Origin of the sequence: Pseudomonas oryzagri, assembly GCF_020831405.1 — a bacterium.
Lineage (GTDB): Bacteria > Pseudomonadota > Gammaproteobacteria > Pseudomonadales > Pseudomonadaceae > Geopseudomonas > Geopseudomonas oryzagri.
The window spans coordinates 1-52,186 of sequence record NZ_JAJHPU010000046.1 but is presented as its reverse complement, the minus strand read 5'-3'; the positions used below and the strand labels follow the sequence as shown (position 1 = coordinate 52,186).

At 67.4% G+C, this 52,186-nt stretch carries 68 protein-coding genes and 2 riboswitches (1 of these 70 cut by a window edge); of the genes, 17 read left to right on the top strand and 51 right to left on the bottom strand.

What is annotated here, in order from left to right; all coding sequences use genetic code 11:
- Positions 1-27, top strand: partial view of an ABZJ_00895 family protein gene (locus LMJ29_RS20580; protein WP_229607397.1) — the 3' end only. The gene continues 378 nt to the left of window position 1, outside the view; only the last 27 of its 405 coding nucleotides appear in the window; its start codon lies off the left edge, out of view; its stop codon occupies positions 25-27.
- Between the two features lie 32 nt (positions 28-59).
- Here LMJ29_RS20580 and LMJ29_RS20575 read toward each other — a convergent pair whose 3' ends face one another.
- The 3 genes from LMJ29_RS20575 to mpl are packed head-to-tail and all read right to left on the bottom strand — an operon-like array spanning position 60 to position 2,389.
- Positions 60-401 (bottom strand): YceK/YidQ family lipoprotein, encoded by a 342-nt coding sequence (locus tag LMJ29_RS20575; protein ID WP_229607396.1) that lies wholly within the window; start codon positions 399-401, stop codon positions 60-62.
- Positions 394-1,026 carry a flavin prenyltransferase UbiX gene (ubiX, locus tag LMJ29_RS20570; RefSeq protein ID WP_229607395.1) on the bottom strand — a complete coding sequence of 211 codons (633 nt, stop codon included), beginning with the start codon at positions 1,024-1,026 and terminating at the stop codon, positions 394-396. The genes LMJ29_RS20575 and ubiX overlap by 8 nt, the downstream gene beginning before the upstream one ends.
- Positions 1,027-1,036: 10 nt before the next feature.
- Positions 1,037-2,389, bottom strand: coding sequence for a UDP-N-acetylmuramate:L-alanyl-gamma-D-glutamyl-meso-diaminopimelate ligase (gene mpl / locus LMJ29_RS20565; protein ID WP_229607394.1), 1,353 nt, complete (start codon positions 2,387-2,389; stop codon positions 1,037-1,039).
- Between the two features lie 178 nt (positions 2,390-2,567).
- On the opposite strand from mpl, the gene LMJ29_RS20560 reads away from it, so the two are divergent.
- The 11 genes from LMJ29_RS20560 (at position 2,568) to LMJ29_RS20510 (ending at position 15,487) form a co-directional block, all read left to right on the top strand.
- Positions 2,568-4,802 (top strand): YdbH domain-containing protein, encoded by a 2,235-nt coding sequence (locus LMJ29_RS20560; protein ID WP_229607393.1) that lies wholly within the window; start codon positions 2,568-2,570, stop codon positions 4,800-4,802.
- Positions 4,803-4,815: 13 nt separating this feature from the next.
- Positions 4,816-5,022, top strand: coding sequence for a YnbE family lipoprotein (locus LMJ29_RS20555; protein WP_229607392.1), 207 nt, complete (start codon positions 4,816-4,818; stop codon positions 5,020-5,022).
- 10 nt (positions 5,023-5,032) lie between these two features.
- Positions 5,033-5,377, top strand: a complete 345-nt coding sequence (locus tag LMJ29_RS20550) for a YdbL family protein (RefSeq protein WP_229607391.1) — start codon at positions 5,033-5,035, stop codon at positions 5,375-5,377.
- Positions 5,378-5,458: 81 nt separating this feature from the next.
- Positions 5,459-6,262 carry a M90 family metallopeptidase gene (locus tag LMJ29_RS20545; protein ID WP_229607390.1) on the top strand — a complete coding sequence of 268 codons (804 nt, stop codon included), beginning with the start codon at positions 5,459-5,461 and terminating at the stop codon, positions 6,260-6,262.
- A gap of 83 nt (positions 6,263-6,345) precedes the next feature.
- Complete coding sequence (gene ppa, locus LMJ29_RS20540) at positions 6,346-6,873, top strand: inorganic diphosphatase (protein ID WP_229607389.1); 528 nt, start codon at positions 6,346-6,348, stop codon at positions 6,871-6,873.
- A gap of 123 nt (positions 6,874-6,996) precedes the next feature.
- Entirely contained in the window at positions 6,997-8,877 is a 1,881-nt protein-coding gene (locus LMJ29_RS20535; RefSeq protein ID WP_229607388.1) for a putative bifunctional diguanylate cyclase/phosphodiesterase, read from the top strand.
- A 71-nt stretch (positions 8,878-8,948) separates the two neighbouring features.
- Positions 8,949-9,719, top strand: a complete 771-nt coding sequence (locus tag LMJ29_RS20530; RefSeq protein ID WP_229607387.1) for a sulfite exporter TauE/SafE family protein — start codon at positions 8,949-8,951, stop codon at positions 9,717-9,719.
- Positions 9,720-9,897: 178 nt separating this feature from the next.
- Positions 9,898-10,137, top strand: a complete 240-nt coding sequence (locus tag LMJ29_RS20525) for an exodeoxyribonuclease VII small subunit (protein WP_229607386.1) — start codon at positions 9,898-9,900, stop codon at positions 10,135-10,137.
- Positions 10,134-11,024 (top strand): (2E,6E)-farnesyl diphosphate synthase, encoded by an 891-nt coding sequence (gene ispA, locus LMJ29_RS20520; protein WP_229607385.1) that lies wholly within the window; start codon positions 10,134-10,136, stop codon positions 11,022-11,024. The genes LMJ29_RS20525 and ispA overlap by 4 nt, the downstream gene beginning before the upstream one ends.
- Before the next feature lie 307 nt (positions 11,025-11,331).
- On the top strand, positions 11,332-13,242 hold the full coding sequence (gene dxs, locus LMJ29_RS20515) for a 1-deoxy-D-xylulose-5-phosphate synthase (RefSeq protein WP_229607384.1): 1,911 nt from the start codon (positions 11,332-11,334) through the stop codon (positions 13,240-13,242).
- A gap of 42 nt (positions 13,243-13,284) precedes the next feature.
- Positions 13,285-13,498: riboswitch (cobalamin riboswitch) on the top strand.
- Positions 13,499-13,600: 102 nt separating this feature from the next.
- Positions 13,601-15,487, top strand: a complete 1,887-nt coding sequence (locus LMJ29_RS20510) for a TonB-dependent receptor domain-containing protein (protein ID WP_229607383.1) — start codon at positions 13,601-13,603, stop codon at positions 15,485-15,487.
- 57 nt (positions 15,488-15,544) lie between these two features.
- Here LMJ29_RS20510 and LMJ29_RS20505 read toward each other — a convergent pair whose 3' ends face one another.
- From LMJ29_RS20505 to nrdR, 14 genes are all read right to left on the bottom strand, one after another.
- A complete protein-coding gene (locus tag LMJ29_RS20505; protein ID WP_229607382.1) occupies positions 15,545-16,351 on the bottom strand; it encodes a cobalamin-binding protein in 807 nt (268 codons plus the stop codon).
- Complete coding sequence (locus LMJ29_RS20500; RefSeq protein ID WP_229607381.1) at positions 16,351-16,773, bottom strand: MFS transporter; 423 nt, start codon at positions 16,771-16,773, stop codon at positions 16,351-16,353. Before LMJ29_RS20500 ends, LMJ29_RS20505 begins: the two co-directional genes overlap by 1 nt.
- The gene (gene ribA, locus LMJ29_RS20495; protein WP_229607380.1) at positions 16,770-17,381 is read right to left on the bottom strand and encodes a GTP cyclohydrolase II; all 612 of its coding nucleotides are present in this window, start codon (positions 17,379-17,381) and stop codon (positions 16,770-16,772) included. The genes LMJ29_RS20500 and ribA overlap by 4 nt, the downstream gene beginning before the upstream one ends.
- A gap of 207 nt (positions 17,382-17,588) precedes the next feature.
- Positions 17,589-18,494 (bottom strand): ribose-phosphate diphosphokinase, encoded by a 906-nt coding sequence (locus LMJ29_RS20490; protein WP_229607379.1) that lies wholly within the window; start codon positions 18,492-18,494, stop codon positions 17,589-17,591.
- Entirely contained in the window at positions 18,494-20,077 is a 1,584-nt protein-coding gene (locus tag LMJ29_RS20485; RefSeq protein WP_229607378.1) for a thymidine phosphorylase family protein, read from the bottom strand. Before LMJ29_RS20485 ends, LMJ29_RS20490 begins: the two co-directional genes overlap by 1 nt.
- An 80-nt stretch (positions 20,078-20,157) precedes the next feature.
- Positions 20,158-20,802, bottom strand: a complete 645-nt coding sequence (locus tag LMJ29_RS20480) for a retropepsin-like aspartic protease family protein (protein WP_229607377.1) — start codon at positions 20,800-20,802, stop codon at positions 20,158-20,160.
- 53 nt (positions 20,803-20,855) lie between these two features.
- Positions 20,856-21,350: a phosphatidylglycerophosphatase A family protein gene (locus LMJ29_RS20475; RefSeq protein WP_229607376.1), complete on the bottom strand. Its 495-nt coding sequence runs from the start codon at positions 21,348-21,350 to the stop codon at positions 20,856-20,858.
- Entirely contained in the window at positions 21,337-22,320 is a 984-nt protein-coding gene (gene thiL, locus LMJ29_RS20470; RefSeq protein ID WP_229607375.1) for a thiamine-phosphate kinase, read from the bottom strand. Before thiL ends, LMJ29_RS20475 begins: the two co-directional genes overlap by 14 nt.
- A 10-nt stretch (positions 22,321-22,330) precedes the next feature.
- On the bottom strand, positions 22,331-22,753 hold the full coding sequence (nusB, locus tag LMJ29_RS20465; protein ID WP_229607456.1) for a transcription antitermination factor NusB: 423 nt from the start codon (positions 22,751-22,753) through the stop codon (positions 22,331-22,333).
- 50 nt (positions 22,754-22,803) lie between these two features.
- Positions 22,804-23,280: a 6,7-dimethyl-8-ribityllumazine synthase gene (gene ribH, locus LMJ29_RS20460; protein WP_090306466.1), complete on the bottom strand. Its 477-nt coding sequence runs from the start codon at positions 23,278-23,280 to the stop codon at positions 22,804-22,806.
- A 67-nt stretch (positions 23,281-23,347) separates the two neighbouring features.
- Positions 23,348-24,439, bottom strand: a complete 1,092-nt coding sequence (gene ribBA, locus LMJ29_RS20455; RefSeq protein WP_229607374.1) for a bifunctional 3,4-dihydroxy-2-butanone-4-phosphate synthase/GTP cyclohydrolase II — start codon at positions 24,437-24,439, stop codon at positions 23,348-23,350.
- Between the two features lie 38 nt (positions 24,440-24,477).
- Positions 24,478-25,140, bottom strand: coding sequence for a riboflavin synthase (locus LMJ29_RS20450; RefSeq protein WP_229607373.1), 663 nt, complete (start codon positions 25,138-25,140; stop codon positions 24,478-24,480).
- A gap of 121 nt (positions 25,141-25,261) precedes the next feature.
- Positions 25,262-25,421, bottom strand: a riboswitch (FMN riboswitch).
- A 109-nt stretch (positions 25,422-25,530) separates the two neighbouring features.
- On the bottom strand, positions 25,531-26,652 hold the full coding sequence (gene ribD, locus LMJ29_RS20445) for a bifunctional diaminohydroxyphosphoribosylaminopyrimidine deaminase/5-amino-6-(5-phosphoribosylamino)uracil reductase RibD (protein ID WP_229607372.1): 1,122 nt from the start codon (positions 26,650-26,652) through the stop codon (positions 25,531-25,533).
- A gap of 4 nt (positions 26,653-26,656) precedes the next feature.
- Positions 26,657-27,121 (bottom strand): transcriptional regulator NrdR, encoded by a 465-nt coding sequence (nrdR, locus tag LMJ29_RS20440; RefSeq protein ID WP_229607371.1) that lies wholly within the window; start codon positions 27,119-27,121, stop codon positions 26,657-26,659.
- 112 nt (positions 27,122-27,233) lie between these two features.
- Here nrdR and LMJ29_RS20435 point away from each other — a divergent pair, with 112 nt between their 5' ends.
- The 3 genes from LMJ29_RS20435 (at position 27,234) to trxA (ending at position 29,501) form a co-directional block, all read left to right on the top strand.
- Positions 27,234-27,893, top strand: coding sequence for a class I SAM-dependent methyltransferase (locus tag LMJ29_RS20435; protein WP_229607370.1), 660 nt, complete (start codon positions 27,234-27,236; stop codon positions 27,891-27,893).
- A gap of 63 nt (positions 27,894-27,956) precedes the next feature.
- Entirely contained in the window at positions 27,957-28,523 is a 567-nt protein-coding gene (thpR, locus tag LMJ29_RS20430; RefSeq protein ID WP_229607369.1) for an RNA 2',3'-cyclic phosphodiesterase, read from the top strand.
- Positions 28,524-28,631: 108 nt separating this feature from the next.
- Positions 28,632-29,501, top strand: a complete 870-nt coding sequence (trxA, locus tag LMJ29_RS20425; protein WP_229607368.1) for a thioredoxin — start codon at positions 28,632-28,634, stop codon at positions 29,499-29,501.
- Positions 29,502-29,507: 6 nt separating this feature from the next.
- On the opposite strand, the gene LMJ29_RS20420 is transcribed toward trxA, so the two are convergent.
- Positions 29,508-29,870 (bottom strand): hypothetical protein, encoded by a 363-nt coding sequence (locus LMJ29_RS20420; protein WP_229607367.1) that lies wholly within the window; start codon positions 29,868-29,870, stop codon positions 29,508-29,510.
- Positions 29,871-30,380: 510 nt separating this feature from the next.
- Here LMJ29_RS20420 and LMJ29_RS20415 point away from each other — a divergent pair.
- Positions 30,381-31,067: an OmpW/AlkL family protein gene (locus LMJ29_RS20415; protein ID WP_229607366.1), complete on the top strand. Its 687-nt coding sequence runs from the start codon at positions 30,381-30,383 to the stop codon at positions 31,065-31,067.
- A 109-nt stretch (positions 31,068-31,176) separates the two neighbouring features.
- On the opposite strand, the gene LMJ29_RS20410 is transcribed toward LMJ29_RS20415, so the two are convergent.
- From LMJ29_RS20410 to LMJ29_RS20395, 4 genes are read right to left on the bottom strand one after another with little or no spacing between them, the layout of a single operon-like run.
- Positions 31,177-32,106 carry an NAD-dependent epimerase/dehydratase family protein gene (locus LMJ29_RS20410; RefSeq protein ID WP_229607365.1) on the bottom strand — a complete coding sequence of 310 codons (930 nt, stop codon included), beginning with the start codon at positions 32,104-32,106 and terminating at the stop codon, positions 31,177-31,179.
- Positions 32,099-32,983 carry a sugar nucleotide-binding protein gene (locus LMJ29_RS20405; RefSeq protein WP_229607364.1) on the bottom strand — a complete coding sequence of 295 codons (885 nt, stop codon included), beginning with the start codon at positions 32,981-32,983 and terminating at the stop codon, positions 32,099-32,101. The genes LMJ29_RS20410 and LMJ29_RS20405 overlap by 8 nt, the downstream gene beginning before the upstream one ends.
- Before the next feature lie 19 nt (positions 32,984-33,002).
- On the bottom strand, positions 33,003-33,488 hold the full coding sequence (locus LMJ29_RS20400) for a single-stranded DNA-binding protein (protein ID WP_229607363.1): 486 nt from the start codon (positions 33,486-33,488) through the stop codon (positions 33,003-33,005).
- Positions 33,489-33,504: 16 nt separating this feature from the next.
- Positions 33,505-34,890, bottom strand: a complete 1,386-nt coding sequence (locus tag LMJ29_RS20395) for an MFS transporter (RefSeq protein WP_229607362.1) — start codon at positions 34,888-34,890, stop codon at positions 33,505-33,507.
- Between the two features lie 129 nt (positions 34,891-35,019).
- On the opposite strand from LMJ29_RS20395, the gene uvrA reads away from it, so the two are divergent.
- Positions 35,020-37,875 (top strand): excinuclease ABC subunit UvrA, encoded by a 2,856-nt coding sequence (uvrA, locus tag LMJ29_RS20390; protein ID WP_229607361.1) that lies wholly within the window; start codon positions 35,020-35,022, stop codon positions 37,873-37,875.
- A gap of 355 nt (positions 37,876-38,230) precedes the next feature.
- Here uvrA and rplQ read toward each other — a convergent pair whose 3' ends face one another.
- The 29 genes from rplQ to LMJ29_RS20245 all read right to left on the bottom strand — a co-directional run.
- On the bottom strand, positions 38,231-38,620 hold the full coding sequence (gene rplQ, locus LMJ29_RS20385; protein WP_090350156.1) for a 50S ribosomal protein L17: 390 nt from the start codon (positions 38,618-38,620) through the stop codon (positions 38,231-38,233).
- A 45-nt stretch (positions 38,621-38,665) separates the two neighbouring features.
- Entirely contained in the window at positions 38,666-39,667 is a 1,002-nt protein-coding gene (locus tag LMJ29_RS20380) for a DNA-directed RNA polymerase subunit alpha (protein WP_229607360.1), read from the bottom strand.
- 22 nt (positions 39,668-39,689) lie between these two features.
- Positions 39,690-40,310, bottom strand: coding sequence for a 30S ribosomal protein S4 (gene rpsD / locus LMJ29_RS20375; protein ID WP_229607359.1), 621 nt, complete (start codon positions 40,308-40,310; stop codon positions 39,690-39,692).
- Positions 40,311-40,326: 16 nt separating this feature from the next.
- Complete coding sequence (rpsK, locus tag LMJ29_RS20370) at positions 40,327-40,716, bottom strand: 30S ribosomal protein S11 (protein WP_003093689.1); 390 nt, start codon at positions 40,714-40,716, stop codon at positions 40,327-40,329.
- Between the two features lie 30 nt (positions 40,717-40,746).
- Positions 40,747-41,103 (bottom strand): 30S ribosomal protein S13, encoded by a 357-nt coding sequence (gene rpsM / locus LMJ29_RS20365; RefSeq protein ID WP_090213056.1) that lies wholly within the window; start codon positions 41,101-41,103, stop codon positions 40,747-40,749.
- 128 nt (positions 41,104-41,231) lie between these two features.
- On the bottom strand, positions 41,232-41,348 hold the full coding sequence (gene rpmJ / locus LMJ29_RS20360) for a 50S ribosomal protein L36 (protein ID WP_229607358.1): 117 nt from the start codon (positions 41,346-41,348) through the stop codon (positions 41,232-41,234).
- Between the two features lie 26 nt (positions 41,349-41,374).
- Complete coding sequence (gene secY / locus LMJ29_RS20355; RefSeq protein WP_229607357.1) at positions 41,375-42,703, bottom strand: preprotein translocase subunit SecY; 1,329 nt, start codon at positions 42,701-42,703, stop codon at positions 41,375-41,377.
- Positions 42,704-43,138, bottom strand: a complete 435-nt coding sequence (gene rplO, locus LMJ29_RS20350) for a 50S ribosomal protein L15 (RefSeq protein ID WP_229607356.1) — start codon at positions 43,136-43,138, stop codon at positions 42,704-42,706.
- 3 nt (positions 43,139-43,141) lie between these two features.
- Complete coding sequence (gene rpmD / locus LMJ29_RS20345; protein WP_090213051.1) at positions 43,142-43,324, bottom strand: 50S ribosomal protein L30; 183 nt, start codon at positions 43,322-43,324, stop codon at positions 43,142-43,144.
- Between the two features lie 2 nt (positions 43,325-43,326).
- A complete protein-coding gene (rpsE, locus tag LMJ29_RS20340) occupies positions 43,327-43,827 on the bottom strand; it encodes a 30S ribosomal protein S5 (protein WP_136491008.1) in 501 nt (166 codons plus the stop codon).
- Positions 43,828-43,830: 3 nt separating this feature from the next.
- The gene (gene rplR, locus LMJ29_RS20335) at positions 43,831-44,181 is read right to left on the bottom strand and encodes a 50S ribosomal protein L18 (protein WP_229607355.1); all 351 of its coding nucleotides are present in this window, start codon (positions 44,179-44,181) and stop codon (positions 43,831-43,833) included.
- 10 nt (positions 44,182-44,191) lie between these two features.
- Positions 44,192-44,725 carry a 50S ribosomal protein L6 gene (rplF, locus tag LMJ29_RS20330; RefSeq protein WP_229607354.1) on the bottom strand — a complete coding sequence of 178 codons (534 nt, stop codon included), beginning with the start codon at positions 44,723-44,725 and terminating at the stop codon, positions 44,192-44,194.
- A gap of 11 nt (positions 44,726-44,736) precedes the next feature.
- Complete coding sequence (rpsH, locus tag LMJ29_RS20325) at positions 44,737-45,129, bottom strand: 30S ribosomal protein S8 (protein ID WP_229607353.1); 393 nt, start codon at positions 45,127-45,129, stop codon at positions 44,737-44,739.
- A gap of 171 nt (positions 45,130-45,300) precedes the next feature.
- Positions 45,301-45,606: a 30S ribosomal protein S14 gene (rpsN, locus tag LMJ29_RS20320; protein WP_229607352.1), complete on the bottom strand. Its 306-nt coding sequence runs from the start codon at positions 45,604-45,606 to the stop codon at positions 45,301-45,303.
- Between the two features lie 13 nt (positions 45,607-45,619).
- Positions 45,620-46,159 (bottom strand): 50S ribosomal protein L5, encoded by a 540-nt coding sequence (gene rplE / locus LMJ29_RS20315; RefSeq protein WP_229607351.1) that lies wholly within the window; start codon positions 46,157-46,159, stop codon positions 45,620-45,622.
- A gap of 19 nt (positions 46,160-46,178) precedes the next feature.
- Complete coding sequence (gene rplX / locus LMJ29_RS20310; protein ID WP_229607350.1) at positions 46,179-46,493, bottom strand: 50S ribosomal protein L24; 315 nt, start codon at positions 46,491-46,493, stop codon at positions 46,179-46,181.
- Between the two features lie 12 nt (positions 46,494-46,505).
- Positions 46,506-46,874, bottom strand: a complete 369-nt coding sequence (gene rplN, locus LMJ29_RS20305; RefSeq protein ID WP_090350193.1) for a 50S ribosomal protein L14 — start codon at positions 46,872-46,874, stop codon at positions 46,506-46,508.
- 22 nt (positions 46,875-46,896) lie between these two features.
- Positions 46,897-47,163, bottom strand: coding sequence for a 30S ribosomal protein S17 (gene rpsQ, locus LMJ29_RS20300; RefSeq protein ID WP_229607349.1), 267 nt, complete (start codon positions 47,161-47,163; stop codon positions 46,897-46,899).
- A gap of 2 nt (positions 47,164-47,165) precedes the next feature.
- On the bottom strand, positions 47,166-47,357 hold the full coding sequence (gene rpmC / locus LMJ29_RS20295; protein ID WP_003093720.1) for a 50S ribosomal protein L29: 192 nt from the start codon (positions 47,355-47,357) through the stop codon (positions 47,166-47,168).
- Complete coding sequence (rplP, locus tag LMJ29_RS20290; protein ID WP_229607348.1) at positions 47,357-47,770, bottom strand: 50S ribosomal protein L16; 414 nt, start codon at positions 47,768-47,770, stop codon at positions 47,357-47,359. The genes rpmC and rplP overlap by 1 nt, the downstream gene beginning before the upstream one ends.
- Positions 47,771-47,784: 14 nt before the next feature.
- Positions 47,785-48,471: a 30S ribosomal protein S3 gene (gene rpsC, locus LMJ29_RS20285; protein ID WP_229607347.1), complete on the bottom strand. Its 687-nt coding sequence runs from the start codon at positions 48,469-48,471 to the stop codon at positions 47,785-47,787.
- 13 nt (positions 48,472-48,484) lie between these two features.
- The gene (rplV, locus tag LMJ29_RS20280) at positions 48,485-48,817 is read right to left on the bottom strand and encodes a 50S ribosomal protein L22 (RefSeq protein ID WP_090350203.1); all 333 of its coding nucleotides are present in this window, start codon (positions 48,815-48,817) and stop codon (positions 48,485-48,487) included.
- A gap of 11 nt (positions 48,818-48,828) precedes the next feature.
- A complete protein-coding gene (gene rpsS / locus LMJ29_RS20275) occupies positions 48,829-49,104 on the bottom strand; it encodes a 30S ribosomal protein S19 (RefSeq protein WP_229607346.1) in 276 nt (91 codons plus the stop codon).
- Between the two features lie 17 nt (positions 49,105-49,121).
- Entirely contained in the window at positions 49,122-49,943 is an 822-nt protein-coding gene (gene rplB, locus LMJ29_RS20270; protein ID WP_229607345.1) for a 50S ribosomal protein L2, read from the bottom strand.
- Between the two features lie 14 nt (positions 49,944-49,957).
- A complete protein-coding gene (gene rplW / locus LMJ29_RS20265; RefSeq protein ID WP_229607344.1) occupies positions 49,958-50,260 on the bottom strand; it encodes a 50S ribosomal protein L23 in 303 nt (100 codons plus the stop codon).
- Positions 50,257-50,859 (bottom strand): 50S ribosomal protein L4, encoded by a 603-nt coding sequence (gene rplD / locus LMJ29_RS20260; protein ID WP_229607343.1) that lies wholly within the window; start codon positions 50,857-50,859, stop codon positions 50,257-50,259. Before rplD ends, rplW begins: the two co-directional genes overlap by 4 nt.
- Positions 50,860-50,874: 15 nt before the next feature.
- On the bottom strand, positions 50,875-51,504 hold the full coding sequence (gene rplC / locus LMJ29_RS20255) for a 50S ribosomal protein L3 (protein ID WP_229607342.1): 630 nt from the start codon (positions 51,502-51,504) through the stop codon (positions 50,875-50,877).
- An 87-nt stretch (positions 51,505-51,591) separates the two neighbouring features.
- On the bottom strand, positions 51,592-51,903 hold the full coding sequence (gene rpsJ, locus LMJ29_RS20250) for a 30S ribosomal protein S10 (RefSeq protein WP_003103876.1): 312 nt from the start codon (positions 51,901-51,903) through the stop codon (positions 51,592-51,594).
- A gap of 154 nt (positions 51,904-52,057) precedes the next feature.
- On the bottom strand, positions 52,058-52,186 hold a 129-nt coding region (locus LMJ29_RS20245), incomplete at its 5' end, for an EF-Tu C-terminal domain-related protein (RefSeq protein ID WP_454824036.1).

Sequence of the window (52,186 nt, the reverse complement as noted above, 5' to 3'; positions counted from 1 at the left end):
GAAGCGGCCAGAGCGCAACGGGCCTGATCCCGGCCGGCGCCGCCGACCCGGTCGGCCGTTCAATTCCCGCCCCTGATCCCCAGCCCGATTCCCAGTTCGGCGGCGATCGACAACGGCAACAGCAGGGTATCCAGCAGCGCGCTGGCCGGCAGGTCGAGGGCGGGATGCTTCGGCGCCTCGGCGCCGAAATGGTCGAGCGGGCAGCAGCCGCCCTTGAGGCTGTACCAGTCCAGCCGGGTGCCGGAGTAGATCAGCGGCGCGCCGGGCTGGGCGGCGTCGAGGGTGCGCACGCTGGCGCAGCCGGCGAGCAGCAGCGGCGCCAGCAGCAGGATTGCAGAGACGAATCTGCTCGCCTTCGCGCCGAAGCAGACGAAGGGAGGCGTCCCTGCCGGCTCACTCATCGGGACTCACCCGGTGGTGCTCGCCCCAGCGCGGCAGCATGTCCTGGGGGATGCCCAGCAGGTTGAGGATGCGCGCCACCACGAAGTCGACCAGGTCGTCGATGGTCTGCGGCTGATGGTAGAAGCCCGGCGCGGCGGGCAGGATCACCGCGCCCAGGTTAGACAGCTTGAGCATGTTCTCCAGGTGGATGCTGGAGAACGGCGCCTCGCGCGGCACCAGGATCAGCTGGCGGCGCTCCTTGAGGGCGACGTCGGCGGCGCGCTCGATCAGGTTGTTGCAGGCTCCCGTGGCGATGGCCGACAACGAGCCGGTCGAGCACGGCACCACCACCATGGCCGCCGGCGCGCTGGAGCCGGAGGCCGGCGGCGCCATCCAGTCCTGCTCGCCGAACACCCGCACCTGGCCGGGCGCGGCGCCGGTGTACTCGGTGAGGAAGGCCTGGATCGCCCGCGGCTTGGCCGGCAGGGCGACGTCGGTCTCGGTGGCGACCACCAGCTGTGCCGCCTTCGAGATCAGGAAGTGCACCTCGCGCTCCTCCTGCACCAGGCAGTCGAGCAGGCGCAGGCCGTACTGGGCGCCGGAGGCGCCGGTCATGGCCAGGGTGATGCGTTCCGGTCCGGACATCGCGCTCTCCTTATTCCGCCAGCGCCTTGGCCAGCTTGCCGTGCAGGCCGCCGAAGCCGCCGTTGCTCATGATCACCACCTGGGTGCCGGGCTCCGCGCTGCCCTTGACCGCGGCGATGATGCCCTCCAGCGAGTCGCACACGGTGCTGGGCACCGTCGCGCCGGCCACGCTGGCGGCCAGATCCCAGCCGAGGTTGGCCGGCGCATACCAGATGGCGCGGTCGGCCTGGGCCACCGAGGCGGGCAGGCCGTCGCGGTGGGCGCCGAGCTTCATGGAGTTGGAGCGCGGCTCGATCACCGCGATGATCGGCGCCTTGCCGACGCGCTGGCGCAGGCCGTCGAGGGTGGTGGCGATGGCGGTCGGGTGATGGGCGAAGTCGTCGTAGATGGTCACGCCCCGGACTTCGGCGACCCTCTCCATGCGCCGCTTGACGCTCTTGAAGCTGGACAGCGCCGCGCAGCCCTGCGCCGCGGTGACGCCGACGTGGCGCGCCGCGGCGAGGGTGGCCAGGGCGTTGGCGACGTTGTGGCGGCCGGTCAACTCCCACTCCACCATGCCCTGCAGTTCGCCCTCGAAGCGCACCTCGAAGCGCGAGCCGTCCTCGGCCAGCAGGTGAGCCTGCCACTGACCGCCGGGGCCGGTGGTCTGCACCGGGGTCCAGCAGCCCATCTCCAGCACCCGGCCGAGCGCCTCCTCGGCGGCCGGGCGGATCAGCAGACCCTCGCCGGGCACGGTGCGCACCAGGTGGTGGAACTGCCGCTCGATGGCCGCGAGGTCCGGGAAGATGTCCGCGTGGTCGTATTCCAGGTTGTTGAGAATGGCGGTGCGCGGCCGGTAGTGGACGAACTTGCTGCGCTTGTCGAAGAACGCGCTGTCGTACTCGTCGGCCTCGACCACGAAGAACGGCGTGCCGCCCAGGCGCGCGGAGACGGCGAAGTTCTGCGGCACCCCACCGATCAGGAAGCCCGGGCTCATCCCGGCGTCCTCCAGCACCCAGGCCAGCATGCTGGTGGTGGTGGTCTTGCCGTGGGTTCCGGCCACCGCCAGCACCCAGCGCCCCTGCAGCACATGGTCGGCCAGCCACTGCGGACCGCTGACGTAGGGCAGGCCCTTGTTGAGCACGTACTCCACCGCCGGGTTGCCGCGCGACAGGGCGTTGCCGACCACCACCAGGTCCGGCGCGGGATCGAGATGCGCGGGTTCGAAGCCCTGCATCAGCTCGATGCCCTGGGCCTCGAGCTGGGTGCTCATCGGCGGATAGACGTTGGCGTCGGAGCCGGTGACGCGGTGGCCGAGTTCCTTGGCCAGGACCGCCAGCGAGCCCATGAAGGTGCCGCAGATGCCGAGAATGTGGATATGCATGGATGACCTCGAAGACGGGCAGGCAGGGCCCGGAAAACTGTCGCGCAGGTTAGCACAGCCCCCAATGGACCACAGGCGCACCCGGCAATTCCGGGATGCGGCGCAGGTTCGGCGGGCTTGCCATGCGCCGCCGTGGCCCGCACCCTTGATCGAGGACATCCGCGACGAGGATCCCTCGATGCCGGCTCACCCGCACCGCTGGCGCCGCGCCCTGGCCTGGGCGGCGCTGATCCTGCTGCTCGTCGTGCTGGCCATTGCCGGTTATGGCGCCTGGCGGTGGCAACACATACGGGACGCGGTGGGCATCGTCGGCCTCGACTGGCAGGGCGCCGAGCTGTCGCTGGCCGGCTTGCGCCTGAAGCAGCTCGCCCTCGAACAGCAGGCCGCCGACGGTCGCCGCCTGCAGCTCGCCGCTGACGCCGTGCAGCTCGACTGGTCGCTCGGCCTGCGCGCCCCGCGTCTGGACCGCCTCGCCGTGGGCGAGCTGCGCCTCGTGTGGCAGGCAGCGCTCGCGCCGAGCGGACAGGCCAGCCGCCTGCCCGACCTGGAGCAACTGGCCGCCCTGCTCGCCCGCTTGCCGAGCGAGCTGACGGTCGCGCGCATCGTCGCCGACCTGCCCTGCCCCGCGGCCCGTTGCCAACTGACCGGCAGTCTGCACCTGCAGCAAGCGGGCGCCGCGCTGCTGCCGGCCAGCGTGCATCTCGACCTGACCGAGGGCGCGCACCGTCTGCGCCTGGACGGCGAGCTGCGCGGCAGCCCGGACGCCGCCGAGCTGGAGCTGGCCCTGCGCCTCGACGATCGCGAACACCTCGCCGCCCGCGCCACATTGCTGCGCGCCGGCGCCGCCCGCGAACTGCACGGCCGCCTGCAGCTGCCCGCGCGGCCGCCGGTGCCCTGGCTGCACACCTGGCTGGCGCAGACGCTGGGCGCCGCCGCGGCGCCGCTGGCGCAACTGCCCGACGACCTCGAACTGACCGCCGAATGGCAACTGCGCCTGCCCGACGTCTGGCAGCCGGAGCAGGGCCTGCCGCGCCAGCTGACCATCGACCGACTGCACCTGCAGGGCCGCCTGCCGCAATGGCGGCGGGAAGCCCTGACGCTGCGCGCGGTGGACGCCGACCTGCCATTGACCGGCCAGTGGCAGGCTCCGCGCCTGCAGCTGACCGCCGCTGCCGGCGCGCAGCTGGCCGCGCGCCGTCTGGAACAGCCGGACCTCGGCCTGCGCCTGGACGACCTGCGCGCCAGCCTCGCCGGTCTGCAGTTCGACCGTGGCGAGGATGGCACCTGGCGGCTCGCCGGCCCGCTCGCCCTGAAGGCCGGCCGGGTCGAGCACGCGCAACTCAAACCCCAGCGCTGGAGCTGGCAGGGGACTCTGAGCGCCAAGGGGGACGAGCAGCGCCTCGCCGGACGCCTGGGCAACGCCGCCGGTTTGGCGCTACAGCTGGACGGCGGCGTCAAGGGCGGCGCGCTCGACCTGCAGACCAGCCTGCCGCCCCTCGCCCTGGCCGGCGGCAACCCGCTGGCCGCCACGCTCAGCGCCTGGCCGGCGCTGCTCGAACTGTCCGCCGGCAGCCTGGTCGCCGAGGCCAGCCTGCAGCTGCCCGCCGACGCGCGGCCACCCACGGCGACGCTGGCCGTCGAGCTGAACGGCGCCTCCGGCGTCTACGACCGCACCGAACTGCAGGCACTGGACGCCCATCTCGACGGCCGCCTGGAGGAGGGCCAGCTGTGGCTCGAACTGCCCGCCGTCCGCGCCCAGCGCGTCAACTCCGGCGTACCGCTGGGCCCGCTGGAGGCGCGCCTGCGCTACGTCACCACCCCGGACGCCCTGCAGGCCGGCACCCTGATCCTCTACAAGTTGAACGCCGGTCTGTTAGGCGGCCAGGCGCGCGCCCGCCCGGACGCCTTCGCCGTCGCACAGCGGCCCCTGACCCTGCACCTGGAGGCCACCGACCTGGAACTGGCCGAGCTGCTCGAGGTCTACCCCGCAGAGGGTTTGTCCGGCAGCGGCCGCCTCGACGGCGCCCTGCCGCTGCGCCTGGAGCGCGACGGCCTGCATATCGACCAGGGCCGTCTGGCCGCGCGGCCGCCCGGCGGCGTGCTGCAGGTGCGCTCGGAGCGCATCCGCGCCTATGGCCAACGCAACCCGGCGCTGCGCCTGGTGACCCTGGCGCTGGAGGATTTCCGCTACGATCGACTGGACAGCCAGGTCGACTATGCGCCGACGGGCGAGTTGCACGTCCTTCTCCACCTGTCCGGCAGCAACCCGGCGCTGGAGCGCGGCCGGCAGGTCAACCTCACCATCAACCTGGAAGAGAACGTCCCGGCCCTGCTGACCAGCCTGCAGCTCTCCGGACGCGTCAACGAAGCCATCCAGCGCCGCGTGCAGCAAAGCCTGCAACGACGCGACTGACAGGGGAGACACCATGCGCCTGCGCCTGCGTCACCGCACCGCTCTGCCGTCGGCCCTGCTCCTCGGTCTGCTGCTCGGCGCCTGCACCCCCACGGTGCAGCTGGCCGCGCCCAAGGAGCCGATCAACATCAATCTCAACGTGAAGATCGAGCACGAGATCTACATCAAGGTCGACAAGGCGCTGGACGGCATTCTCGACGAATCCAGCGGCCTCTTCTAAGGAGCCAGCCATGCCCTTCGCGTCCCGCATCGCCACCCTGCTGCTCGCCGGCGCCCTCAGCCTGCCGGCGCTGGCCCTCGACCTCTCCGGCGCCATGCAGGCGCTGCCCGCCGCCAAGGCCGCCGGCCAGCTGGGCGAGCAGACCGACGGCTATCTCGGTGTGGTCGCCGGAGGCGGCCAGGCCAGCGAGATCGCCCGGCTGATCAACCAGGCGCGGCGTGCCGAGTACCAGAAGCTCGCCGCCCAGAACAACATCCAGCTCGGCGACGTCGAGGCCATGGCCGGCAAGAAGGCCATCGACAAGACCCCGCCGGGGCAGTACGTGCGCGTCGACGGCCAGTGGCAACGCAAGTAGCCGCAGCGCCGCCAATGGGCCGCGGCCGGTGACGATGGCGTACAATCGATCACCCCGCCCGCCGCACAGGGACCACCCGCCGTGTTCTTCCGCTCCTGGCGACGCCGCCGCCTGCTCGCCCGCCACCCGCTCGATGCGCAGCTGTGGGCCGCGGTATGCGCCGAGCTGCCGGTCCTCGCCGGTCTCGATCCCACCGAGCGCCAGCGTCTCGGCGAGCTGAGCCTGCTGTTCCTCCACGACAAGCAGCTGACCTGCCTGCCCGGCGTGGCGCTGGACGACGCCGCGCGCCTGCGCCTGGCCGCCCAGGCCTGCCTGCCGCTGCTCAAGCTGCCCGACCTCGACTGGTACCAGGGCTTCCATCAGCTGCTGCTGTATCCCGACGACTTCCTCAGCCCGCAACGCCACCGCGACGAGGCCGGCGTCGAGCACGTCTGGGACGACGAGCGCAGCGGCGAGGCCTGGCAGCAGGGCCCGGTGATCCTCGCCTGGCCCGGGGTGGCGGCCAGCGGCGCGCTGGATGGCTACAACCTGGTGATCCACGAGCTGGCGCACAAGCTGGACATGCTCAACGGCGGCGCCAACGGCCAGCCGCCGCTGCACCCGGACATGCACCCGGACGCCTGGGCCGGCGCCATGCAGGAAGCCTTCGACGCCCTCAACGCCGCGCTGGACCGCGATCCCGACGCCGAGACCGCCATCGACCCCTACGCCGCCGAGAGCCCGGCGGAGTTCTTCGCGGTCACCAGCGAATACTTCTTCACCGCCCCCGACCTGCTCGAGGCCGCCTTCCCGGCGGTCTACGCCCAGCTGCGCGGCTTCTACCGGCAGGACCCGCTGGCCCGCCTCGCCCCGCTGACCGCGGCGCTGCAGGCCGGCTCGTCCTGAAGTACTGCGACAACGTGGCACATCCCGACGAATGCGCCTATAATGCGCGCCACTTTTTGGCCCCAACTACCCTGGAGTCACCCATGAGCTACAGCAAGATCCCGGCCGGCAAAGACCTGCCGAACGACATCTACGTCGCCATCGAGATCCCGGCCAACCACGCGCCGATCAAGTACGAGATCGATCACGACAGCGATGCGCTGTTCGTCGACCGCTTCATGGCCACTCCGATGTTCTACCCGGCCAACTACGGTTTCATCCCGCACACCCTGGCCGACGACGGCGACCCGCTCGACGTGCTGGTGGTGACCCCCTACCCGGTGGCCCCGGGTTCGGTCATCCGCGCCCGTCCGGTCGGCGTGCTGCACATGACCGACGAAGGCGGCGGCGATGCCAAGCTGGTGGCCGTACCGCACGACAAACTGACCGTCCTCTACAAGGACGTGCAGAACTACACCGACCTGCCGGCCCTGCTGATCGAACAGATCAAGCATTTCTTCGAGAACTACAAAGACCTCGAACCGGGCAAGTGGGTCAAGGTGGAAAGCTGGGGCGACGCCGAAGAAGCCCGCCAAGTGATCCTCAAGGCGGTAGCGGCTTACCAGAAGTAAGTCGAACCCGCTACGGTAAAGCCGGCCACAAGCCGGCTTTTTTATGCCCGCGAGTTTTAGCCGGATTCTCCTCTGCACGCCTTTCGGCTATGGTGGCAGGCCTCACCGCAGGACTCGTCCGCCATGCCTCTGCCCCCGTTGTCCGGACTGATCGCTTCGCTCGCCCTCCTGCTGCTGGCGCTCGCCAGCCTGTGGCTGCATCGCCGCCAGCGCGACAGCCGGCGCCTGAACGCGCTGGCCGCGGCGGCCGACGCCTTCGCCGCCGGCGACCGCCTGGCGCGTGGCGAAACCGGCAGCGGCGACGCCATCGGCCGCCTGGCCCATCGCCTCAACCACATGATCGGCCAGCTCGAGGACGAGCGCCGCGCCCTGCGCGACAGCGAGCAGCTGCTGCGCAGTCTGATCGACGCGGCCCCGGTCGGCATGCTGGTGCTCGACGGCGAGGGATGCATCGACTCGGCCAACCCCGCCGCCAGCGAGCTGTTCGCCCGCAGCGGCACCGCCCTCGACGGCCTGCGCATCGACCAGTTGCTGCTCGGCCAGGACGCCTGGGCGCGCCTGCTCGCCCAGCCCAACCGCAACCTCGAGTTCGCCGCCCGGCGCAGCAACGGCAGCTTTCCGCTGGAAGCCTCGTGCACGCCCTTCCCGCGCAGCGGCCAGACCATGCAGCTGCTGCTGGCCCGCGACATCAGCAGTCGCAAGCAGGCGGAGAACCGCCTGCACTACCTGGCCCACTTCGACCCGCTGACCGGCACCGCCAACCGCACCCACCTGCTCGCCCGCCTCGAACTCGGCCTGCAGTGCGGCGAGGCGCAGAGCCTGCTGTTCATCGATCTCGACCACTTCAAGCGGATCAACGACACCCTCGGCCACGAGGTCGGCGACCAGCTGCTGTGCGCGGTGGCCGAGCGCCTGCGCAAGCGCCTGCCGACCGGCGCCATGCTCGCCCGCCAGGGCGGCGACGAATTCGTCGTGCTGCTCGCCGGCGAGCTGACCGGCCAGGCCCAAGGCCTGGCGGAGCAGCTGCTGGAGGACTTCCGCCAGCCGTTCCACGTCCAGCAGTACGAGCTGTTCACCAGCCCGAGCATCGGCATCGCCCACCAGCGGCAGGGCGGTCGCAGCAACGCCTCGCAGCTGCTCAAGCAGGCCGACCTCGCCCTGTATCAGGCCAAGAGTCGCGGCCGCAACCGCCTGGCCCACTTCGACCAGCGCCTGGCCGAGGAGGCCGAGCAGCGTCACTGCCTGGAGGCCGAGCTGCGCAACGCCCTGGCCCGCGACGAGTTCGAGCTGTACTACCAGCCGCAGATCGACCTGGGCGGCCGCCGCTGCACCTTCGAGGCGCTGTTGCGCTGGCACTCGCCGCAGCGCGGGCTGGTCAATTCGGCGCAGTTCATGGCGGTGCTCGAGGAGACCGGGCTGATCATCGAGGCCACCCGCTGGATCTTCCGCCAAGCCTGCCGCCAACTGCGCCGCTGGCAGGACGAGGGCCACGACTGGGGTATCGCCATCAACCTGTCGCCGCTGGACTTCCGCCAGAGCGACCTGGCCGGCGCGCTGCTGGCGATCCTCGCCGAGGAGCAGCCGCCGGTGCAGCGCCTGGAGCTGGAGATCACCGAGACCACCCTGCTGGACGCCGACCAGCAGGTGCGCGATACCCTGCACGCGCTCAAGCAGGCCGGCCTGACCCTGTTCCTCGACGACTTCGGCACCGGCTACGCCTCGCTGGCCTACCTGCAGTTCTTCCCCTTCGACGGCGTGAAGATCGATCGCCAGTTCGTCGCCGGGCTGCCCGACTGCCGCGAGTCGGTGGCCCTGGTGCGCGGCATCCTGGTGATCGCCGAACAGCTGGGCATGCGGGTGGTCGCCGAAGGCGTGGAAAACCAGCGCCAGGCCGATTTCCTGCTGGACAACGGCTGCCACCACCAGCAGGGCTTCCTCTACGGCCGGCCGCAGCCGGCGATAGTCTGGACGCAGAGCAAGCTGCCCACCCGTCAGGACGCCTGAAGTCCGCCCGGGCGCTTGGCGGGCCGCGCCGAGCTGCTAAGCTGGCGCACCATTTTTGTGCAGAATTCGCCATGCCCCTGTCCGAGCTGTTCCTCCTGCTGTTCGCCGGCCTGGCCGCCGGCGCCATGAACGCGCTGGCCGGCGGCGGCACCTTCTTCTCCTTCCCCGCCCTGCTCGCCGCCGGCCTGCCGCCGGTCACCGCCAACGCCACCAACGCGGTGGCGCTGTGGCCGGCCAGCATCGCCGGCGCCTGGGCGGCACGCGGCACGCTGCGCCCGCTCGGCCGCTACCTGCTGCCGCTGCTCGCCGCCGGGCTGGCCGGTGGGCTGGGCGGCGGCCTGCTGCTGCTCGCCGGCGGCGACGAGACCTTCCGCGTGCTGATCCCCTGGCTGCTGCTGGCCGCCACCGCGCTGTTCGCCGCCAGCCCCTGGCTGAGCCGCTGGCTGGCCGCGCGGCGGGGTGCGACCGGCGAGGCGCCGCCGCACGCGCCGCTGTCGCTGGCCGCCCACGGTCTGGTGTCGGTGTACGGCGGCTACTTCGGCGCCGGCATGGGCATCCTGCAGCTGGCCGCCTTCGCCATCGAGGGCCATCCGCTGGCCCGCGCCAACGCGCTGAAGAACCTGGTCTCGGCGCTGATCTACAGCGTCGCCAGCCTGACCTTCATCGTCGCCGGGCGGGTCAGCTGGGGCGAGCTGGCCGTGCTGCTCGCCGGCGCCACCCTCGGCGGCTACGCCGGCGGCGCGCTCGGCCAGCGTCTGCCGGCAAGCGGGCTGCGCGCCCTGGTGCTGGCGGTGGGCGGCGGCATGACCCTGTACTATTTCTGGGCCACCTACGCACGCTGAGCACCGATTGCCCATCTGACCTGCAGGGGCGAATTCACTCGCCTGATCGCTCCGGCAAGGCGAATGAATTCGCCTCTACAACGGTCCGACGCCGCGCCCCCGCCGGCCCCGGCAATTTGCCCGCAGGCCCCGGCTCTGCTAGTGTCGCGCCCGTTTTCCGCCCTCCGAGATTGCCGTCATGGCCCGCAAGAAAACCGCCCCCGATTTCGAGCAGTCGCTGAGCGAGCTGCAGACCCTGGTCGAGCGCCTGGAAAGCGGCGAACTGTCCCTCGAGGACTCGCTGGCCGCCTTCGAGCAGGGCATCCGCCTGACCCGCGAGTGCCAGGGCGCGCTCAGCCAGGCCGAGCAGAAGGTGCAGATCCTCCTCGGCCAGAACGGCGAAACCGCGCCCTTCGCGGCGGAGGGCGAGCAGGAATGAATCTCGCGCAGTACCAGGCCGGCTGCCAGGCGCGCGTCGACGCCGCGCTCGCCGCCCTGCTGGTCGCCCCGCGCGGCGAACTCGAGCGCCTCTACCGCGCCATGGCCTACAGCGTGGTCAACGGCGGCAAGCGCGTGCGCCCGCTGCTCGCCTACGCCGCCTGCGAGACCCTCGGCGGCAGCGCCGAACGGGCCGACGGCGCAGCCTGCGCGGTGGAGCTGATCCACGCCTACTCGCTGGTCCACGACGACCTGCCGGCGATGGACGACGACGACCTGCGCCGCGGCCAGCCGACCACCCACATCGCCTTCGACGAGGCCTGCGCCATCCTCGCCGGCGACGGCCTGCAGGCGCTGGCCTTCGAGGTGCTCGCCGACCCCGCGCGCAACCCGCAGGACGCCGACACCCGCCTGGCGATGCTCACCAGCCTGGCGCGCGCCGCAGGTTCCGCCGGCATGGTCGGCGGCCAGGCCATCGACCTCGGCTCGGTCGGCCACAAGCTCGACCAGGCCGCGCTGGAGACCATGCACCGGCACAAGACCGGCGCGCTGATCGAGGCCAGCGTGCGCCTCGGCGCGCTGGCCAGCGGGCGCAGCGACGCCGCCAGCCTCGCCGCGCTGCAGGACTACGCGCGGGCCATCGGCCTGGCCTTCCAGGTCCAGGACGACATCCTCGACGTGGAAAGCGACACCGCCACCCTGGGCAAGACCCAGGGCAAGGACCAGGCCCACGACAAGCCGACCTACCCGGCGCTGCTCGGCCTGCCCGCTGCCAAGGCCTACGCCCTGGCGCTGCGCGACCAGGCGCTGGCCGCGCTGCAGCCGTTCGACACCCGCGCCGACGCCCTGCGCGAGCTGGCCCGCTACATCGTCGAGCGCCGTCACTGAACGAGCCGCTGCAGGGTGGAAGACGCGCGCAGCGATCTTCCACCTCCGGGTCTCGATGGCGGAAAAGACCTGCGGCCGTTTTCCACGGTGTGGCCATCCACCCTCCCCCGTTGCGCGCCGCACGCGCGTCACTCCGCTCTAGCGCGACCATCCGGGTGGACAGGGCGACGCCGTTAGCCACTCTACGGCGCTGCGCTCGTCGCCCCCGCGTCCGACACCCGGCCGGCTCCCGACCTTCGCTTGCTTGGGCACCCCGGCCGCTTCGGGTAAACTCCCGCATCTTTTGCCGATTGCCGTAGTCCGTCCGATGCCCAAGACGCTGCACGAGTTTCCCCGCCAACGGCCCGACACGCCGCTGCTCGACCGTATCGACAGCCCCGCCGCGCTGCGCACCCTCGGCGAGGCCGAGCTGGACACCCTGGCCGACGAGCTGCGCCAGTACCTGCTCTACACGGTGGGACGCACCGGCGGGCACTTCGGCGCAGGCCTCGGCGTGGTCGAGCTGACCATCGCCCTGCACCACGTCTACCACACCCCCGAGGACCGCCTGGTGTGGGACGTCGGCCACCAGGCCTACCCGCACAAGATCCTCACCGGGCGCCGCGAGCGGATGGCCAGCCTGCGCCAGAAGGGCGGCCTGGCCGCCTTCCCGCGCCGCGCCGAGAGCGAGTACGACACCTTCGGCGTCGGCCATTCCAGCACCTCGATCAGCGCGGCGCTGGGCATGGCGCTGGCCAACCGCCTGCAGGGCAACGAGCGGCGCACCGTGGCGGTGATCGGCGACGGCGCGCTGACCGCCGGCATGGCCTTCGAGGCGCTCAACCACGCCTCGGAAACCAGCGCCGACATGCTGGTCGTGCTCAACGACAACGACATGTCGATCTCCAAGAACGTCGGCGGCCTGTCCAACTACCTGGCCAAGATCCTCTCCAGCCGCACCTACGCCAGCATGCGCGAGGGCAGCAAGAAGATCCTCTCGCGCATCCCCGGCGCCTGGGAGATCGCCCGGCGCACCGAGGAGCACGCCAAGGGCATGCTGGTACCCGGCACCCTGTTCGAGGAGCTGGGCTGGAACTACATCGGCCCGATCGACGGTCACGACCTGCCGACCCTGATCGCCACCCTGCGCAAGATGCGCGATCTCAAGGGCCCGCAGTTCCTCCACGTGGTGACCAAGAAGGGCAAGGGCTTCGCCCCCGCCGAGGCCGACCCGATCGGTTATCACGCGATCAGCAAGCTGGAAGTGGGCAGCGAACAGGCGCCGAAGAAGTCCGGCGGGCCGAAGTATTCGGCGGTGTTCGGCCAGTGGCTGTGCGACATGGCCGCCGCCGACGAACGGCTGATCGGCATCACCCCGGCGATGAAGGAAGGCTCCGACCTGGTGGCTTTCGCCGACCGCTTCCCGGCCCGCTACTTCGACGTCGCCATCGCCGAGCAGCACGCGGTGACCCTGGCCGCGGGCCTGGCCTGCGAGGGCGCCAAGCCGGTGGTGGCGATCTACTCGACCTTCCTGCAGCGCGCCTACGACCAGTTGATCCACGACGTCGCCGTGCAGGACCTCGACGTCCTGCTGGCCATCGACCGCGCCGGCCTGGTCGGCGAGGACGGTCCGACCCACGCCGGCAGCTTCGACCTCTCCTACCTGCGCTGCATCCCCGGCATGGTCGTCATGACCCCCAGCGACGAGAACGAGCTGCGCCTGCTGCTCTCCACCGGCTACCACCACCGCGGTCCGGCGGCGGTGCGCTACCCACGCGGCTCGGGGCCCAACGCGCCGATCGATCCGACGCTGGACGGCGTGGCGATCGGCAAGGGCGTGGTCCGCCGCCAGGGCCGGAAGGTCGCGCTGCTGGTGTTCGGCGTGCAGCTGACCGAGGCCCTGCAGGTGGCCGAGCACCTCGACGCGACGGTAGTCGACATGCGCTTCGTCAAGCCGCTCGACGAGGCGCTGGTGCGCAGCATGGCGGAGAGCCACGAGCTGCTGGTCACCATCGAGGAAAACGCGGTGATGGGCGGTGCCGGCTCGGCGGTGGCCGAGTTCCTCGCCCGCGAGGCCATCCTCCGGCCGCTGCTGCAGCTGGGCCTGCCCGACTGCTACGTCGAGCACGCCAAGCCGGCGGAGATGCTCGCCGAGTGCGGCCTGGACGCCGCCGGCCTGGAAGCCGCGGTGCGCGCGCGCCTGGCGCTGCTTGAAGAAAACTCAAGACCAGCGGTCTGAAAGCGGCTTGAGTTAAACGACGCCGCGCACTAAGGTGCGCGGCGTTTTGCTTTTCGTCAGGGTGCGCCGGCCACAACGGCCGGCTTAAACGGGAAGCCGGTGCGTCCTCGGACAAGGCCGGCGCTGCCCCCGCAACGGTAATCGACCGCAGCCGCGAGCTGCACATGGCCTCGACAGACCACTGGACGTGCGCGTCCGGGAAGGTGAGCGCCCATGCGTCGACAGCCCGGAGACCGGCCCCGACGGAGTCGACAGGTGTTGCGGAGGGCCGCACCGTCAGTCGCGCGCCCGCGCCGCGGGCCCGTCGCTGTCTCCCGCCCTCCTCGAAAGTCTGCCCATCACTTTTGAGGATTTCCCGATGAAGCTTTCCCGACTGGCCCTGGCCGTCAGCGTCCTCCCCGCCAGCCTGCTGGCCGCCGAGTCGCCCGGCAGCCTCGAAGAGCAACTGAAACTGCCGGCCCTAGTGATCACCTCCGGCCGTCAGGCTGAACTCAGAGCTCAGGCCACCAATCTGACCACAGTCTTCACCCGCAACGACATCGAGCGCCTGCAGCCCTCCAACGTCGGCGAACTACTGAGTCGCGTGCCCGGCGTGCAGATCACTCAGAACGGCGGCCGCGGCAGCCTAACCGGCCTGAACATCCGTGGCACCAAGAGCGCGCAGAGCATCGTGCTGGTGGACGGGCAGCGCATCGTCGACGCCGCCGGCGGCGCCGCTCAACTGCAGGCGCTCAGTATCGAGCAGATCGAACGCATCGAGGTCCTGCGCGGGCCGCGCTCGGCGCTATACGGTGCCGACGCCATCGGCGGGGTGGTGCAGATCTTCACCCGCCGCACGGAGGGCCCCGGGCTGCAACCGCGCCTGCACATAGGCTACGGCAGCCGCGGCACTTGGGAGCGCAGCCTAGGCCTGTCCGGCGGCGACGGAGCCACCCGCTTCAGCCTCAACGCCAGCGCCGACGCCACCAACGGCATCGACCGCACTAGCGTCGGCAGTCGTCCGAACAGCGACCATGACGCCTACCGCAACAACGGCGTCAGCCTGAACCTCAGCCATCGCTTCAGCGAGCGCCTCGAAGGCGGCTTCAGCGTGCTAGACCAGCGCGGCGAGAGCGAATACGACCTGAGCTTCGACGGCGCCTATCCCTATAACGACTTCCAGCTGACCAGCTATGCCGGCTTCCTGGCCGCCCAGCTCAACGAGACCTGGAGCAGCCGCGTTGAACTCGGCCACAGTGAGAACCGCAGCGTCGAGCGTTTCGACGACGTCGCCACCGCCAGTCCGTTCAACACCTACCGCGACTCGGTCGCCTGGCTCAACACCCTGACGCTGGGCGGCGGGCACAGCCTGCTCGCTGGTCTCGATTGGTACGAGGAAACCCTGCACACCACCAGCACGTACAGCGAGGACCAGCGCTGGAACCAGGCCGCCCTGCTCCAGCATCGCTTCGCCGGCGAACGCTTCTCCACCGAGCTGGGCCTGCGCCACGACAAGAACGAGCAGTTCGGCAGCCAGAACACCTTCAACGGCGCCCTGACCGTGCCTCTGGATGCCGACAACGACCTGGTGCTGTCCTACGCCGAAGGCTTCCGCGCGCCCACCTTCACCGACCTCTACTATCCAGACTCCTGCTTCCCGGGGTTCGGCTGCTTCACCTTCGCCAACCCGAACCTGAAGCCGGAGCAGTCCAAGACTTACGAGCTGCAGTGGCGCAGCCAGCTGGCGGAGAAGACTCGCCTGGAAGCAGCGCTATATCGCACCGATCTGGAGGACGCCATTGTCTTCAGCGACATTCCGCGCAACGTCCAGAAGGCACGCATCAACGGCTTCGAGGCCTCACTGCAGCAGGAGTTGTTTGGCTGGCAGAGCGCGTTGGGCCTCAGCCTGATCGACCCGCGCGACCGCGACAGCGGGCATATCCTCAACCGGCGCGCCAAACGCACCTTGAGCCTGGATGTGGATCGCCGGTTCGGCGCCGCGTCCGTCGGCGCCAGCTGGCAGGCCATCAGCCATAGCTACGACGACGTGGCCAACGAGCGGAAAATCGCCGGTTACGGCCTGCTCAACATACGCAGCAGTTGGCAGGCGACCCCCGAGATAGAAGTGGGGCTGAAACTGGATAACGTGCTGGACAAGGAATACTCGAACGCACTGTACGATCACGACTTTGACGGCCAGTACAACGCCTTCCGCGAAACGGGCCGCACCGCGCTCGCTTCGGTGACCTGGACACCCAGCCTGTAACGCTCCGTAGGACGCGGTTCTGCGCCTGCGGGGCCGCGTCGCTTCCGGACGGCGAGTTCAGCGCGCCCGCTCGAGCAGCGCGCAGAGCCTTTCGGTGGCGGCGAGCATCTGGAAGCTCGGCCGCTCCAGCCCGGCGTCGGGCACCACCCACACCTGCCCGCGCTGCACCGCGGCGAGCTGCGGCCAGGCCTGCCAGGCGGCGAGCTGCTCCGGCGCGCCGACCAGGATCACCGCCGGGTCGCGGGCCAGCACCGACTCGACGCCGACCTGCGGCGCCGGCAGCTCGAGGTCGGCGAAGACATTGCGCGCGCCGCACAGGCGCAACGCGTCGCTGACGATCTGCCGACCTCCGAGGGTGTACAGCGGCCGATCCCACACCTGGTAGAACACCGTAAGCGGCGCACGGCCGGCGTAGCGCCCGGCCAGCGCGGCGAGCCGTGCGCGCAGCTGCGCGGCAAGAAGCGCGCCCTGCTCGGCGTGGCCGACCGCCGCGCCGATGCTTTCGAGCTGGCCGGCCAGCTCGGCGAAGCTGTGCGGCTGCGCCTCGATCAGCGGGATGCCGAGGGTCCTGAGCTGGGCGTGCATGGCCGGGCCGACGCTGTCCGGCCAGAGCAGGATCAGGTCCGGCTGCAGGCTGAGCAGCACTTCCAGGTTGAGCTGGCCGTAGCGGCCGAGCGAAGGCAGATGGGCCAGCGCCGGCGGGCGCGGGCCGCCGTCGAGCACGCCGACCAGACGCTCGCCGGCGTCCAGTTCGAGCATCAGTTCGCTGAGCGAGGGCGCCAGCGCCACCACCCGCTGGGCGCCCGGCGCGGCCTGCGCCAGGCCGGCGGCCAGCAGCAGGACGGCGGCCAGCAGGCGGCGCATCAGCCGAGCTGGCGCGGCAGGCGGTAGAGGACGGCGATGGTCGCGCTGGCCAGCACCAGCAGCAGCACCGCCACGCCGTGCAGGTCGGCGAGGCGGCCGAGGGCGGCGATCCAGGCCGGCCCCAGGGCGCCGATCAGGCCGTTGCGCTGGGCACGGGCCAAGGCGGCCCAGGCGCCGGCTTCATCCGGGGTGCCGAGGGCGCGCGCGCAGGCGATCAGCGCCAGCTTGAAGCGGCGGAACAGCGGCAGGCCGACGAACATCGACAGCAGCGCGGCGATGAACAGCGGCATGGCCAGGCTGTCCGGCAGCGGTGGCCGCGCCGGGCCGAAGGCGCCGAGCAGCAGCAGCGGCAGCATGGCCACGGCCAGCAGCCCCCACCAGCGGCGGGCGAAGGTCAGCCGCTGCAGGCGCACGGCACTCATTCGTCCTCGGCCTGGTGCAGATTGCCGAGCAGGTGGCCGAGCTTGCCGGCCTTGGTCGCCAGGTAGTGCTTGTTGTGCGGATTGAGCCCGCTGTGCAGCGGCACGCGCTCGGCCAGGCGGATGCCGTAGGTTTCCAGCGCCTTGAGCTTGCGCGGGTTGTTGGTCATCAGCTTGACCTCGCGGATGCCCAGGTGGTCGAGCATCGGCCGGCACATCGCGTAGTCGCGCTGGTCGGCGGAGAAGCCCAGCCGCTCGTTGGCCTCCACGGTGTCGGCGCCGCCGTCCTGCAGCTCGTAGGCGCGGATCTTGTTGAGCAGGCCGATGCCGCGGCCTTCCTGGCGCAGGTACAGCAGCACGCCGCGGCCCTCGCCGGAGATGGCGCGCAGCGCCGCCTCGAGCTGGGCACCGCAGTCGCAGCGCAGGCTGAACAGGGCGTCGCCGGTCAGGCACTCGGAATGCAGGCGGCCGAGCACCGGCTCGCCGTTGGCCACGTCCCCCATGGTCAGGGCCACGTGCTCCTTGCCGGTGGCCTCATCGAGAAAACCATGCATGGTGAACACGCCAAACGGGGTTGGCAGCTTCGAGGCGGCGACAAAGACGACGGACACCGGAGCACTCCTGAAAGTCGTAAGGCGCCGATTGTAGCAGCAAGCATGGCCGAGACGGCCACTCGGGAATCGCATGGCAGACATACGCGCGGGGTAACCAGGTAGGTTGGGTTAGCCGCACAGCGGGGTAACCCGACAGGGATGCCGCAGGCATCCCCGTCACGCCGATCGCCGCTCATCGAAAGAGGTGCGGGCCCCGACCGACACCTATCCCGCGCCGACGCCCAGCCGCCCCAGCGCCTCGGCCAACAGCGGCGCCACGCTGACCGCGTTGCTCGGATGGGCGATGCAGTCGCTGCTCCACACCTCGCGCACGCCGGCCTCGCCGAGCAGCTGCAGGGCGTCGTCGGCGAACAGCGCGTGGGTCACCGCCACGTCCACCGAGGCGGCGCCGGCCGCACCGAGCAGGCGCGCGGCGCGTGCCAGGGTGTGCCCGGTGCTGGCCACGTCGTCGAGCAGCACCACCGCGCGGCCGCGCACCGCCAGCGCCGGCAGGGCGATCTCCACGTCGCGATCGCCGTGGCGCACCTTGCTGCACACCCCGTAGTCGAAGCCGTGCGTCGCGGCGGCCGCCTCGATCCACTGCCGCGACTCGGCGTCCGGGCCGACCAGCAGCGGATTCTCCACCCGCGCGGCGATCAGCCCGGCGAGCAGCGGCGCGCCGGACAGGCTGAGCGCGTCGCCGTGGGGGATCGCCTCGTCAAGCGTAGCGATGCGGTGCAGGTGCGGATCGACGGTGATCACCGCATCGAACAACCCGGCGAGAAACTGGCCGACCACCTTCTGGCTGACCACCTCGCCCGGCTGGAAGGCGATGTCCTGGCGCATGTAGGCCAGGTAGGGCGCCACCAGCAGCAGGCGGCGCGCACCGAGGCGGCGCGCCTCGCCGGCGACCAGCAGCAGCTCGACCAGCTTCTCGTTGGGCCGGTCGAGACTGCGGTACAGCACCAGGGTGTCGGCCGGCGCCTCGCCGGCGGCCAGCGGCAGGCGCAGGCGCAGCTCGTCGTCGGGGAAGCGGTGGCGCTCGACGGCCGCCGCCGGCAGGCCGCAGGCGGCGGCCAGGCGCAGGGCGGGAGCCTGTTCGTCGGTGAAATACAGCAGCTGGCTGGTCATCAGAACTCCACGAACAGGTGCGGCAGCTGGTCGGGCGCACCGATGGCGAAGCCCGCGCTGCGCTGGCAGGCCTGGCGAGCGAACTCCAGGTCGGCGGGATAGGCGGCGTATACCCGGTACAGCGGCGCGCCGGCCGCGACCGGCTCGCCGAGCTTGCACAGCAGGTCGACGCCGGCGCCCTGCACCTTGGGCGCGCCGGCCAGGCGGGCGATACGCGCCAGCTGCAGATTGTCGATGCCGACCACCATGCCACCGCACTCGGCGTTCACTTCGAAGGACAGCGGCGCCAGGGCCGGGGCAGTGGGGTCGAATCCACGGTCGCCCTGGGCGGCGATGATCGCCTGCATCTTGGCCAGCGCGCGACCGGAATCGAGGATATTGCGGGCGATGGCATAGCCGTCGCCGCCGCGCACGTCGGGATCGAACTCGAGCATGCGCCCGGCCAGGCGCAGCGCCTTCTGGCGCAGGTCGTCGGGCGCGCGCGGGTCGTTCTCCAGCACGCGCATCACGTCGCGCGCCTCCAGCACCGGACCGATACCGCTGCCCACCGGCTGGCGGCCGTCGGTGATCACCACGTCGAGGGTCATGCCCAGGCGTGCGGCGACGAACTCGAACAGCCTGCGCAGGCGCTGCGCCTCGGGCAGCGAGCGCACCTTGGCGGTCGGTCCGACCGGGATGTCCAGCACCAGGTGGGTGGAACCGGCGGCGATCTTCTTGGAGAGGATCGAGGCGACCATCTGCCCCGGCGAGTCGATCGACAGCGGCCGCTCCACGGAGATCAGCACGTCGTCGGCCGGCGACAGCTCGCTGGTGCCGCCCCAGGCCAGGCAGCCGCGATGTTCGCGGACGATGCCCTCGAGGCTGGCGAAGGACAGCTCGACGTTGGCCAGCACCTCCATGGTGTCGGCGGTGCCGGCCGGCGAGGTGATCGCCCGCGACGAGGTCTTCGGGCACAGCATGCCGTGCGCCGCGACGATCGGCACCACCAGCATCGAGGTGCGGTTGCCGGGCACGCCGCCGATGCAGTGCTTGTCGACCACCGGCTGCTCGTGCCAGTCGAGGCTGCGGCCGACCCGGATCATCGCGTCGCTGAGGAAGTACACCTCCTCGCGGTCCAGCTCGCCCTGGTTGCAGGCGACCACGAAGGCGGTCAGTTCGATCTTCGAATAGCGATGCGCGGCGATGTCGCGGACGATGGCGCGGAAGTCCTCGCGATCCAGGCGCTCGCCGGCGATCTTGCGGTGCAGGGCGGGAATCGACGACGGCGGCTCGGCCTGGCAGATGCTGGCCGGGTGCCCCTCCTCCACGCCGAGCTGAAGAAAGGCGTCCTCGGACAGGCCGAGCTGCTGGCAGCCGACCAGCGCGGCATCGTCGACCACGTTGAGGCTGGCGAGGATGCGCCGGCCGTTGGCGCGCACCTCGACCTTGGACAGCGCCTGGAAGCCCTCGGCGCGGTACACGGCGCAATCGCGATGCAGGTAGGCGACGTTCTCGCGGTAGGTGTCGATGGCGACCCGGTGCAGCTGCAGGGTCGCGTCGGCGCAGGCGCAGCCGATGAGCGGTGGCGGCGGAGTGTTGTCCATGGCGCGGGTCCAGGCGGGGCAGTCACCCGACTATGCCGCCGCCCCGGCGCCGCCGGCAAGCCTGCCGGCGGCCACCGCGCTCAGTGCTTGGCCTGCAGGCGCAGCACGCCCTGCTCCTCGCGCCAGCCGACGCGGTTGAGGTAGCTCATGCCGAGCAGCACCTCGGTGGGCGAGCCGCCGGCGACGATCGCCGCCTCGACGCCGAGCACCTCGATGCCGCCGACCTTGACGCGGTCGAGGCTCATGCGCCAGGCCGGCACCACGCCGCCGGCGGTGTTGACCTGCATCGGCTGGCCGCGGGTCTTGTAGTCGAGACCGAGGCGCCTGGCCTGGGCCTCGTTCATCGCCACCGAGGAAGCACCGGTGTCGACCAGGAACTGCACGTTCTGGCCGTTGATCGAACCGGCCGTCGAGTAGTGGCCATCGTTGCCGCGGGCAATGCTCATCTGGGTCCGCTGCGGCGCGGCGTAGCCGCCGGTGTTGTACTCGCGGGACAGATCGTAGGCCTTTTCCACGCCGTCGACGCTGAGCACCGCGCCGCGGGCGTCGGCGCGCACCACGGTGACCCCGCCCGGCCCTTTCTGGCCGACCTTGAGCAGCTGGCGCTGGCCGTCGATGGTGACCACCGCCGCGCCGGGGAACAGGCCGACCACCTGGACCTGCGGCGCCGCGGACAGCGGGCCGGCCAGCAGCAGGCCGGCGCCCAGGGCGAGCAATGAACGCATGACAAACTCCTTTTCGTCGCCTCCGCGCCGGCGGGCGGGGAGTGGTTGGGGATTCAGCCCAGCAGCCGGACCAGTCCCTGCAGCAGCAGGAAGGCGCCGAGGCCGGCGAGCAGATCGTCGAGCATGATACCGAGGCCGCCGTGCACATGGCGGTCGGCCCAGCGGATCGGCCAGGGCTTGGCGATGTCGAGCAGGCGGAACAGCAGGAAGCCGGCGAGCAGCCAGGGCCAACCCGGCGGCGCCAGCCAGCAGGTGATCCAGATGCCGACGATCTCGTCCCAGACGATGCCGCCGTGGTCGTGCACGCCCAGATCGCGGGATACCTTGCCACACAGCCAGCAACCGAACAGCGATGCGAGCAGCAGGATCAGCGCGTAGCCCCAGATCGGCAGCAGTTGTAGCAGCGGCACGAAGGCGAGGCCCACCAGGGTGCCCCAGGTGCCCGGCGCCGGACGCAGGGCGCCGGAGCCGAACCCGAAGGCGACGAACTGCCAGGGATCGCGCCAGATCGACTCCGGCGCCACGTCCGGTCGCTCAAGCTTGCCCATCGGCGCCTCCGAAATGCTGGTAGCCGCCGGCGGCCGGGGTGATGTCGCAGCCGTCGGCGTCGAGCACGCGCACGCCGCTGCCCGCCTCGACGCGGCCGATCAGGTGGAACGGCAGGCCGCCGCTGGCCTCTAGCGCCGGCTGCGCGGCCGCCGGCAGGGTGAAGGCCAGCACGTAGTCGTCGCCGCCGGAGAGAGCCAGGTGCAGTGCCCGTTCGCCGGCGGCTTCGCGCAGCGCCGCGGTCAGCGGCACGCGCGCGGCGTCGATGACCAGCGCCACTCCGGACTCCTCGGCGATATGCCCGCAGTCGGCGAGCAGGCCGTCGGAGACGTCCAGCGCCGCGCTGGCCAGGCCGCGCAGCGCCTGGCCAAGGGCCAGCTGCGGCGCCGGCGTCCAGTAGCGCGCCAGCAGCTGCCGGTCCGCCGCGCCGTGCGCCGCGCGCTCGCCGAGCACCAGCGGCAGCGCCGCGGCGGCCTCGCCGGTCGGCCCGCCGATGCACAGCAGATCGCCAGGCCGCGCGCCCGAGCGCAGCAGGGCCCGTCCGGCGGGCAGCCGGCCGAACACGGTGACATTGATATTGAGCGGGCCGCGCGTGGTGTCGCCGCCGATCAGGACGAGATCGCAGGCGCGCGCCATGACGTCGAGACCACGGGCGAAACCGTCCAGCCAGGCGGGATCGGCGGCGGGCAGGGTCAGCGCCAGGGTGAAGCCGAGCGGCGCCGCGCCCATCGCGGCAAGATCGCTGGCGGCGGCGGCCAGCACGCGCTGGGCGAGCAGGAAGGGGTCGTGCTGGAGGGGAAAGTGCACCCCGGCGACCTGGCTGTCGGTGGACACCGCCAGTTGCTCGCCGGGAGGCAGTTGCAGCAGCGCGCAATCGTCGCCGATGCCGCGCGCCACGCCGGAGGTCGGCGCAGCGCAGGCGGCCGCGGCGAAGTACTGACGGATCAGCGCGAATTCGCCGAGGCCGGCCATGGCGCGGAGATCAGCCGCGCTTGCCGCGTACTTCGGCGCCGCGCAGGCGCGGGGCCAGCTTGTCGAGCACGCCGTTGACGAACTTGTGACCGTCGGTGGCGCCGTAGACCTTGGCCAGCTCGATGCCTTCGTTGATCACCACGCGGTAGGGCACGTCGACGCGGTTGCGCAGCTCGTAGGTGGACAGGCGCAGGATCGCCAGCTCGACCGGATCGACTTCCTCCAGCGGGCGATCGAGGCAGGGCAGGAACGCCTCGTCCAGATCGGCCTTCAGGCGCGGCACGCCATGCAGGATCTCGTGGAAGTAGGCACCGTCGACGTCGCTGAAGTCGTTGTCGGTACGGAACTGCGCTTCGATCTCGTTGAGCGACTGGCCGGCCATCTGCCAGGAATACAGCGCCTGCACGGCCAGGCTGCGCGCCTTCTGGCGCATGGCGATCTTGTTCGGCTTGGCGGGCTTGGCTGCCGGCTTGTCGTGCTCGCTCACTTGGCCTCCAGCTGCGCCAGCAGGCTGACCATTTCCAGGGCGGACAGCGCGGCCTCGGCGCCCTTGTTGCCGGCCTTGGTGCCGGAGCGCTCGATGGCCTGCTCGATGGAGTCGACGGTCAGCACGCCGAAGGCGACCGGCACGCCGAACTGCAGGGACACCTGGGCCAGGCCCTTGGTGCACTCGCCGGCGACGTATTCGAAGTGCGGAGTGCCGCCGCGGATCACCGCGCCGAGGGCGATGATGGCGTCGAATTCGCCGCGCTGGGCGACCTTCTGGGCGACCAGGGGAATCTCGAAGGCACCCGGGGCGCGGATGATGGTCAGCTCGCTCTCGCTGACGCCGTGGCGCACCAGGGCGTCGATGGCGCCCTGCACCAGGCTCTCGACGACGAAGCTGTTGAAACGGCCGACCACCAGGGCGTAACGGCCTTTGGGGGCGATGAAGGTACCTTCGATGGTCTTCAGGGTCATGGGACGGATTCCAGATAAAGAGCCGGGGCGCTCGCGCGCCCCGAGGGGATGATGTTCGCGGACAGCGTTATTCGCAGGTCACGTATTCTACAACTTCCAGGTCGAAGCCGGATATCGCGTTGAATTTCACCGGCGAACTGAGCAGGCGCATCTTGCGCACGCCCAGGTCGCGGAGGATCTGCGAGCCGGCGCCGACGGTGCTGTAGGTGGTCGGTTCGGCCGGCTTGGTGTCGCCGAGCTGCTCCTCGACCAGCGCCAGCAGCTCGTTGCCGCTGATCGCGTGATTGAGCAGCAGGACCACGCCGCTGCCCTGCTCCTCGACCTTCTGCATGGCGGCACGCAGGCTCCAGCGCCCCGGACGCTGGATGCCGAGCAGGTCGCGCAGCGGGTCCATGTTGTGCACGCGCACCAGGGTCGGCGTCTCGGCGTGGATCTCGCCCTTGACCAGCGCCAGGTGCACCTGCCCCTCGACCTCGTCGCGGTAGGTGTACAGCTTGAACTGGCCCAGCTCGCTGTCCAGCGTCCGCTCGGAAACGCGCTCGACGGTGCGCTCGTGGACCAGGCGGTAGTGGATCAGGTCGGCGATGGTTCCGATCTTGATGCCGTGCTCGGCGGCGAACTGCTCGAGCTCGGGACGACGGGCCATGCTGCCGTCGTCGTTCATGATCTCGCAGATCACCCCGCTCGGCTGGAAGCCGGCCATGCGCGCCAGGTCGCAGGCCGCCTCGGTATGGCCGGCACGCGCCAGCACGCCGCCCGGCTGGGCCATCAGCGGGAAGATGTGGCCGGGGCTGACGATGTCGCTGGCCTGCGCCTCGCGGGCCGCGGCGGCCTGCACGGTGCGCGCCCGGTCGGCGGCGGAGATGCCGGTGGTGACGCCCTCGGCGGCCTCGATGGAGACGGTGAACTTGGTGCCGAAGCCCGAGCCGTTGCGCTGCACCATGAGCGGCAGACCGAGGCGCTCGCAGCGCTCGCGGTCCATCGGCATGCAGATCAGGCCGCGGGCGTGCTTGGCCATGAAGTTGATGTCCTCGGCGCGCACGCATTCGGCGGCCATGATCAGGTCGCCCTCGTTCTCGCGATCCTCGTCATCCATGAGGATGACCATCTTGCCCTGACGGATGTCTTCGAGCAGTTCGGCGATAGTGTCGAGTGCCACGGGCACCCTCCTTGTTCAATTCGTGATGGAAAGGCGGCTCAGCCCTTGAGGAAGCCGTGTTCGGCGAGGAACGCCTCGCTGATGCCGCTGGCGGTCGGCTCGGCAGCCTTGTCGCCGAGCAGCAGGCGCTCCAGGTAGCGCGCCAGCAGGTCGACCTCGAGGTTGACCCGGCGGCCGCTGCGGTAGTCGGCCATGATGGTTTCCTGCAGGGTGTGCGGCACGATGGTCAGCTCGAACTCGGCGCCGTCCACCGCGTTGACCGTCAGGCTCACGCCGTCGACGGTGATCGAACCCTTGAGGGCGATGTATTTCGCCAGCTCGCGCGGGGCGCGCACGCGGAACTGGATGGCGCGGGCGTTATCGGCGCGCGAGACGATCTCGCCGACGCCGTCGACGTGACCGCTGACCAGGTGGCCGCCGAGGCGGGTGGTCGGCGTCAGCGCCTTCTCCAGGTTGACCCGGCTGCCGACCTTGAGGTCGCTGAACGCGCTGCGGGCGATGGTCTCGCGGCTGACGTCGGCCCAGAAGCCGTCGCCCGGCAGCTCGACGACGGTCAGGCAGGTGCCGTTGACGGCGATGCTGTCGCCGAGCTTGACGTCGCCGAGATCGAGCTTGCCGGTGGCGACGTAGACGCGCACGTCGCCGCCCTTGGGGGTCATGGCGCGGATGCTGCCGATGGCTTCGATGATTCCGGTGAACATCAGGCCTCCCGCACCGCGCTGGGGGTATTCGCTTGCATGGTCGAACTCCTGTTTTGGACAAAACAGGGCGCTGGATCGAAGGGGATCTGGCGGGCGCGGCCGGGCCGCCCCAAGGCAGGAATCCCGCTCTCTCTCATCCGGACTGTCACCGTCGGCTCCGGAATCGCACCGGATCTGCTGACCCTGCCGCCCCTTCTTGAGGGTGGGCAGGCGCTCGCGGGCTCGGCCCAGACAGCGCCATCACCGCCGGTGGGGAATTGCACCCCGCCCTGAGAACGTCGCGGCCGTGAGCGGCCGCGTCAGGCTTTGTATCACATTTTCGCCGCTGCGGAGCACGTCTGGATGGGGGATGGCGCCGCCCACCCCAGCGTCCGCCGCCGTGGCGAACGATCAGGTCGGTATCGCGATGATCTGCCAGTCGCGACCGACCGCGCGGATGTCGCGGATGCTCAGCTGCGGGGCCTCGGCCATGCGCTCCAGCGGCCAGTCGAGCAGCGGTCGGGCGCTGGAGCCGAGCAGCTGCGGGGCCATGAAGATGCGGTATTCGTCGACCAGCCCCTCGCGGGCGAAGGCACCGGCCAGGCGCGGGCCGGCCTCGACCAGCACCTCGTTGGCGCCGGCCGCGGCCAGCTCGGCGAGCAGCCGGCGCAGGTCGACGTGGCCGTCGCCGCGCGGCAGACGCAGCAGTTCGTGGCCGGCCGCGGCGTATTCGTCGCGGCGACCGTCGTCGTCGCAGCAGGCCACCCAGGCCGGGCCGGCCTGGAAGAAGGCGGCCGACAGCGGCACGCGCAGCTGGCCGTCGATCAGCACGCGCAGCGGCGGCCGCGCGGCGGCCAGCGCCGCCTGCTCGGCGTCCACCGCCAGCTCGTCGGCACGCACGGTGAGGCGGGCGTTGTCGCACAGCACGGTGTCGGCGCCGCTGAGCACCACGCTGGAGCGCGCACGCAGGCGCTGCACCGCGGCGCGCGCCGGCGCCCCGGTGATCCACTGGCTCTCGCCGCTGGCCATGGCGGTGCGGCCGTCCAGGCTCATCGCCAGCTTGACCCGCACCAGCGGCAAGCCCTGTTCCATGCGCTTGATGAAGCCGGCGTTGAGCGCCCTGGCCTCGGCCTCCAGCACGCCGCAACTCACCTGGATGCCGGCGGCGCGCAGCAGGGCCAGACCGCGGCCGCCGACCAGCGGATTGGGGTCCTGCATGGCCGCCACCACGCGCGCCACGCCGGCGCGCACCAGCGCCTCGGCGCACGGCGGGGTGCGGCCGTGGTGGCTGCACGGCTCGAGGGTGACGTAGGCGGTGGCGCCGCGCGCCCGTTCGCCGGCCTGCTGCAGGGCGTGCACCTCGGCGTGCGGCTCGCCGGCGCGTACATGCCAGCCCTCGCCGACGATCTCGTCGCCGGCCACCAGCACGCAGCCGACGCGCGGGTTGGGATGGGTGGAGAACAGGCCGCGACGCGCCAACTGCAGCGCGCGCGCCATGTAGGCCTGGTCGCCGGCCTGCGGTACATCGGACATGGAATCAACCCTTGCTGGGTTCGCGGGACAGGCGCTCGATCTCCTCGCGGAACTGGTCGAGGTCCTGGAAATGGCGGTACACGGAGGCGAAACGGATGTAGGCCACCTCGTCGAGACGGCGCAGTTCGTCCATCACCAGCTCGCCGACCACCCGCGACTTCACCTCGCGCTCGCCGGTGGCGCGCAGCTTGTGCTTGATATGGGCGATCGCCTCCTCGAGGCGCTCGACGCTCACCGGACGTTTCTCCAGCGCGCGCTGCATGCCGGCGCGCAGCTTGTCCTCGTCGAACGGCTGGCGGGTGCCGTGGGACTTGATCAGCCGCGGCATCACCAGCTCGGCGGTCTCGAAGGTGGTGAAGCGCTCCTGGCAGGCCAGGCACTCGCGACGCCGGCGCACCTGCTGGCCCTCCGCGACCAGTCGCGAGTCGATGACCTTGGTGTCGTTGGCGCCGCAGAAGGGACAGTGCATGATGGCTCGGCCGGAGGGATGGATGTGCCGGCCATGGTACCCGATGGCGCCCCCAAGACAAGCCGCCGCCGGCGGGTTATAAGGACGCCCGCCCCCTGGCCCGGAACCGCCCATGCCTCAGCCGCCCGCCGAACTGCTCGACCCGTTGCGCGCCCTGCTCGGCGACGCCCGCCTGAGCGCCACCGCCCTGCCGGGCAGCGACCTGCGCCTGTGGCTGCTCGATCCCGCCAACATGAACCGCGCCTTCGACGGCGAGGAGACCCGCCGCATCCTCGACGAACCGCCCTACTGGTGCTTCTGCTGGGCCAGCGGCCTGGCGCTGGCGCGCTGGCTGGCCGCACGCCCCGAATGGGTACGCGGCAAGCGCGTGCTGGACTTCGGCGCCGGCAGCGGCGTGGCCGGCATCGCCGCGGCCAGAGCCGGCGCCGCCGAGGTGGTGGCCTGCGATCTCGATCCGCTGGCGCTGGCCGCCTGCCGCGCCAACGCCGCCCTGAACGACGTGGCGCTGGGCTACTCGGCAGACTTCTTCGCCGAGGCCGACCGCTTCGACCTGATTCTGGTCGCCGACGTGCTCTACGACCGCGCCAACCTGCCGCTGCTCGACGCCTTCCTGTCGCGCGGCCGCGAGGCGCTGGTCGCCGACTCGCGGGTGCGCGACTTCCAGCACCCGCTCTACCGGCGCCTGGCGGTGCTGGACGCCTGCACGTTGCCGGATCTCGCCGAGCCCCACGAATTCCGCAAGGTCAGCCTCTATCACGCGCAGCGCCGCTGAACGGCAGGCAGGCCGCGCGCGACGGGACGATACTCAGGGGATGACCCTCCCGGGAGCGCCGCCATGCCGACCGACACCCTGCGCCTGTTCTTCGCCCTGCCCTGCCCACGCGAGCAGGCCGAAGCCATCTGCGCCTGGCGCGACGGCCTGGGCCTGGGCGGCAAGCCGGTGGCGGCCGACAACCTTCACCTGACCCTGACCTTCCTCGGCCAGCAGCCGCGCGCACGCCTGGAGGAACTGCAGCTGCTCGCCGCCGGCATCGAGGCGCCGCCCTTCGAGCTGCGCCTCGACCATCTCGGCGGCGGCCGCCTGGGCGTCCTGTGGCTGGAGCCGAGCCAGCTGCCGCCCGTGCTGCCGGCGCTGGCGGGCGAGCTGCAGCAGCGTCTGCGAGCCATCGGCATCGCGCTCGACCGGCGGCCGTTCCGCGCCCACCTGACCCTGGTGCGCCACGCCGGCGCGCGGCCGCGCGAGGCGCACCCCGATTTCGCCTGGACGGTCGAACGCTTCGCCCTCTATGCCTCGGAGCCCAGCGCCCGTGGCGTGCGCTACCGCGAACTGAGCAGCTGGCCCCTGGTGCCGGGCCTGCCGCCGCTGCCGCGTTTCCGCGCCGAGCCCAGCCCGCCGCGCTGACCTCGACCGAGGCGCCCGCACGCCCTTGCTTCCCGTCGCACGCGTCCCCACTTACCATGCATGCATTGTTCCCGCGCCTGCCCGCCAGGCCCCTCTTCGAGAGTCACGATGAGCGCAACCCCGTACATCTTCGACGTCACCACCACCAGCTTCGAACAGCTGGTGATCGAGAACTCCTTCCACAAGCCGGTGCTGGTGGACTTCTGGGCCGACTGGTGCTCGCCGTGCAAGGCGCTGATGCCGCTGCTGGCGAAGATCGCCGAGGGCTACCAGGGCGAACTGCTGCTGGCCAAGGTCAACTGCGACGTCGAGCAGGACATCGTCATGCGTTTCGGCATCCGCAGCCTGCCCACCGTGGTGCTGTTCAAGGATGGCCAGCCGGTCGACGGCTTCGCCGGCGCGCAGCCGGAGTCGGCGATCCGCGCCATGCTCCAGCCGCATGTCGCCGAACCGGCCGCGCCGCAGGCCGACCTGCTGGAAAGCGCCCGCGCCCAGTACGCGGCCGGGGAGATCGCCGCCGCCGAGCAACTGCTCCAGCAGCTGCTCACCGAGGACAACCAGAACGCCGCCGCGCTGATCCTCTATGCGCGCTGCCTGGCCGAGCGCGGCGCGCCGGACGAGGCGCAGGCGGTGCTGGATGCGGTGAAGGGCGACGAGCACAAGCAGGCGCTGGCCGGCGCCCGCGCCCAGCTGACCTTCCTGCGCCAGGTCGCCAGCCTGCCCGAGGTCGCCGAGCTGAAAACCCGCCTGGCCCAGGACGCCGCCGACGACGAGGCGGCCTACCAGTTGGCCATCCACCAGCTCTCCCGCCAGCAGTACGAGGTCGCCCTGGAGGGACTGCTGCGCCTGTTCATGCGCAATCGCGGCTACGCCGACGACCTGCCGCGCAAGACCCTGGTCCAGGTGTTCGACCTGCTCGGCAAGGAGCACCCCCTGGTGATCAACTACCGCCGCAAGCTGTACCAAGCGTTGTACTGAGTTCGCCTAGGCGTCCGCGCCGGTCCAGCGATAGACCGGCGCATCGCCGCCCCCCTGCACCTCCACGTGCGGGCAGTGGCGCAGGCGCACCAGCAGACGCTTGCCGGGTTCCTCGCCGCCGGCCAGGGCGCTCAGCTCGGCGAACAGTTGCGGACCCTCCATGCTGCCGGCACGGCGTAGCAACTCCTGCGCCAGCGCCCACAGGCGCTCGCCGCCCGTAGTGGCCGCCGCGGGCGTCGGTTCCAGTGGCGGCGCAGGTGCCCCGACTGCAGCAGGCGCCAGCCGCTCCGCCAGTAGCGCCCACTCCGCCGCCTCCAGCTCCACCGTCAGATCCACCGGCCAGTCGCCGATCCGTCCACGTATCCGCACCCTTTCACCCTCTCTGTGACTGGGCCCATGCTCCCATGCACCCGCATCGCCGCCAAGCCGATGCTCACCATCAGCGTCGACTCGTGGCTCGACACACCGCTGCGAAGAACCGTGCGGTCATGATGCCTGGCCCGCGCTTTTCCACCCTGATCCGCGCACCGATACACGCACGCTGCAAGTGGATATAAACCCTTGTCCTGGATCAATGCCGTGCCGGCTGTCCAAAGCGTTGGCCATTATTGTTGCGCTGGATCAACGCACGCATATCCACAGTTTACAAGTGGACATGCGGGACAACTCCCGCAGCTCCCGCGCCACTCCATAAGTCGTTGATTACATATGTAAACATTGACGCAATGGGCATTTCAGAGCGATATCCATTTGCGCTGGGTCAACAAAACGCCCATGCCTTTTCCTTTGCCTGACAACTCTTGAGCTGGATCAAAAAAAATTCGCGACCGCGCCCGGTAATATTCAACCCAAGCCAATACTTATTGATCGGAGTTCATCATGATTCGCAAAACTCTCAGCGCTTCCCTGCTGGCTCTGGCCGTAGCGGCACCCATGGCCAACGCCTTCGAAGCCGGCGACATTCTCGTTCGCGCCGGCGCCATTACCGTCGACCCGCACGAAGACAGCAGCGATATCTACGTCGGCGCCCTGTCCACCAGCGTGCCCGGCACCAAGGCCACTCTGGACAGCGACACCCAGCTGGGCCTGAACTTCGCCTACATGCTGACCAACAACGTCGGTATCGAGCTGCTGGCAGCCACTCCGTTCACCCATGATGTGGGCGTCAAAGGCTTCGGCGGTCCCTTCGCCGGCCTGAATGGCGATCTGGGCGAGCTCAAGCACCTGCCGCCGACCCTGAGCGTGGTCTACTACCCGCTGGACAGCCAGTCCGCCTTCCAGCCCTACGCCGGCCTGGGCATCAACTACACCTGGTTCTTCGACGACAAGCTGGACAGCTCGGCCGAAGCCAAAGGCTTCAGCGGCCTGGATGTGGACGACTCCTGGGGCCTGGCCGCCCAGGTGGGCATGGACTTCATGCTGAGCGACAACGTCCTGCTCAACGCCCAGGTGCGCTACATCGACATCGACACCGAAGCTACCACCTCCTTTGGCGGCGCAGATGTCAAAGTGGACGTGGACGTCGACCCGATGGTCTACATGGTCGGCCTCGGCTACAAGTTCTGATCGACCCGCAAACCCCAGCGGTAGGAACGCAAAAGGCACCGGAAGGTGCCTTTTGTCGTTTCAGAGGGGGTTACCCGAGCCGCGCGGAGGAAAGTTCTTCCGCCGACGCTCAGCAGGCTAGAAGACGCGCCAGGCCGTCGCGGATCGAGGTGGGTTCGGCGAAGGCGAAGTGGGCCAACAGGCGCCGATTGTCCGCCCGCGAGTGGCGGATGTCGCCCGCGCGGGCCGGGGCATGACTCACCGGCGGCAGACCACCGAGCAGCTCGCCGAGGCTCGCCAGCAGCTGGTTGAGACTGGTGGCGCGACCGAGCCCGACGTTCAACGCGCCCGCCACCGCCTGCGGCGCCTCCAGCGCCTGCACCAGCAGCGCCACCAGATCGGCGACGTAGACGAAGTCGCGGGTCTGTTCGCCGTCGCCGAACACGGTGATCGGCTGACCGGCGCGGGCCCGCTCGGCGAAGATGCTGATCACCCCCGAGTACGGCGAGGACGGATCCTGGCGCGGACCGAAGATGTTGAAGAAGCGGAACACCGCAGGCTCGAGGCCGTGCTGGCGGCGATAGAAGTCGAGGTAATGCTCGCTGGCCAGCTTGTCGACCGCGTAGGGGGTCAAGGGTGCCTTGATGGTGTCCTCGTCGATGGCCGTACCTTCGCCGTTCTGTCCGTACACCGCCGCGCTGGAGGCGAACAGCACCCGTCGCACGCCCTGCTCGCGCATGGCCTCGCACAGGCTCAGGGTGCCGATGAAGTTGCTACGGTGGGTGGCGACCGGGTCCTCCACCGAGGCCTGCACCGAGGCGACCGCGGCGAGATGGGCCACCGCCGTACAGCCGGTCAGCGCCCTGCGCACGACCGCCGGATCGGCGACGTCGCCCACCACCAGCTCCAGACGCGGATGGTCCAGCGCCAGATTGGCGCGCCGGCCGCTGGACAGGTTGTCCAGCACGCGCACGGCATGGCCGCGCGCCAGCAAGGCATCGGCCAGATGCGAGCCGATGAAACCGGCTCCGCCGGTCACCAGGATGCGCGACTCAGCCATGACGGTAGTAGCGGTCGAGCAAGGCCGGCAGAACGGCCCGCCAGGAGCGCGGCTTGATGCCGAAGGTGTTGAGGATCTTCTTGCAGGCGAGCACCGCATGCTGCGGCTCGTCCGGAGCATCCGGGCGTTCGGCGTGGGCTTGCGGGGTCACGTCCTGGGCGATCTCCTGACGATGACGGCGCGCCTCGGCGAGAGCGGCCTGGCCGAGGGCCAGGCTGGTGGTCGCCTCGATGCCGCCATAGTGATAGGTGCCCCACAGCGGCGCATTGCAGTCGAGCTGCTTGAGCACCGAGAGGATCACCCGCGCGGCATCGTCCACGGGGGTCGGATTGCCGCGCCGGTCATCGGCGAGGTACAGCGGTGCGCCGCTCTCGGCCCCCCGCAGCAGGCGGCCCAGGCGTCCGTCGGTGCTTTCGTCGAGCAGCCAGCCGAAGCGCAACAGGACATGGCGCGGGCAGTTCGCCCGCACATTCTGCTCGAAGCGCCACAGCGCCTGTCCGCGCAGGCTGAGCGGACTGACATCGTCCTTCTCGCTGTAGGCGGTGGTGCGCATGCCGTCGAACACCTTGTAGCTGGAGGGCTGCAGCAGGATCACGTCGTGGTGCAGGCACAGCTCGGCCAGACGGTCGATGGCGCGTTCCTGGACGAACAGCCGCTCTGCCTCGACCTGCTCGGCCTGGAACCAGTCGTGGTAGTACGCCAGGTTGACCAGCGCCTGCGGACGCTGCTCGTCCAGCAGGCTGGTCAGGCTGGCGGGATCCCAGCCTTGCGACGGGGGCACGGGGGCGAGGAACTCGATGTTCTCCTCCGCACCCTGGCGCAGTAGCGCCTGTCCAAGGGCATTACCGCCGCCCAGCAGCATCAGGCGCATGCGCATCGTGATGGACTACCTCGGCTCAGAACGGGATGTCGTCGTCGAAGCTGTCGTAGTCCGGCGCCGGCTGGGCGGCCGGCTGCTGCGGGGCCGGACGCGCCGGTGCCTGCTGCTGTTCGCGCGGCGCACGGGGCGCGCGCGGGGCGTCGTCGCCGGCATTGCCGCGGCCGCCAAGCAGCTGCATGGTGCCGTTCATGTCCACGACGATTTCGGTGGTATAGCGGTCCTGACCGGACTGGTCCTGCCACTTGCGGGTCTGCAGGCGGCCTTCGACGTAGACCTGGGAGCCCTTGCGCAGGTACTCGCCGGCGATCTCGGCGACCTTGCCGAAGAACACCACGCGGTGCCACTCGGTGCGCTCCTGCAACTGGCCGGTCTGCTTGTCCTTCCAGCTGTCGCTGGTGGCCAGGGTGATGTTGGTCACCGCATTGCCGTTGGGCAGGTAACGGGTTTCCGGGTCGCCACCGACGTTACCCACCAGAATGACTTTGTTAACCCCACGGGCCATGATTCTCTCCTCAGCTTCAGCACGCCGGCGCCGCGTTGATCAGGCGCTCGATGGACGTGCGATCCACTTGTTGGGCATCCAGCTTGATATAAAGGGCGGCCTCCTCGGCCACCACGACAGCATCGGCCACGCCGGGAACTGCCTTCAAACGCTCGACCAGTCCTGCTTCGCGCAGGGCTTCCGGAGACAGCGACAGGCGCAGACTGGTCACATACGGCGGTTCGCGCATAGTAGCAGCAAACCCCAGCCAGAGGGCAGCGAGCAGCGCACAGCCGAGGAACACCACGGTCACCCCGCCCTGCTCGAACAGCCAGCCGCCAAGCAGGCCGCCCAGTGCAGCGCCGAGGAACTGGCTGGTGGAATACACGCCCATCGCCGTGCCCTTGCCGCCGGCCGGCGCCATCTTGCTGATCAGCGACGGCAGCGAGGCTTCCAGCAGGTTGAAGGCGGTGAAGAACACCAGCGTGCCGATCACCAGTGCGGTCAGCCCGGTGCCGAGCTGCCAGAAGAACAACTCGCAGAGCAGCAGTACACTCACCGCGCCGACCAGCACGCGCTTCATCCGACGGCGCCGCTCGCCATAGATGATGAACGGGATCATCGCGAAGAAGCCGACCAGCAGGCCAACCAGATAGACCCACCAGTGCTCTTCCTTGGGCAGGCCGCCCCGCTCCACCAGCGCCAGCGGCAGGGCGACGAAGCTGGCCATGAGAATGGCGTGCAGCGCGGCGATGCCGAAGTCCAAGCGCAGCAATTCGGGATGGCGCAGGGTCGGCCACAATGCCTGACGCGCCACACCGGACTCGCGGTGCTGCAGGGCGTGCTGCGGCTTGGGCACCAGCACGGCGATGATCAGGATGCCCAGCAGGGCCATGCCGGCGGTGACCCAGAACAGTCCGGCGAGACCGAAGGCGCGGGTCAGCAGCGGGCCGATCACCATGGCGGCGGCGAACGACAGGCCGATGCTCATGCCGATCAGCGCCATGGCCTTGGTGCGGTGCTGCTCGCGGGTCAGGTCGGAAAGCAGTGCCATCACCGCCGCGGAGATGGCCCCGGCGCCCTGCAGCACGCGTCCGGCGATCACGCCCCAGATGGAGTCGGCATTCGCCGCCAGCGCCGCACCGGCGGCGAAGATCAACAGGCCGACGTAGATCACCGGCAGGCGGCCGATGCGGTCGGAGACGACGCCGAAGGGGATCTGCAGCACGGCCTGAGTCAGGCCGTAGGCGCCGATGGCCAGGCCGATCAGCAGCGGCGTGGCGCCGGCCAGGTCCTGACCGTAGGTCGCCAGCACCGGCAGCACCATGAACATGCCGAGCATGCGGAAGGCGAACACCGAAGCCAGACCGACAGCCGCGCGCTGCTCGGTCGGACTCATGCGTTCGGAGTGCGGATCGTGCATGACAACACCTCGAAAATCGGGGGCGCAATTCTAACAGCACAGCCCGCCCCGGCACAGGCGCGGCGCTTTGCCGCTCGGCCGAAGGCGGCCGTATACTCCGGGCTTTTCCGCCCGCCATGCGAGGCTGCAGTGGACCAGATCCTGATCCGTGGGGCGCGTACCCACAACCTGAAGAACGTCGACCTTACCCTGCCACGCGACAAGCTGATCGTGATCACCGGCCTGTCCGGCTCGGGCAAGTCGTCGCTGGCCTTCGATACCCTGTACGCCGAGGGTCAGCGCCGCTACGTGGAATCGCTGTCCGCCTATGCCAGGCAGTTTCTGTCGATGATGGAGAAGCCCGACGTCGATACCATCGAGGGTCTGTCGCCGGCGATCTCCATCGAGCAGAAATCCACCTCGCACAACCCGCGCTCCACGGTGGGCACCATCACCGAAATCTACGACTACCTGCGCCTGCTCTATGCCCGCGTCGGTACGCCGCGCTGCCCCGAGCACGACGTGCCGCTGGAAGCGCAGACCGTCAGCCAGATGGTCGACCAGGTGCTCGCCCTGGAGGAAGGCAGCAGGCTGATGCTGCTCGCCCCGGTGATCCGCGAACGCAAGGGCGAGCACCTGTCGGTGTTCGAGGAGCTGCGCGCCCAAGGCTTCGTGCGGGCGCGCGTCGACGGCCGCCTGTACGAGCTGGACGAACTGCCCAAGCTGGAAAAGCAAAAGAAGCACAGCATCGACGTGGTGGTCGACCGCTTCAAGGTGCGCGGCGACCTGCAGCAGCGCCTGGCCGAGTCGTTCGAGACCGCCCTCAAGCTGGCCGACGGCATTGCCCTGGTCGCGCCGTTGCCCGCCGACGACGACCAGGAGCAGGATGGCGGCGGCGCGGAGATCATCTTCTCGGCGCGCTTCGCCTGCCCGCACTGCGGCCACTCGATCGGCGAACTGGAGCCCAAGCTGTTCTCCTTCAACAACCCGGCCGGCGCCTGCCCGAGCTGCGACGGCCTGGGCGTCAAGCAATTCTTCGATCCACGCCGGCTGGTCAACGGCGGGCTGAGTCTCGCGGAGGGCGCGATCCGCGGCTGGGACCGACGCAACGTCTACTACTTCCAGATGCTCGGCTCGCTGGCCGCGCACTACGAGTTCAGCCTCGAGGCGCCGTTCGACGACCTGCCGGTGGCGGTGCAGAAGGTGCTGCTGCATGGCAGCGGCCGCGAGGCGGTGGAGTTCCGCTATCTCAACGACCGTGGCGACATCGTCAGGCGCGCCCACCCGTTCGAGGGCATCGTGCCCAATCTCGAGCGCCGCTATCGCGAGACGGAGTCGACCAGCGTGCGCGAGGAGCTGGCCAAGCTGCTCAGCACCCAGCCCTGCCCCGACTGCCGTGGCACTCGCCTGCGCCGCGAGGCACGCCACGTGTGGGTCGGCGACAAGACTCTGCCGGCGGTCACCGGCCTCCCCGTGGGCGAGGCCAGCGGCTATTTCGCGGGGCTCGCCCTGAGCGGGCGGCGCGGCGAGATCGCCGCGAAGATCCTCAAGGAGATCCGCGAACGCCTGCAGTTTCTGGTTAACGTCGGTCTCGACTACCTGACCCTCGACCGCAGCGCCGACACCCTGTCCGGCGGCGAGGCGCAGCGCATCCGCCTGGCCAGCCAGATCGGCGCCGGCCTGGTCGGCGTCATGTACATTCTCGACGAGCCATCCATCGGCCTGCACCAGCGCGACAACGAGCGCCTGCTGGCCACCCTCACCCACCTGCGCAACCTCGGCAACACGGTGATCGTGGTCGAGCACGACGAGGACGCCATCCGTCTGGCCGACTACGTGGTCGACATCGGTCCCGGCGCCGGCGTGCATGGCGGCCAGATCGTCGCCCAGGGCAGCCCGGCCGAGGTGATGGCGCATCCCGACTCGCTGACCGGCAAGTACCTGTCCGGACGGGTGAAGATCGCCGTGCCGGAGCGCCGCACGCCGCGCGACGCGCACAAGCTGTTGCGCCTGAATGGCGCGCGCGGCAACAACCTGCGCGGCGTCGACCTGGAGCTCCCGCTCGGCCTGATGACCTGCGTCACCGGGGTATCCGGTTCGGGCAAGTCGACACTGATCAACAACACCCTGTTCCCGCTGGCCGCCAGCGCGCTGAACGGCGCCGAATCGCTCGAGGCCGCGCCCCACGCCGGCCTCGACGGCCTGCAGCACCTCGACAAGGTGGTCGACATCGACCAGAGCCCGATCGGCCGCACGCCGCGCTCCAACCCGGCCACCTACACAGGACTGTTCACGCCGATCCGCGAGCTGTTCGCCGGCGTGCCGGAGTCGCGCTCGCGCGGCTACGGCCCCGGACGCTTCTCCTTCAACGTCAAGGGAGGACGCTGCGAAGCCTGCCAGGGCGACGGGGTGATCAAGGTGGAGATGCACTTCCTGCCCGACATCTACGTGCCCTGCGACGTCTGCAAGGGCAAGCGTTACAACCGCGAGACCCTCGAGGTGAAGTACAAGGGCAGGAATATCCACGAGGTGCTGGAGATGACCATCGAGGAGGCCCGCGCCTTCTTCGACCCGGTGCCGGCGGTAGCGCGCAAGCTGCAGACGCTGATCGACGTCGGCCTCGCCTATATCAAGCTGGGGCAGAGCGCCACCACCCTGTCCGGCGGCGAGGCTCAGCGGGTCAAGCTGTCCCGCGAACTGTCCAAGCGCGACACCGGCAAGACCCTGTACATCCTCGACGAGCCGACCACCGGCCTGCACTTCGCCGATATCCAGCAGTTGCTCGATGTGCTGCATCGCCTGCGAGACCACGGCAACACCGTGGTGGTCATCGAACACAACCTGGACGTGATCAAGACGGCCGACTGGCTGGTCGACCTCGGCCCCGAGGGTGGTTCGCGCGGCGGACAGATCATCGCTACCGGGACACCGGAACAGGTGGCCGCCATGACGCAATCGCACACCGGGCGCTTCCTCGGGCCGCTGCTGGAGCGCGACAGGGCCTGACTCACCCGCCAGGGAGGCACCTGGCGGTGGGAAGTCCCGCCTCGCGACGACGGAATACGCGGGCGGCGTTCCGGGCGTGGATCCGCTCGGAGAACTTCCGCAGGTCGCGAACGAAAAATGTTTTCGTTGCCCGAGCGCCTCGATCAACTCCCAGGCGCCTGCAGCGGCAGCGCATCACGCGGGCCGGCAGCGACAACGCGTAGGACGGCACCTACGAGCAAGGGAAAGGCTCATATCGCCCTCGCAAAGCGTCGAATTGATCGATCAAAAGCGATCGATTGGTGACGTCCTATCGAAAAACTGCAGGCAACAAAAAACCGGGCACTAGGCCCGGTTTCTTGTGAATCACCCGATCTTACTCGGCAGCTGCTTCCACAGCACCGGCGACCGGACGGTCAACCAGCTCGACGTACGCCATGGGGGCGTTGTCGCCAGCGCGGAAACCGCACTTGAGGATGCGCAGGTAGCCGCCCGGACGGTTGGCGTAACGCTTGCCCAGCTCGTTGAACAGCTTGCCGACAGCAGCCTTGGAACGGGTGCGGTCGAAAGCCAGACGACGGTTGGCGACGCTGTCTTCCTTGGCCAGGGTGATCAGCGGCTCGGCAACGCGACGCAGCTCTTTCGCCTTGGGCAGGGTGGTCTTGATCAGCTCGTGTTCGAACAGCGACACCGCCATGTTCTGGAACATGGCATTGCGGTGGGCGCTGGTGCGGCTCAGGTGACGGCCACTTTTACGATGACGCATGATTGAAATTCCTTACCAAACCTTGAGTTCGGTTATCAGGGACGATCAGGCAGTCGCCTTGTCATCCTTCTTAAGACTTGCCGGCGGCCAGTTGTCGAGGCGCATGCCGAGGGAAAGACCGCGGGAAGCCAGAACGTCCTTGATCTCGGTCAGGGACTTCTTGCCCAGGTTCGGCGTCTTGAGCAGCTCTACTTCGGTGCGCTGAATCAGGTCACCGATGTAGTAGATGTTCTCTGCCTTCAGGCAGTTGGCCGAACGCACGGTCAGTTCCAGATCGTCGACGGGGCGCAGCAGGATCGGATCGATCTCGTCTTCCTGCTCTTCCACCACCGGAGCGCTGTCACCCTTGAGGTCGACGAACGCGGCCAGCTGCTGCTGCAGGATGGTCGCGGCACGACGGATGGCCTCTTCGGGATCCAGGGTACCGTTGGTTTCCAGGTCGAGTACCAGCTTGTCCAGGTTGGTACGCTGCTCGACACGCGCGCTTTCGACCACGTAAGCCAGACGGCGGACCGGGCTGAACGAGGCGTCGAGCTGGAGGCGGCCGATCGAACGGCTCTCGTCCTCGTCGCTCTGGCGGGCGTCGGCGGGCTCGTAGCCACGGCCGCGCGCCACTTTCAGACGCATGTTCAGGGCGCCGTTGTCCGCCAGGTGGGCGATGACGTGGTCACCATTGACGATCTCGACATCGTGATCCAGCTGAATATCGGCAGCGGTCACCGCACCCGGCCCCTTCTTCGCCAGGGTCAGCGTCACTTCATCGCGGCCGTGCAGCTTGATGGCCAGGCCTTTCAGGTTGAGCAGGATTTCGATGACGTCTTCCTGAACACCTTCGATGGCGCTGTACTCGTGGAGCACGCCATCGATTTCAGCCTCAACCACTGCGCAGCCAGGCATGGAGGACAACAGGATGCGGCGCAGCGCGTTGCCCAGGGTGTGACCAAAACCGCGCTCGAGAGGCTCGAGCGTGATCTTGGCGCGGGTCGGGCTGACCACCTGAACGTCGATATGACGGGGGGTCAGAAACTCATTTACCGAACTCTGCATGGATGCACCTATTTTCTAGCTCTTACTTGGAGTAGAGCTCGACAATCAGGTTTTCGTTGATGTCAGCGGACAGGTCGCTGCGAGCCGGCACGCTCTTGAACACGCCGGACTTCTTCTCGGCATCAACTTCCACCCACTCAACGCGGCCACGCTGGGCGCACAGCTCCAGAGCCTGGGCGATACGCAGCTGGTTCTTGGCCTTCTCGCGGACAGCGACGACGTCGCCAGCCTTGACTTGGTAAGACGGGATGTTGACGGTCTGACCGTTGACGGTGATGGCCTTGTGCGAAACCAGCTGACGGGACTCGGCACGAGTAGCGCCAAAGCCCATACGGTAGATTACGTTGTCCAGGCGGCACTCGAGCAGCTGCAGCAGGTTCTCGCCAGTGGAGCCCTTGCGACGGCTGGCTTCCTTGTAGTAACCGCTGAACTGACGCTCCAGCACGCCGTAAATGCGGCGAACCTTCTGCTTCTCACGCAGCTGGGTGCCGTATTCGGACAGACGACCACGGCGCTGGCCATGGATACCCGGAGCGGATTCGATGTTGCACTTGGATTCCAGAGCGCGAGCGCCGCTCTTCAGGAACAGGTCAGTGCCTTCGCGACGGGACAGTTTGCATTTCGGACCAATGTAACGAGCCATTCTTCACTGTCTCCTATTACACGCGACGCTTCTTCGGCGGACGGCACCCGTTGTGCGGGATCGGCGTCACGTCGGTGATGCTGGCAATCTTGTAACCGCAGGCGTTCAGGGCACGCACAGCGGACTCACGACCCGGACCCGGACCCTTGACGTTCACGTCGAGGTTCTTCAGGCCGTACTCCAGAGCGGCCTGACCGGCGCGCTCGGCCGCCACCTGGGCAGCGAACGGAGTGCTCTTACGCGAGCCGCGGAAACCGGAACCACCGGAGGTCGCCCAGGACAGCGCGTTGCCCTGACGATCAGTGATGGTCACGATGGTATTGTTGAAGGACGCGTGGATGTGGGCGATGCCATCAACCACCGTCTTTTTGACTTTCTTACGAGGACGAGCAGCAGGTTTTGCCATGACTATATTCCTGTCGATTCGCGGATGCGATTACTTGCGGATCGGCTTGCGCGGACCCTTGCGGGTACGGGCGTTGGTCTTGGTGCGCTGACCATGAACCGGCAGGCCGCGACGATGACGCAGGCCACGGTAGCAGCCGAGGTCCATCAGGCGCTTGATGTTCATGTTGATTTCGCGGCGCAGGTCACCCTCGGTGGTGAGCTTGGCAACTTCGCCACGCAGCTGCTCGATCTGCTCGTCGGACAGATCCTTGATTTTCGCGGCCGGATTGACACCGGTAGCGGCGCAGATGCTCTGCGCGGTAGTGCGACCAACACCATAGATGTAGGTCAGCGAGATAACAGTGTGTTTGTTATCCGGAATGTTGACGCCTGCAATACGGGCCATTCAGAAAAACTCCAATTGACAGCTATCCGCGCCCCGGAAGCCAAGAAAAGGGCGAGGATATTAACGCTGTAATAACAAATAATCAACCCGGCAGCGCACTAGCTGCCGGGCTGGCTCGCAGATCACACTCAGCCTTGGCGCTGCTTGTGACGCGGTTCCACGCTGCAGATCACGCGGACGACGCCGTCGCGACGCACGATCTTGCAGTTGCGGCACAGCTTCTTGACCGATGCACGAACTTTCATCAGTTACTCCTCGAACCTTACGGGCTTCAGCGCAGCATGCCGCCGCCGTAGCTCTTCAGGTTGGCTTTCTTCATCAGGGAATCGTACTGGTGCGAAACGAGGTGCGATTGTACTTGGGACATGAAGTCCATCACAACGACCACAACGATCAGCAACGAGGTCCCGCCAAGGTAGAACGGCACGTTGGCAGCCACCACCAGGAACTGCGGCAGCAGGCACACGGCCGTCATGTACAGAGCACCGAACATGGTCAAGCGGGTCAGCACGCCATCGATATAACGCGCGGACTGCTCGCCGGGACGGATACCCGGAATGAATGCACCGGACTTCTTCAGGTTTTCCGCCACATCCTTCGGATTGAACATCAATGCCGTGTAGAAGAAGCAGAAGAAGATGATCCCTGCACTAAACAGCAGAATGTTCAAGGGCTGCCCGGGAGCGATGGCCTGGGCGACGTCCTGCATCCAGCTCATGCCCTCACCCTGACCGAACCAGGCACCCAGAGAGGCCGGGAACAGCAGGATGCTGCTGGCAAAGATCGCCGGAATCACGCCGGCCATGTTCACCTTCAGCGGCAGGTGACTGGTCTGCGCCGCGAAGACCTTGCGGCCCTGCTGACGCTTGGCGTAGTGCACCGCAATGCGGCGCTGGCCACGCTCGATGAACACCACGAAGCCGATAATGGCGACCGCCAGCAGAGCGACGGCGATCAGAGCGAAGATGTTGATATCGCCCTGGCGCGCGGACTCGAAGGATTGCCCGATGGCGGCCGGCAGGCCGGCGACAATACCGGAGAAGATCAGCATCGAGATGCCGTTGCCGACGCCCCGCTCGGTGATCTGCTCGCCCAGCCACATCATGAACAGCGCACCAGCCACGAAGGTGGTCACCGCCAGGAAATAGAAGCTGAAGCCGGTGCTGAACGCCACACCCTGACCGGCCAAGCCAACGGACATGCCGGTGGCCTGGACCAGCGCCAGGATGACGGTGCCATAGCGGGTGTACTGGCTGATCTTGCGACGACCAGCCTCACCTTCCTTCTTCAACTGCTCCAGCTGCGGACTGATCGCGGTCATGAGCTGCATGATGATCGATGCCGAGATGTACGGCATGATCCCCAGCGCAAAGATGCTCATGCGCTCCAGCGCGCCGCCGGAAAACATGTTGAACAGGCTAAGAATGGTCCCCTCGTTCTGCCGGAACAGCTCGGCCAGCCGGTCAGGATTGATACCGGGCACCGGGATGTGCGCGCCGATCCGATAGACGATGATCGCCATGAACAGGAAACGCAAACGAGCCCAGAGCTCGGACAGTCCGCCATTGCTGAGCGCGGAGAGAGCACCTTGCTTAGCCATTTAGTCCTCGATTTTGCCGCCAGCTGCTTCGATGGCTGCACGTGCACCTTTGGTGACGGCAATGCCCTTCAGGGTGACCGCACGGGCAACCTCGCCGGACAGCATGACTTTGACGCGCTGTACGTGCTGGTTGACCAGGTTGGCATCCTTCAGCGACTGCAGAGTCACGACATCGCCTTCCACCTTGGCCAGCTCGGAAGTGCGGATTTCCGCACGATCCATGGCCTTCAGGGAGGTGAAGCCGAACTTCGGCAGACGGCGGTGCAGCGGCTGTTGGCCGCCCTCGAAGCCGGGAGCAATCTTGCCACCGGTACGCGAGGTCTGACCCTTGTGGCCGCGGCCACCGGTCTTGCCCAGGCCGCTACCGATGCCACGACCCGGACGATGCTTTTCGCGACGGGCACCCGGCGCGGAACGCAGATCGTTAAGTTGCATGGATTAACCCTCCACACGCAGCAGGTAGTAGGCCTTGTTGATCATCCCGCGGTTTTCGGGAGTATCCAGGACCTCTACGGTGTGGTTGATGCGACGCAGGCCGAGACCCTTGACGCACGCCTTGTGGTTGGCCAGACGGCCGTTCACGCTCTTGATCAGCGTGACCTTGATCTTGGCATTCGACATGATCAGAGAATCTCCTCGACGCTCTTGCCACGCTTGGCCGCCACGGAGTCCGGAGACTGCATGCTCTTCAGACCCTTGAAGGTGGCGTACACCACGTTCACCGGGTTGGTCGAGCCGTAGCACTTGGCCAGAACGTTGTGCACACCGGCCACTTCCAGAACGGCACGCATGGCGCCGCCGGCGATGACACCGGTACCCTCGGAAGCCGGCTGCATGTACACCTTGGAGGCGCCATGGGCGGACTTGATCGGGTACTGCAGGGTGGTACCGTTCAGGTCCACCTGGATCATGTTGCGGCGTGCAGCTTCCATCGCCTTCTGGATGGCAGCCGGCACTTCGCGGGATTTGCCGCGACCGAAACCGACACGGCCCTTGCCGTCACCCACCACGGTCAGCGCGGTGAAGGTGAAGATACGGCCGCCCTTGACGGTCTTGGCAACGCGGTTAACCTGAACCAGCTTCTCGATGTAGCCTTCGTCGCGCTTCTGCTCGTTGTTCGCCATGTCTTAGAACTCCAGCCCGCCTTCACGAGCAGCATCGGCCAGTGCTTTCACACGACCGTGGTACTTGAAGCCAGAACGGTCGAATGCGACCTGGGTGACACCAGCGGCTTTCGCGCGCTCGGCCACCAGCAGGCCAACCTTCTTGGCTGCTTCGACGTTGCCGGTGGCAGTGCCACGCAGCTCTTTGTCCAGAGTCGAGGCGCTGGCCAGGACCTTGCCGCCGTCGGCCGAAATGACCTGGGCGTACATGTGCTGGGAAGAGCGGTACACGCAAAGGCGTACGGCCTCCAGCTCGCGCATCTTCAGGCGTGCCTGGCGAGCGCGACGCAGACGGATAACTTTCTTGTCGCTCATTTGCTATGCCCTACTTCTTCTTGGCTTCTTTACGACGGACTACTTCGTCAGCGTAACGGACGCCTTTGCCTTTGTACGGCTCCGGACGACGGAAATCGCGGATCTCAGCAGCCACCTGGCCGACCACTTGCTTGTCGATGCCCTTGATCAGGATATCGGTCTGGCTCGGGGTCTCGGCAGTGATGCCTTCCGGCAGCTCATACTCAACCGGATGGGAGAAGCCAAGGGCCAGCGACAGAACACTGCCTTTGGCCTGGGCGCGGTAACCGACGCCGACCAGCTGGAGCTTGCGCTCGAAGCCCTGGCTGACGCCCACTACCATGTTGTTGACCAGGGCACGAGTGGTACCGGCCATGGCGCGAGTCTGCTGATCGCCATTGCGGGCTGCGAAACGCAGCTCGGCGCCGTCCTGGATCACCTCCACGGACGGATGCACTTTCAGCTCCAGAGTGCCCTTGGCACCCTTGATGGACAGCTGCTGACCGGCCAGCTTGACTTCGACGCCGGCGGGCAGGCTGATGGGGTTCTTAGCAACGCGAGACATGCTGTTCCCCCTTAGAACACGGTGCAGAGCACTTCGCCGCCGACACCGGCAGCGCGCGCAGCGCGGTCAGTCATCACACCTTTGTTGGTGGAGACGATGGACACGCCGAGGCCGCCACGAACTTTCGGCAACTGCTCGACACCCTTGTACTGGCGCAGACCGGGACGGCTGACGCGCTTGAGCTCTTCGATGACCGGCTTGCCTTCGAAGTACTTGAGCTCGATGGACAGCTGCTGCTTGACTTCGCCGCTGACCTGGAAATCCGCGATGTAGCCTTCGTCCTTCAGAACTTTGGCGACTGCTGCCTTCAGCTTGGAAGACGGCATGGTTACCACAGTCTTCTCAGCCATCTGGGCATTACGGATACGAGTTAGCATGTCCGCTAACGGGTCCTGCATACTCATGGGCTTGATGCTCCTGAAACAAAAAAAGCCTTTCGGCCGTATGTGCCCGCGCCTGAACAAATGCCAGGCTCGGGCGAGCCGGATATTCTAGAGACTGGCCAGAAACGAATCAAGCCCCAAAAGGGGCTTGATTCGTTGACGCGGGTCCCGGGCTGACCCGGGACCGACATCTTACCAGCTGGCCTTGACCAGACCCGGTACATCACCACGCATGGCGGCTTCACGCAGCTTGTTACGGCTCAGGCCGAACTTGCGGTAGAAGCCGTGCGGGCGACCAGTGATGCGGCAGCGGTTGCGCAGGCGGCTCGGCGATGCATCGCGCGGCTGCTTTTGCAGGGCTACCAGGGCTTCCCAGCGCTGCTCCGGAGTGGAGTTCGGGCTGGCAATGACAGCTTTCAGCTCGGCACGCTTTTTAGCGTACTTCGCCACCGTTTGCTGACGCTTCAGCTCACGGTTCTTCATGCTCGTTTTGGCCATTTTCCGACTCCAATCAGTTGCGGAACGGGAATTTGAAGGCGCGCAGCAGGGCGCGGCCTTCATCATCGGTACGGGCGGTGGTGGTCAGGGTGATGTCCATACCACGCAGCGCATCGATCTTGTCGTAATCGATTTCCGGGAAGATGATCTGCTCTTTCACGCCCATGCTGTAGTTGCCGCGGCCGTCGAAGGACTTGGCATTCAGGCCGCGGAAGTCACGCACGCGCGGCAGGGAGATGGTGATCAGACGATCCAGGAACTCGTACATGCGATCGCCACGCAGGGTCACCTTGATACCGATCGGCCAGCCTTCACGGACTTTGAAGCCCGCAACCGACTTGCGCGCCATGGTGACCACCGGCTTCTGGCCGGCGATCTTTTCCATGTCGGCCAGGGCATTCTCGATGACTTTCTTGTCACCGATCGCTTCGCCCACGCCCATGTTCAGGGTGATTTTGGTGATGCGCGGAATTTCCATCACGTTGCTCAGCTTCAGGTCTTCCTTCAGCTTGGGAGCGATTTCGTTCCGATAAATCTCTTTCAATCGTGCCATGGTGATTTACCTATGATTCTCAAGCGCCAACCGGCTTCTGGGTGGACTTGAAGACACGAATTTTCTTGCCGTCTTCGACCTTGAAACCAACGCGGTCAGCCTTGTTGGTTTCGCCGTTGAAGATCGCAACGTTGGAAACGTGCAGCGGCGCTTCTTTCTCGACGATACCGCCTTGAACGCCCAGCATCGGGTTCGGCTTGGTATGGCGCTTGACGAGGTTGATACCACCTACGACCAGACGGTCGTCGGCCAGCACCTTCAGCACCTTGCCACGCTTGCCCTTATCCTTGCCGGCGATGACGATGACTTCGTCGTCACGACGAATCTTTTGCATGACGGCTACTCCTTAGAGTACTTCGGGGGCCAGGGAGACGATCTTCATGAACTTCTCACCACGAAGTTCACGGGTCACCGGGCCAAAGATACGGGTGCCGATGGGCTCCTGCTTGTTGTTCAGCAGGACCGCGGCGTTGCCATCGAAGCGGATGATCGAGCCATCCGGACGACGCACACCGTGGCGGGTGCGAACGACCACAGCGCTCATCACCTGGCCTTTTTTCACCTTGCCGCGCGGAATCGCTTCCTTCACGGTCACCTTGATGATGTCGCCAATGCCGGCGTAGCGACGATGCGAGCCACCAAGGACCTTGATGCACATAACGCGACGAGCACCGCTGTTGTCGGCGACGTCGAGCATGGATTGAGTCTGAATCATATCTTTCTCCGACCCTTAGTCCTTAGACTTCCACGGCACGTTCGACGATTTCCACCAGGGTCCAGGCCTTGGTCTTGGCCAGCGGACGAGTCTCGCGGATGGTGACGAGGTCACCCATGCGGCACTGGTTGGTTTCGTCGTGGGCGTGCAGCTTGGTCGAACGCTTCACGTATTTACCGTAGATCGGGTGCTTTACGCGGCGCTCGATCAGGACGGTGATGGTCTTGTCCATTTTGTCGCTGACGACTTTGCCGGTCAGCGTGCGGACGGTGTTCTGAGCTTCAGCCATGATTACTTACCTGCTTGCTGGTTGAGCACAGTTTTCACGCGAGCGATGTCGCGCTTCACTTGCGAGAGCAGGTGAGACTGCCCCAACTGGCCAGTTGCCTTCTGCATGCGCAGATTGAACTGGTCGCGCAGCAGGCCGAGCAGTTGCTCGTTCAGCTGCTCAACGGATTTTTCACGAAGTTCGTTCGCTTTCATCACATCACCGTCCGCTTAACAAAGGTGGTCTCGAGCGGCAGCTTTGCAGCAGCCAGCGCGAACGCCTCGCGAGCCAGCTCTTCGGAAACACCCTCGATCTCGTACAGGACCTTGCCCGGCTGGATCAGGGCAACCCAGTACTCGACGCCACCCTTACCTTTACCCATACGAACTTCCAGGGGCTTCTTGGTAACGGGCTTGTCCGGGAACACGCGGATCCAGATCTTGCCGCCACGCTTGACGTGACGAGTGAGAGCACGACGGGCAGCTTCGATCTGACGAGCAGTCAGACGGCCACGGCTGACGGACTTCAGCGCGAACTCGCCGAAGCTGACCTTGCTACCGCGGTGAGCCAGACCACGGTTGTGGCCGGTCATCTGCTTGCGGAATTTTGTACGCTTGGGTTGCAGCATGTTGCGTACTCCTCTTACTTAGCAGCTTTTTTGCGAGGCGCAGGTGCTGCCGGCTTGAGCTCTTCGTGCTGGCCACCAATGACCTCGCCCTTGAAGATCCAAACCTTCACACCGATCACACCGTAGGTGGTGTGCGCTTCGTAGGTGTTGTAGTCGATGTCTGCGCGCAGGGTGTGCAGGGGCACACGACCTTCGCGGTACCATTCGGTACGTGCGATTTCCGCACCACCCAGACGACCGCTCACCTGGATCTTGATGCCTTTGGCACCAATGCGCATGGCGTTCTGTACGGCGCGCTTCATGGCGCGACGGAACATCACGCGACGCTCCAGCTGCTGAGCCACGCTCTGTGCAACCAGCATGGCGTCGAGTTCCGGCTTGCGGATCTCTTCGATGTTGATGTGCACCGGCACACCCATCTGCTTGGTCAGGTCCTGACGCAGCTTCTCGACATCCTCACCTTTCTTGCCGATCACGATACCGGGACGGGCGGTGTGGATGGTGATGCGGGCAGTCTGAGCCGGACGAGCGATGTCGATACGGCTCACGGACGCGCTTTTTAGTTTGTCTTGGAGGTATTCACGAACCTGCAGGTCCGCGAACAGGTAGTCGGCATAGGTGCGCTTGTCAGCGTACCAGACCGAGGTGTGCTCCTTGACGATGCCCAGGCGAATGCCAGTGGGATGTACTTTCTGACCCATCTGATCGACTCCGTTACTTGTCCGCAACCTTGACAGTGATATGGCAAGACCGCTTGACGATGCGATCAGCACGGCCCTTGGCGCGCGGCATGATGCGCTTCAGCGAGCGCCCTTCGTTGACGAAAACGGTGGAGACCTTCAGGTCGTCCACGTCTGCGCCCTCATTGTGCTCGGCGTTGGCGACAGCCGACTCCAGCACCTTCTTGACGATGGCGGCGGCTTTCTTGCTGCTGAATGCCAGCAGATTGAGCGCTTCACCCACCTTCTTCCCGCGGATCTGGTCGGCGACCAAGCGGGCTTTCTGGGCGGAGATGCGAGCGCCCGACAACTTAGCGGCTACTTCCATTTCCTTACCCCTTAACGCTTGGCTTTCTTGTCCGCAGCATGCCCGCGATAGGTGCGGGTAGCAGCGAACTCGCCGAGTTTGTGGCCGACCATGTCTTCGTTCACCAGAACCGGGACATGTTGACGACCGTTATGCACGGCGATGGTCAGACCGACCATCTGCGGCAGAATCATCGAACGACGCGACCAGGTTTTGATCGGCTTACGGTCGTTCTTTTCCACCGCCACTTCGACCTTCTTGATGAGGTGAAGATCGATAAACGGACCTTTTTTCAGAGAACGCGGCACTGTCGTATCCCTCTACGTTACTTGCGGCGACGGACAATCATGTTGTCGGTGCGCTTGTTGGAACGGGTCTTCGCGCCCTTGGTCGGGAAGCCCCACGGCGATACCGGATGACGGCCACCGGAGGTACGACCTTCACCACCACCATGCGGGTGGTCAACCGGGTTCATGGCGGCACCACGAACGGTCGGACGGATACCTTTCCAGCGCTTGGCACCGGCCTTGCCCAGCGAACGCAGGCTGTGCTCGGAGTTCGAGACTTCGCCCAGGGTCGCACGGCACTCGGCCAGGACTTTGCGCATCTCGCCGGAGCGCAGACGCAGAGTCACGTAGGCACCTTCACGAGCGACCAGCTGCACGGAGGCACCGGCGGAACGCGCGATCTGAGCACCCTTGCCCGGCTTCAGCTCGATACCATGAATGGTGGAACCGACCGGGATGTTGCGCAGCGGCAGGCTGTTGCCGGCCTTGATCGGCGCATGGGCACCGGAGATCAGCTGGTCGCCAGCGCTCACGCCTTTCGGCGCGATGATGTAACGACGCTCGCCGTCTGCGTACTTCAGCAGGGCGATGTGGGCAGTACGGTTCGGATCGTATTCCACGCGCTCAACGATGGCAGGAATGCCATCCTTGTCACGACGGAAGTCGACCAGACGATAGTGCTGCTTGTGACCACCGCCGATGTGGCGGGTGGTGATGCGGCCGTTGTTGTTACGACCGCCAGTCTTGCTCTTCTTCTCGACCAGCGGAGCGTACGGAGCGCCCTTGTGCAGGTCGGCATTGACTACCTTGACCACGAAGCGACGGCCAGCGGAAGTCGGCTTGCATTTAACGATTGCCATGATGCACTCCTACCTTACTCAGCGGCGCCGCTGGTGAAATCGAGATCCTGGCCCGGCTGGAGGGCGATGTACGCCTTTTTCCAGTCGTTGCGCTTGCCGAAGCCACGCGCAGTGCGCTTGGTCTTGCCCTTGACGTTCAGGGTGCTGACGCGCTCGACCTTGACACCGAACAGGGTTTCGACGGCCTTTTTGATTTCCAGCTTGGTTGCGTCGGTAGCAACCTTGAAAACGAACTGGCTCTTGCCATCGGCAAGGGTCGTGGCCTTCTCGGAGATGTGCGGGCCAACCAGCACTTTGAATACGCGTTCCTGGTTCATCCCAGCAGCTCCTCGAATTTCTTCACGGCGGACACGGTGACCAGCACCTTGTCGTAGGCGATCAGGCTGACGGGGTCGGAGCCCTGTGCATCACGTACGTCGACGTGCGGCAGGTTACGCGCTGCCAGGTACAGGTTTTCATCGACCGCCTCGGTCACGATCAGCACGTCGTTCAGACCCAGACCGCCCAGCTTGCTCACCAGAGCCTTGGTCTTCGGCGCCTCGACGGCGAAGTCCTCGACAACGATCAGACGCTCCTGACGCACCAGCTCGCTCAGGATCGAGCGCAGGGCGGCACGGTACATCTTCTTGTTGAGCTTCTGGGAGTGATCCTGCGGCTTGGCCGCGAAGGTCACACCACCCGAACGCCAGATCGGGCTACGGCTGGAGCCGGCACGGGCACGGCCCGAACCCTTCTGACGCCACGGCTTCTTGCCGCCGCCACGCACTTCGGCGCGGGTCAGCTGGGCACGGGAACCCTGACGGCCACCAGCCATGTAGGCAACAACTGCCTGGTGCACCAGGGTCTCGTTGAACTCGCCACCAAAGGTACGCTCGGAGACTTCGATCGCCTGCGCACCGTTCACATTCAGTTGCATCTCTCGAATCTCCCCTTAAGCCTTGGCAGCCGGACGCACGATCACGTCACCACCAGTGGCACCCGGGACAGCGCCCTTGACCAGCAGCAGATTGCGCTCGGCATCGACACGAACAACTTCCAGGGACTGTACGGTCACGCGCTCGGCGCCCAGATGACCGGACATCTTCTTGCCCTTGAACACTCGACCAGGAGTCTGGCACTGGCCGATGGAACCCGGAGCACGGTGGGAAACGGAGTTGCCGTGGGTGTTGTCCTGACCGCGGAAGTTCCAGCGCTTGATGGTACCGGCGTAGCCTTTACCCTTGGACTGACCGGTCACATCGACCAGCTGACCTGCCTGGAACTGCTCAACGGTGAGCTGATCGCCAGCCTGGAACTCGCCGTCTTCAAGACGGAACTCCAGAACAGCACGACCGGCAGCAACATTGGCCTTGGCGAAGTGACCGGCCTGGGCCTTGGTCACACGGGAGGCGCGACGCTCGCCGACAGTCACCTGCACGGCGCGATAGCCATCGCTCTCTTCGCTTTTGAACTGGGTGACGCGATTCGGCTCGACCTCGATGACCGTAACCGGAATAGAGACACCATCTTCGGTGAAAATGCGGGTCATGCCGCACTTACGACCGACTACACCAATAGTCATGTCTTAAACCTCTTGAGTGTACGGGGCTTTCACCCGCTATGGCCGCCCATTTCAGAGCGTTACACGACTGAAATCCGGGGATGGATTTCAGCCGAGGCTGATCTGTACTTCGACGCCAGCAGCAAGGTCGAGCTTCATCAGCGCATCGACGGTCTTGTCGGTCGGCTGAACGATGTCGAGCACACGCTTGTGGGTACGAATTTCGTACTGATCACGCGCATCCTTGTTGACGTGCGGAGAAATCAGCACGGTGAACCGCTCCTTGCGGGTCGGCAGGGGGATCGGACCACGGACCTGAGCACCAGTACGTTTCGCGGTTTCCACGATTTCCTGGGTAGATTGATCGATCAGGCGGTGGTCAAAAGCCTTCAACCGAATACGGATTTGTTGGTTTTGCATTTTGACCTCAGACTCTATGCTATTCCCACCAGACGGAATACGCCCGGTAAAAGGAGGCGCAATTGTACGGATGCCCCCCTAGGGTGTCAACAAATGAGCAGAAACGAGAAAGCCCCCGCATTAGGCGGGGGCTTTCTCGCTTACAGACCGTCGATTACTCGATGATCTTGGCAACCACGCCGGCGCCGACGGTACGGCCACCTTCGCGGATGGCGAAGCGCAGGCCGTCTTCCATGGCGATCGGGGCGATCAGGGTGACGGTCATCTTGACGTTGTCACCCGG

What these genes read in the sequence shown, in the direction of transcription:
- rpsK (WP_003093689.1), bottom strand. Translation starts at nt 40,716, where the DNA reads ATGGCAAAACCTGCTGCTCGTCCTCGTAAGAAAGTCAAAAAGACGGTG.
- rpsE (WP_136491008.1), bottom strand. Translation starts at nt 43,827, where the DNA reads ATGGCGAACAACGAGCAGAAGCGCGACGAAGGCTACATCGAGAAGCTG.
- thiL (WP_229607375.1), bottom strand. Translation starts at nt 22,320, where the DNA reads ATGGCCGGCCTCGGCGAATTCGCGCTGATCCGTCAGTACTTCGCCGCG.
- rpsQ (WP_229607349.1), bottom strand. Translation starts at nt 47,163, where the DNA reads ATGGCTGAAGCTCAGAACACCGTCCGCACGCTGACCGGCAAAGTCGTC.
- LMJ29_RS20550 (WP_229607391.1), top strand. Translation starts at nt 5,033, where the DNA reads ATGCCCTTCGCGTCCCGCATCGCCACCCTGCTGCTCGCCGGCGCCCTC.
- LMJ29_RS20490 (WP_229607379.1), bottom strand. Translation starts at nt 18,494, where the DNA reads ATGACCAGCCAGCTGCTGTATTTCACCGACGAACAGGCTCCCGCCCTG.
- rpmC (WP_003093720.1), bottom strand. Translation starts at nt 47,357, where the DNA reads ATGAAAGCGAACGAACTTCGTGAAAAATCCGTTGAGCAGCTGAACGAG.
- secY (WP_229607357.1), bottom strand. Translation starts at nt 42,703, where the DNA reads ATGGCTAAGCAAGGTGCTCTCTCCGCGCTCAGCAATGGCGGACTGTCC.
- LMJ29_RS20410 (WP_229607365.1), bottom strand. Translation starts at nt 32,106, where the DNA reads ATGGCTGAGTCGCGCATCCTGGTGACCGGCGGAGCCGGTTTCATCGGC.
- rplO (WP_229607356.1), bottom strand. Translation starts at nt 43,138, where the DNA reads ATGCAACTTAACGATCTGCGTTCCGCGCCGGGTGCCCGTCGCGAAAAG.
- LMJ29_RS20405 (WP_229607364.1), bottom strand. Translation starts at nt 32,983, where the DNA reads ATGCGCATGCGCCTGATGCTGCTGGGCGGCGGTAATGCCCTTGGACAG.
- rpsD (WP_229607359.1), bottom strand. Translation starts at nt 40,310, where the DNA reads ATGGCTCGTTACATTGGTCCGAAATGCAAACTGTCCCGTCGCGAAGGC.
- LMJ29_RS20505 (WP_229607382.1), bottom strand. Translation starts at nt 16,351, where the DNA reads ATGCGCCGCCTGCTGGCCGCCGTCCTGCTGCTGGCCGCCGGCCTGGCG.
- LMJ29_RS20500 (WP_229607381.1), bottom strand. Translation starts at nt 16,773, where the DNA reads ATGAGTGCCGTGCGCCTGCAGCGGCTGACCTTCGCCCGCCGCTGGTGG.
- LMJ29_RS20485 (WP_229607378.1), bottom strand. Translation starts at nt 20,077, where the DNA reads ATGGACAACACTCCGCCGCCACCGCTCATCGGCTGCGCCTGCGCCGAC.
- rpsH (WP_229607353.1), bottom strand. Translation starts at nt 45,129, where the DNA reads ATGAGTATGCAGGACCCGTTAGCGGACATGCTAACTCGTATCCGTAAT.
- rplR (WP_229607355.1), bottom strand. Translation starts at nt 44,181, where the DNA reads ATGAGCGACAAGAAAGTTATCCGTCTGCGTCGCGCTCGCCAGGCACGC.
- LMJ29_RS20525 (WP_229607386.1), top strand. Translation starts at nt 9,898, where the DNA reads ATGGCCCGCAAGAAAACCGCCCCCGATTTCGAGCAGTCGCTGAGCGAG.
- LMJ29_RS20450 (WP_229607373.1), bottom strand. Translation starts at nt 25,140, where the DNA reads ATGTTCACCGGAATCATCGAAGCCATCGGCAGCATCCGCGCCATGACC.
- ppa (WP_229607389.1), top strand. Translation starts at nt 6,346, where the DNA reads ATGAGCTACAGCAAGATCCCGGCCGGCAAAGACCTGCCGAACGACATC.
- LMJ29_RS20395 (WP_229607362.1), bottom strand. Translation starts at nt 34,890, where the DNA reads ATGCACGATCCGCACTCCGAACGCATGAGTCCGACCGAGCAGCGCGCG.
- rplV (WP_090350203.1), bottom strand. Translation starts at nt 48,817, where the DNA reads ATGGAAGTAGCCGCTAAGTTGTCGGGCGCTCGCATCTCCGCCCAGAAA.
- LMJ29_RS20510 (WP_229607383.1), top strand. Translation starts at nt 13,601, where the DNA reads ATGAAGCTTTCCCGACTGGCCCTGGCCGTCAGCGTCCTCCCCGCCAGC.
- LMJ29_RS20480 (WP_229607377.1), bottom strand. Translation starts at nt 20,802, where the DNA reads ATGCGTTCATTGCTCGCCCTGGGCGCCGGCCTGCTGCTGGCCGGCCCG.
- rplQ (WP_090350156.1), bottom strand. Translation starts at nt 38,620, where the DNA reads ATGCGTCATCGTAAAAGTGGCCGTCACCTGAGCCGCACCAGCGCCCAC.
- LMJ29_RS20415 (WP_229607366.1), top strand. Translation starts at nt 30,381, where the DNA reads ATGATTCGCAAAACTCTCAGCGCTTCCCTGCTGGCTCTGGCCGTAGCG.
- rplF (WP_229607354.1), bottom strand. Translation starts at nt 44,725, where the DNA reads ATGTCTCGCGTTGCTAAGAACCCCATCAGCCTGCCCGCCGGCGTCGAA.
- rpsJ (WP_003103876.1), bottom strand. Translation starts at nt 51,903, where the DNA reads ATGCAAAACCAACAAATCCGTATTCGGTTGAAGGCTTTTGACCACCGC.
- rplX (WP_229607350.1), bottom strand. Translation starts at nt 46,493, where the DNA reads ATGCAAAAGATTCGTCGTGACGACGAAGTCATCGTCATCGCCGGCAAG.
- trxA (WP_229607368.1), top strand. Translation starts at nt 28,632, where the DNA reads ATGAGCGCAACCCCGTACATCTTCGACGTCACCACCACCAGCTTCGAA.
- mpl (WP_229607394.1), bottom strand. Translation starts at nt 2,389, where the DNA reads ATGCATATCCACATTCTCGGCATCTGCGGCACCTTCATGGGCTCGCTG.
- LMJ29_RS20575 (WP_229607396.1), bottom strand. Translation starts at nt 401, where the DNA reads ATGAGTGAGCCGGCAGGGACGCCTCCCTTCGTCTGCTTCGGCGCGAAG.
- rplP (WP_229607348.1), bottom strand. Translation starts at nt 47,770, where the DNA reads ATGCTGCAACCCAAGCGTACAAAATTCCGCAAGCAGATGACCGGCCAC.
- rplD (WP_229607343.1), bottom strand. Translation starts at nt 50,859, where the DNA reads ATGCAACTGAATGTGAACGGTGCGCAGGCGATCGAAGTCTCCGAGCGT.
- LMJ29_RS20555 (WP_229607392.1), top strand. Translation starts at nt 4,816, where the DNA reads ATGCGCCTGCGCCTGCGTCACCGCACCGCTCTGCCGTCGGCCCTGCTC.
- LMJ29_RS20560 (WP_229607393.1), top strand. Translation starts at nt 2,568, where the DNA reads ATGCCGGCTCACCCGCACCGCTGGCGCCGCGCCCTGGCCTGGGCGGCG.
- LMJ29_RS20530 (WP_229607387.1), top strand. Translation starts at nt 8,949, where the DNA reads ATGCCCCTGTCCGAGCTGTTCCTCCTGCTGTTCGCCGGCCTGGCCGCC.
- rpmJ (WP_229607358.1), bottom strand. Translation starts at nt 41,348, where the DNA reads ATGAAAGTTCGTGCATCGGTCAAGAAGCTGTGCCGCAACTGCAAGATC.
- nusB (WP_229607456.1), bottom strand. Translation starts at nt 22,753, where the DNA reads ATGCGCCAGAAGGCGCGCAGCCTGGCCGTGCAGGCGCTGTATTCCTGG.
- nrdR (WP_229607371.1), bottom strand. Translation starts at nt 27,121, where the DNA reads ATGCACTGTCCCTTCTGCGGCGCCAACGACACCAAGGTCATCGACTCG.
- ribH (WP_090306466.1), bottom strand. Translation starts at nt 23,280, where the DNA reads ATGACCCTGAAGACCATCGAAGGTACCTTCATCGCCCCCAAAGGCCGT.
- rplW (WP_229607344.1), bottom strand. Translation starts at nt 50,260, where the DNA reads ATGAACCAGGAACGCGTATTCAAAGTGCTGGTTGGCCCGCACATCTCC.
- rplC (WP_229607342.1), bottom strand. Translation starts at nt 51,504, where the DNA reads ATGACTATTGGTGTAGTCGGTCGTAAGTGCGGCATGACCCGCATTTTC.
- rplB (WP_229607345.1), bottom strand. Translation starts at nt 49,943, where the DNA reads ATGGCAATCGTTAAATGCAAGCCGACTTCCGCTGGCCGTCGCTTCGTG.
- ubiX (WP_229607395.1), bottom strand. Translation starts at nt 1,026, where the DNA reads ATGTCCGGACCGGAACGCATCACCCTGGCCATGACCGGCGCCTCCGGC.
- dxs (WP_229607384.1), top strand. Translation starts at nt 11,332, where the DNA reads ATGCCCAAGACGCTGCACGAGTTTCCCCGCCAACGGCCCGACACGCCG.
- rplE (WP_229607351.1), bottom strand. Translation starts at nt 46,159, where the DNA reads ATGGCACGATTGAAAGAGATTTATCGGAACGAAATCGCTCCCAAGCTG.
- LMJ29_RS20380 (WP_229607360.1), bottom strand. Translation starts at nt 39,667, where the DNA reads ATGCAGAGTTCGGTAAATGAGTTTCTGACCCCCCGTCATATCGACGTT.
- rpsM (WP_090213056.1), bottom strand. Translation starts at nt 41,103, where the DNA reads ATGGCCCGTATTGCAGGCGTCAACATTCCGGATAACAAACACACTGTT.
- rpmD (WP_090213051.1), bottom strand. Translation starts at nt 43,324, where the DNA reads ATGTCGAATGCCAAGATCAAGGTCACGCTGATCAAGAGCGTGAACGGC.
- LMJ29_RS20535 (WP_229607388.1), top strand. Translation starts at nt 6,997, where the DNA reads ATGCCTCTGCCCCCGTTGTCCGGACTGATCGCTTCGCTCGCCCTCCTG.
- rplN (WP_090350193.1), bottom strand. Translation starts at nt 46,874, where the DNA reads ATGATTCAGACTCAATCCATGCTCGACGTCGCCGACAACAGCGGTGCT.
- LMJ29_RS20435 (WP_229607370.1), top strand. Translation starts at nt 27,234, where the DNA reads ATGCCTCAGCCGCCCGCCGAACTGCTCGACCCGTTGCGCGCCCTGCTC.
- ribD (WP_229607372.1), bottom strand. Translation starts at nt 26,652, where the DNA reads ATGTCCGATGTACCGCAGGCCGGCGACCAGGCCTACATGGCGCGCGCG.
- rpsN (WP_229607352.1), bottom strand. Translation starts at nt 45,606, where the DNA reads ATGGCCAAAACGAGCATGAAGAACCGTGAGCTGAAGCGTCAGCAAACG.
- thpR (WP_229607369.1), top strand. Translation starts at nt 27,957, where the DNA reads ATGCCGACCGACACCCTGCGCCTGTTCTTCGCCCTGCCCTGCCCACGC.
- rpsC (WP_229607347.1), bottom strand. Translation starts at nt 48,471, where the DNA reads ATGGGTCAGAAAGTACATCCCACTGGCATTCGCCTGGGCATCGTCAAG.
- LMJ29_RS20400 (WP_229607363.1), bottom strand. Translation starts at nt 33,488, where the DNA reads ATGGCCCGTGGGGTTAACAAAGTCATTCTGGTGGGTAACGTCGGTGGC.
- LMJ29_RS20475 (WP_229607376.1), bottom strand. Translation starts at nt 21,350, where the DNA reads ATGGGCAAGCTTGAGCGACCGGACGTGGCGCCGGAGTCGATCTGGCGC.
- ispA (WP_229607385.1), top strand. Translation starts at nt 10,134, where the DNA reads ATGAATCTCGCGCAGTACCAGGCCGGCTGCCAGGCGCGCGTCGACGCC.